52 protein-coding genes and 5 pseudogenes are annotated in these 56,419 nt (G+C 69.7%); 29 read left to right on the top strand and 28 right to left on the bottom strand.

All coding sequences use genetic code 11. The annotated features are described in order from the left end of the window. Nucleotides 1–340: 340 nt before the first annotated feature. From JK361_RS37265 to JK361_RS37230, 7 genes and pseudogenes are all read left to right on the top strand, one after another. Nucleotides 341–724: a hypothetical protein gene (locus tag JK361_RS37265; protein WP_201826932.1), complete on the top strand. Its 384-nt coding sequence runs from the start codon at nt 341–343 to the stop codon at nt 722–724. Between the two features lie 17 nt (nt 725–741). Next, a complete protein-coding gene (locus JK361_RS42970) occupies nt 742–1,134 on the top strand; it encodes a glycosyltransferase (RefSeq protein ID WP_504739916.1) in 393 nt (130 codons plus the stop codon). Then, nucleotides 1,035–1,640 carry a hypothetical protein gene (locus JK361_RS42965; RefSeq protein WP_504739917.1) on the top strand — a complete coding sequence of 202 codons (606 nt, stop codon included), beginning with the start codon at nt 1,035–1,037 and terminating at the stop codon, nt 1,638–1,640. Before JK361_RS42970 ends, JK361_RS42965 begins: the two co-directional genes overlap by 100 nt. Before the next feature lie 68 nt (nt 1,641–1,708). Beyond that, nucleotides 1,709–2,011 (top strand): annotated as a pseudogene (locus JK361_RS37250) (SOS response-associated peptidase family protein); the annotation flags it as partial. A 391-nt stretch (nt 2,012–2,402) separates the two neighbouring features. Beyond that, nucleotides 2,403–2,732: an ANTAR domain-containing protein gene (locus tag JK361_RS37245; RefSeq protein WP_201826926.1), complete on the top strand. Its 330-nt coding sequence runs from the start codon at nt 2,403–2,405 to the stop codon at nt 2,730–2,732. 159 nt (nt 2,733–2,891) lie between these two features. Further along, a complete protein-coding gene (locus tag JK361_RS37240) occupies nt 2,892–3,281 on the top strand; it encodes a hypothetical protein (RefSeq protein ID WP_201826924.1) in 390 nt (129 codons plus the stop codon). A 423-nt stretch (nt 3,282–3,704) separates the two neighbouring features. After that, on the top strand, nt 3,705–4,805 hold the full coding sequence (locus JK361_RS37230) for a hypothetical protein (RefSeq protein ID WP_201826920.1): 1,101 nt from the start codon (nt 3,705–3,707) through the stop codon (nt 4,803–4,805). 466 nt (nt 4,806–5,271) lie between these two features. Here the strand turns inward: JK361_RS37230 and JK361_RS37225 are convergent, their stop codons facing one another. Together JK361_RS37225 and JK361_RS37220 are read right to left on the bottom strand one after the other, a co-directional pair. Beyond that, a complete protein-coding gene (locus JK361_RS37225) occupies nt 5,272–5,658 on the bottom strand; it encodes a hypothetical protein (protein ID WP_236054398.1) in 387 nt (128 codons plus the stop codon). Nucleotides 5,659–6,546: 888 nt separating this feature from the next. Further along, nucleotides 6,547–6,912, bottom strand: coding sequence for a hypothetical protein (locus JK361_RS37220; RefSeq protein WP_307787422.1), 366 nt, complete (start codon nt 6,910–6,912; stop codon nt 6,547–6,549). 389 nt (nt 6,913–7,301) lie between these two features. On the opposite strand from JK361_RS37220, the pseudogene JK361_RS41750 reads away from it, so the two are divergent. Beyond that, nucleotides 7,302–7,436: pseudogene (locus JK361_RS41750) on the top strand (MerR family transcriptional regulator); the annotation flags it as partial. Between the two features lie 35 nt (nt 7,437–7,471). On the opposite strand, the gene JK361_RS37215 reads toward JK361_RS41750, so the two are convergent. Beyond that, complete coding sequence (locus tag JK361_RS37215; RefSeq protein WP_201826918.1) at nt 7,472–9,889, bottom strand: ABC transporter permease; 2,418 nt, start codon at nt 9,887–9,889, stop codon at nt 7,472–7,474. Beyond that, nucleotides 9,886–10,578 (bottom strand): ABC transporter ATP-binding protein, encoded by a 693-nt coding sequence (locus JK361_RS37210; protein ID WP_201826916.1) that lies wholly within the window; start codon nt 10,576–10,578, stop codon nt 9,886–9,888. The genes JK361_RS37215 and JK361_RS37210 overlap by 4 nt, the downstream gene beginning before the upstream one ends. 220 nt (nt 10,579–10,798) lie before the next feature. On the opposite strand from JK361_RS37210, the gene JK361_RS37205 reads away from it, so the two are divergent. From JK361_RS37205 to JK361_RS37195, 3 genes are read left to right on the top strand one after another with little or no spacing between them, the layout of a single operon-like run. Further along, complete coding sequence (locus tag JK361_RS37205) at nt 10,799–12,094, top strand: sensor histidine kinase (RefSeq protein WP_201826914.1); 1,296 nt, start codon at nt 10,799–10,801, stop codon at nt 12,092–12,094. Further along, nucleotides 12,091–12,777, top strand: a complete 687-nt coding sequence (locus JK361_RS37200) for a response regulator (protein WP_201826912.1) — start codon at nt 12,091–12,093, stop codon at nt 12,775–12,777. Before JK361_RS37205 ends, JK361_RS37200 begins: the two co-directional genes overlap by 4 nt. 53 nt (nt 12,778–12,830) lie before the next feature. Then, the gene (locus JK361_RS37195; protein ID WP_201826910.1) at nt 12,831–13,028 is read left to right on the top strand and encodes a hypothetical protein; all 198 of its coding nucleotides are present in this window, start codon (nt 12,831–12,833) and stop codon (nt 13,026–13,028) included. A gap of 672 nt (nt 13,029–13,700) precedes the next feature. Here JK361_RS37195 and JK361_RS37190 read toward each other — a convergent pair. Next, the gene (locus tag JK361_RS37190) at nt 13,701–14,159 is read right to left on the bottom strand and encodes a hypothetical protein (protein WP_201826909.1); all 459 of its coding nucleotides are present in this window, start codon (nt 14,157–14,159) and stop codon (nt 13,701–13,703) included. A 295-nt stretch (nt 14,160–14,454) separates the two neighbouring features. On the opposite strand from JK361_RS37190, the gene JK361_RS37185 reads away from it, so the two are divergent. Continuing rightward, nucleotides 14,455–15,294: a COG4705 family protein gene (locus JK361_RS37185; RefSeq protein ID WP_201826907.1), complete on the top strand. Its 840-nt coding sequence runs from the start codon at nt 14,455–14,457 to the stop codon at nt 15,292–15,294. A 146-nt stretch (nt 15,295–15,440) separates the two neighbouring features. Further along, nucleotides 15,441–16,331, top strand: a complete 891-nt coding sequence (locus tag JK361_RS37180) for a COG4705 family protein (protein WP_201826905.1) — start codon at nt 15,441–15,443, stop codon at nt 16,329–16,331. Here JK361_RS37180 and JK361_RS37175 read toward each other — a convergent pair. From JK361_RS37175 to JK361_RS37155, 5 genes are read right to left on the bottom strand one after another with little or no spacing between them, the layout of a single operon-like run. Further along, nucleotides 16,312–17,697, bottom strand: a complete 1,386-nt coding sequence (locus JK361_RS37175; RefSeq protein ID WP_201826903.1) for a sensor histidine kinase — start codon at nt 17,695–17,697, stop codon at nt 16,312–16,314. The genes JK361_RS37180 and JK361_RS37175 overlap by 20 nt on opposite strands. Continuing rightward, nucleotides 17,694–18,356, bottom strand: a complete 663-nt coding sequence (locus tag JK361_RS37170) for a response regulator transcription factor (RefSeq protein ID WP_201826900.1) — start codon at nt 18,354–18,356, stop codon at nt 17,694–17,696. Before JK361_RS37170 ends, JK361_RS37175 begins: the two co-directional genes overlap by 4 nt. Then, entirely contained in the window at nt 18,346–19,041 is a 696-nt protein-coding gene (locus JK361_RS37165) for a phosphatase PAP2 family protein (protein ID WP_201826898.1), read from the bottom strand. The genes JK361_RS37170 and JK361_RS37165 overlap by 11 nt, the downstream gene beginning before the upstream one ends. Next, nucleotides 19,038–19,646 carry a phosphatase PAP2 family protein gene (locus JK361_RS37160; protein ID WP_201826895.1) on the bottom strand — a complete coding sequence of 203 codons (609 nt, stop codon included), beginning with the start codon at nt 19,644–19,646 and terminating at the stop codon, nt 19,038–19,040. The genes JK361_RS37165 and JK361_RS37160 overlap by 4 nt, the downstream gene beginning before the upstream one ends. Next, a complete protein-coding gene (locus JK361_RS37155) occupies nt 19,643–20,311 on the bottom strand; it encodes a DedA family protein (RefSeq protein ID WP_201826893.1) in 669 nt (222 codons plus the stop codon). Before JK361_RS37155 ends, JK361_RS37160 begins: the two co-directional genes overlap by 4 nt. Before the next feature lie 600 nt (nt 20,312–20,911). Between JK361_RS37155 and JK361_RS37150 the strand changes: the two genes are divergently transcribed. After that, a complete protein-coding gene (locus JK361_RS37150) occupies nt 20,912–21,451 on the top strand; it encodes a manganese efflux pump MntP (RefSeq protein WP_201826891.1) in 540 nt (179 codons plus the stop codon). A gap of 114 nt (nt 21,452–21,565) precedes the next feature. On the opposite strand, the gene pqqE is transcribed toward JK361_RS37150, so the two are convergent. From pqqE to JK361_RS37095, 11 genes are all read right to left on the bottom strand, one after another. After that, nucleotides 21,566–22,708 (bottom strand): pyrroloquinoline quinone biosynthesis protein PqqE, encoded by a 1,143-nt coding sequence (gene pqqE / locus JK361_RS37145; protein WP_201826889.1) that lies wholly within the window; start codon nt 22,706–22,708, stop codon nt 21,566–21,568. Then, nucleotides 22,701–23,030: a pyrroloquinoline quinone biosynthesis peptide chaperone PqqD gene (gene pqqD, locus JK361_RS37140; protein ID WP_201826887.1), complete on the bottom strand. Its 330-nt coding sequence runs from the start codon at nt 23,028–23,030 to the stop codon at nt 22,701–22,703. Before pqqD ends, pqqE begins: the two co-directional genes overlap by 8 nt. A gap of 5 nt (nt 23,031–23,035) precedes the next feature. After that, entirely contained in the window at nt 23,036–23,734 is a 699-nt protein-coding gene (pqqC, locus tag JK361_RS37135; RefSeq protein ID WP_201826885.1) for a pyrroloquinoline-quinone synthase PqqC, read from the bottom strand. A 4-nt stretch (nt 23,735–23,738) separates the two neighbouring features. After that, complete coding sequence (gene pqqB / locus JK361_RS37130; protein WP_201826883.1) at nt 23,739–24,626, bottom strand: pyrroloquinoline quinone biosynthesis protein PqqB; 888 nt, start codon at nt 24,624–24,626, stop codon at nt 23,739–23,741. 258 nt (nt 24,627–24,884) lie between these two features. Beyond that, nucleotides 24,885–24,980 carry a pyrroloquinoline quinone precursor peptide PqqA gene (gene pqqA, locus JK361_RS37125; RefSeq protein ID WP_099502832.1) on the bottom strand — a complete coding sequence of 32 codons (96 nt, stop codon included), beginning with the start codon at nt 24,978–24,980 and terminating at the stop codon, nt 24,885–24,887. Between the two features lie 48 nt (nt 24,981–25,028). Further along, on the bottom strand, nt 25,029–26,738 hold the full coding sequence (locus JK361_RS37120) for a PQQ-dependent dehydrogenase, methanol/ethanol family (RefSeq protein ID WP_201826880.1): 1,710 nt from the start codon (nt 26,736–26,738) through the stop codon (nt 25,029–25,031). Nucleotides 26,739–26,760: 22 nt separating this feature from the next. Continuing rightward, the gene (locus JK361_RS37115) at nt 26,761–27,222 is read right to left on the bottom strand and encodes an MSMEG_3727 family PQQ-associated protein (protein ID WP_201826878.1); all 462 of its coding nucleotides are present in this window, start codon (nt 27,220–27,222) and stop codon (nt 26,761–26,763) included. 324 nt (nt 27,223–27,546) lie between these two features. Continuing rightward, entirely contained in the window at nt 27,547–29,787 is a 2,241-nt protein-coding gene (gene katG / locus JK361_RS37110; RefSeq protein ID WP_201826876.1) for a catalase/peroxidase HPI, read from the bottom strand. Between the two features lie 40 nt (nt 29,788–29,827). Next, nucleotides 29,828–31,222, bottom strand: a complete 1,395-nt coding sequence (locus JK361_RS37105) for a DNA-binding protein (RefSeq protein ID WP_201826874.1) — start codon at nt 31,220–31,222, stop codon at nt 29,828–29,830. A gap of 534 nt (nt 31,223–31,756) precedes the next feature. Further along, on the bottom strand, nt 31,757–32,167 hold the full coding sequence (locus JK361_RS37100) for a (R)-mandelonitrile lyase (RefSeq protein ID WP_201826872.1): 411 nt from the start codon (nt 32,165–32,167) through the stop codon (nt 31,757–31,759). A gap of 150 nt (nt 32,168–32,317) precedes the next feature. Further along, the gene (locus tag JK361_RS37095; RefSeq protein ID WP_201826871.1) at nt 32,318–33,334 is read right to left on the bottom strand and encodes a zinc-dependent alcohol dehydrogenase family protein; all 1,017 of its coding nucleotides are present in this window, start codon (nt 33,332–33,334) and stop codon (nt 32,318–32,320) included. 265 nt (nt 33,335–33,599) lie between these two features. Here JK361_RS37095 and JK361_RS37090 point away from each other — a divergent pair, with 265 nt between their 5' ends. From JK361_RS37090 to JK361_RS42500, 5 genes and pseudogenes are all read left to right on the top strand, one after another. After that, the gene (locus JK361_RS37090; protein WP_201826869.1) at nt 33,600–34,490 is read left to right on the top strand and encodes a helix-turn-helix transcriptional regulator; all 891 of its coding nucleotides are present in this window, start codon (nt 33,600–33,602) and stop codon (nt 34,488–34,490) included. A 539-nt stretch (nt 34,491–35,029) separates the two neighbouring features. Next, a complete protein-coding gene (locus tag JK361_RS37085) occupies nt 35,030–35,497 on the top strand; it encodes a hypothetical protein (RefSeq protein WP_236054396.1) in 468 nt (155 codons plus the stop codon). Between the two features lie 502 nt (nt 35,498–35,999). Beyond that, on the top strand, nt 36,000–36,548 hold the full coding sequence (locus JK361_RS37080; protein ID WP_201826865.1) for a GNAT family N-acetyltransferase: 549 nt from the start codon (nt 36,000–36,002) through the stop codon (nt 36,546–36,548). Between the two features lie 77 nt (nt 36,549–36,625). Next, nucleotides 36,626–36,949, top strand: a pseudogene (locus tag JK361_RS42505) (transposase family protein); the annotation flags it as partial. 133 nt (nt 36,950–37,082) lie between these two features. Continuing rightward, nucleotides 37,083–37,265: a hypothetical protein gene (locus JK361_RS42500; protein ID WP_307787424.1), complete on the top strand. Its 183-nt coding sequence runs from the start codon at nt 37,083–37,085 to the stop codon at nt 37,263–37,265. A 40-nt stretch (nt 37,266–37,305) separates the two neighbouring features. Here JK361_RS42500 and JK361_RS37070 read toward each other — a convergent pair whose 3' ends face one another. Both JK361_RS37070 and JK361_RS37065 read right to left on the bottom strand, forming a co-directional pair. Next, on the bottom strand, nt 37,306–37,920 hold the full coding sequence (locus JK361_RS37070; RefSeq protein WP_201826944.1) for a hypothetical protein: 615 nt from the start codon (nt 37,918–37,920) through the stop codon (nt 37,306–37,308). Nucleotides 37,921–37,967: 47 nt separating this feature from the next. Beyond that, nucleotides 37,968–38,171: pseudogene (locus JK361_RS37065) on the bottom strand (restriction endonuclease); the annotation flags it as partial. Between the two features lie 178 nt (nt 38,172–38,349). Here JK361_RS37065 and JK361_RS37060 point away from each other — a divergent pair. Next, nucleotides 38,350–39,141, top strand: coding sequence for an alpha/beta fold hydrolase (locus tag JK361_RS37060; RefSeq protein WP_201826863.1), 792 nt, complete (start codon nt 38,350–38,352; stop codon nt 39,139–39,141). A 126-nt stretch (nt 39,142–39,267) separates the two neighbouring features. Here the strand turns inward: JK361_RS37060 and JK361_RS37055 are convergent, their stop codons facing one another. Beyond that, the gene (locus tag JK361_RS37055; RefSeq protein WP_201826861.1) at nt 39,268–41,724 is read right to left on the bottom strand and encodes a SpoIIE family protein phosphatase; all 2,457 of its coding nucleotides are present in this window, start codon (nt 41,722–41,724) and stop codon (nt 39,268–39,270) included. A 262-nt stretch (nt 41,725–41,986) separates the two neighbouring features. Between JK361_RS37055 and JK361_RS37050 the strand changes: the two genes are divergently transcribed. Further along, a complete protein-coding gene (locus tag JK361_RS37050; protein ID WP_307787421.1) occupies nt 41,987–43,195 on the top strand; it encodes a PP2C family protein-serine/threonine phosphatase in 1,209 nt (402 codons plus the stop codon). 199 nt (nt 43,196–43,394) lie between these two features. Here the strand turns inward: JK361_RS37050 and JK361_RS37045 are convergent, their stop codons facing one another. Next, nucleotides 43,395–43,994, bottom strand: coding sequence for a TetR/AcrR family transcriptional regulator (locus tag JK361_RS37045; protein ID WP_201826857.1), 600 nt, complete (start codon nt 43,992–43,994; stop codon nt 43,395–43,397). A gap of 95 nt (nt 43,995–44,089) precedes the next feature. Between JK361_RS37045 and JK361_RS37040 the strand changes: the two genes are divergently transcribed. From JK361_RS37040 to JK361_RS37025, 4 genes and pseudogenes are all read left to right on the top strand, one after another. Beyond that, a complete protein-coding gene (locus JK361_RS37040) occupies nt 44,090–45,334 on the top strand; it encodes an NADH:flavin oxidoreductase/NADH oxidase family protein (protein WP_201826855.1) in 1,245 nt (414 codons plus the stop codon). 236 nt (nt 45,335–45,570) lie between these two features. Beyond that, nucleotides 45,571–45,806, top strand: a pseudogene (locus JK361_RS37035) (type 1 glutamine amidotransferase domain-containing protein); the annotation flags it as partial. A 429-nt stretch (nt 45,807–46,235) separates the two neighbouring features. Then, a complete protein-coding gene (locus JK361_RS37030; protein ID WP_201826854.1) occupies nt 46,236–48,185 on the top strand; it encodes a M28 family metallopeptidase in 1,950 nt (649 codons plus the stop codon). Nucleotides 48,186–48,220: 35 nt separating this feature from the next. After that, nucleotides 48,221–50,245 (top strand): M36 family metallopeptidase, encoded by a 2,025-nt coding sequence (locus JK361_RS37025; RefSeq protein WP_201826852.1) that lies wholly within the window; start codon nt 48,221–48,223, stop codon nt 50,243–50,245. A gap of 97 nt (nt 50,246–50,342) precedes the next feature. Here the strand turns inward: JK361_RS37025 and JK361_RS37020 are convergent, their stop codons facing one another. Then, nucleotides 50,343–50,615 (bottom strand): ArsR/SmtB family transcription factor, encoded by a 273-nt coding sequence (locus JK361_RS37020; protein ID WP_307787420.1) that lies wholly within the window; start codon nt 50,613–50,615, stop codon nt 50,343–50,345. A gap of 103 nt (nt 50,616–50,718) precedes the next feature. On the opposite strand from JK361_RS37020, the gene JK361_RS37015 reads away from it, so the two are divergent. Next, nucleotides 50,719–51,096 (top strand): VOC family protein, encoded by a 378-nt coding sequence (locus tag JK361_RS37015; RefSeq protein ID WP_236054394.1) that lies wholly within the window; start codon nt 50,719–50,721, stop codon nt 51,094–51,096. 89 nt (nt 51,097–51,185) lie between these two features. Here the strand turns inward: JK361_RS37015 and JK361_RS37010 are convergent, their stop codons facing one another. Next, the gene (locus JK361_RS37010; protein ID WP_201826847.1) at nt 51,186–52,031 is read right to left on the bottom strand and encodes a LysR family transcriptional regulator; all 846 of its coding nucleotides are present in this window, start codon (nt 52,029–52,031) and stop codon (nt 51,186–51,188) included. Nucleotides 52,032–52,184: 153 nt separating this feature from the next. On the opposite strand from JK361_RS37010, the gene JK361_RS37005 reads away from it, so the two are divergent. Together JK361_RS37005 and JK361_RS37000 are read left to right on the top strand one after the other, a co-directional pair. After that, nucleotides 52,185–53,075 carry an NAD(P)H-binding protein gene (locus JK361_RS37005; RefSeq protein ID WP_201826845.1) on the top strand — a complete coding sequence of 297 codons (891 nt, stop codon included), beginning with the start codon at nt 52,185–52,187 and terminating at the stop codon, nt 53,073–53,075. A gap of 341 nt (nt 53,076–53,416) precedes the next feature. Further along, nucleotides 53,417–53,770, top strand: a complete 354-nt coding sequence (locus JK361_RS37000) for a hypothetical protein (protein WP_236054392.1) — start codon at nt 53,417–53,419, stop codon at nt 53,768–53,770. 162 nt (nt 53,771–53,932) lie between these two features. On the opposite strand, the gene JK361_RS36995 is transcribed toward JK361_RS37000, so the two are convergent. Continuing rightward, nucleotides 53,933–55,192, bottom strand: coding sequence for a SpoIIE family protein phosphatase (locus tag JK361_RS36995; protein WP_201826841.1), 1,260 nt, complete (start codon nt 55,190–55,192; stop codon nt 53,933–53,935). Between the two features lie 324 nt (nt 55,193–55,516). On the opposite strand from JK361_RS36995, the gene JK361_RS36990 reads away from it, so the two are divergent. Continuing rightward, entirely contained in the window at nt 55,517–56,158 is a 642-nt protein-coding gene (locus tag JK361_RS36990) for a carbonic anhydrase (protein ID WP_201826839.1), read from the top strand. Nucleotides 56,159–56,419: the final 261 nt, after the last annotated feature.

Here is a 56,419-nt window from a genome sequence, read left to right as displayed (position 1 = left end):
CGCGCACGGCGCGATCGATACCAGACAGTCCTTCGACGGTCCATTACTGAGGTTGTGGGCGTGACGTCGTCGGGGGGCTGACGGATGGTGACGGTCGCAGCAGCGTCCAGACCTCGATCAGGTCCTCCAACTCCCACTCCTGCCGCACACCAGGCTCCTTCCGGTCGCCACGCCCGGACCAACCTCGCCGAGCACGGCCCGCGATCCGCTACACAGAGCTACGTGTCACTTCGCCGCAGCTTCGGGAGAACATGGCGAGGATCTCCGCGAGTTCGCGGAAACTGACGCTTCTTCAGCGGGAACCCGAGGGTCCAGGGGTGCCATTCTCGGGGGTCGACCCGTGGGTTCGTGGCGAACACACGGGATCGGCTTCGAGGTCGGCCTGGAGAAGCTGCCGGGCCGAGTCCGCGTAGCGGATGGCGGTCTTCTCGTCGATGCCGAAAACGAGGGCGAGGTGGAGGGGGTCGGCGCCGTGGGTGAGGGCCTCTTCGCGCTGGCGGTCGACGCGGAGCCGTTCGAGGGTGGCGGTGAGGTTGCGGGTGGCTCGGGTGCTCCGGGTCGTCCGACCGAGTGGATGGAACTGCCCACCGACGCTGACGGATCGAGGAACATCATCCCGTCGGGCACAGTGAAGCTGAGCTGCAGTTGCGGTTGGCAGGCACGCGTTCAGCACTTGCAGGTACCGCGAACCAGAAGGGAACACCTCGAAAAGCAGGAAGGCTGACCGTCGCCCAGCGCGTCATGGTGGGCATGGAGCCGCAGATCATCAGATCCGGCCACCTCACCGCGCGCGTGCTCGGTGTCGACCTCGCCACCGGCGGCGGGACCGGTGGACACACCTGTCCCGCGCTGACCGCGATTCGCACGCTGTGGGCCCGGCTCGCCGGGGAAGGCCGGGCGCTCGAGATCCTGTGGATCGGAACGGCTGACGGCCTGGAGGCGCGTGTGGCACCGGCCGAGGGCATCGCCTCCACCGCGGTGGCGACGGGCAAGATCCGCCGGTCGAAGAAGACCCCGGCCAGCCAGGGGTCCGGCTGCGCTGCTGTCTCGACATGCGCCAGAGCCCCTCAGCCGTCTCGGATGCAGCGGGACGGCTGCCTCACCTCTTCGCCGTGCAGCCGGTTGGGGAGCTGACCGTGTCGGCGATCGATCGGGCCGCCACCGATGCCAGGGCGGGCGGTGCAGGCGTGGTTCAGGCGGTCCGCTTGCGGTCCGTGGCCTGGATCGGCAGTGGTCGGCGAAGGTGTTCGGTGCGGGCGGTCTGCAGCAGCAGGCGCCAGGAGGTGACCGTCGGGCGGCGCCGCAGTAGAGCGCGGCGGTCACGTTCGGTCATGCCTCCCCAGATGCCGTGCTCGATGCGGTTGTCGAGAGCGTGGGCGAGGCATTCGGTCCGGACCGGGCAGCCGTTGCACAGGGCTTTGGCCCGGTTCTGGGCCGCGCCCTCGACGAAAAGCTCCTCGGGATCCGCGGTGCGGCACTTCGCCCGTGTCTCCCACTCCGGATCGTCCCTTATCATGGCCGGCTGCCCTCCCCGTGCTTTTCCCCCGCCTGCGGGGGGCTTGATGCAGACCGTATGCCCAGGACCCGCAGGTGATGATCCTCTGCGCAGTTACAACCCTTACGAGCGACGCCACCGTTGACAGCGACGGCCCTCTCGGCCAGCGCACCGGCGCCTGATCGAGCACCCGGGCAGTGAGGCAGTGGCCGCATGTGCGGTCGATACGTCTCCACTCGGCGCCCGCAGGACTCGGCGCAGCTGTTCCACGTCGCCCAGTGGCCCGCCGCCGAGGCGCTCGCACCCAACTGGAACGTCGCCCCGGCCGACGACGTCAGGGCCGTCTTGGAGCGCACCCCGCACAGCGACGACGGCGGGACGGCACCCGTGGGGGAGCTGCGGCCGCTGCGCTGGGGCCTGGTGCCGTCCTGGGCGAAGGAGCCGAAGGTCGGCGCACGGATGATCAAGGCCCGGATGGAGACCGTGCACGAGAAGCCGGCCTTCCGCCGCGCGTTCGTCATCACCTGGTACCCCGCGTCAATGCCGATGCTGTGCACTGTCCACAAGGCTGCCGGGTCGTCGGCCAAGCACTGCCTCATCGTCGGCTGACCATTGCGGGCGACCAAACACAGCTTGTCACCAACGTTCTGCCGAAGTTCGGTCAGCGTTTCAAGTCCAGTGGTCATCAGCCAGGTCTGACAGGCGCCATCGTTGCAGCCTGTCGTGTAGGGCCCGTAGTCGGCCCGGTACGGCGGGCCGGGCGGCGCGGGCACGGCGCGCGGTCGCCGTCGCCGCGGGGTCGCTCTTACGGAGTGTTTCGGTGCGCTGGGCGGAGTGCTGTACGTACGGGCCGGCTGGGCAGGAGTCCACGGTGGAAGCATGCCGTTGGGACAGAAGCGGAGCCAGCATGCATGAACCCGACGACGACGGCCGTGAGGCCGCCCTGCGGGAGGAGATCGAGCAGCTGAAGACAGCGCTCGAATCGCGTGCCGTCACCGACCAGGCGATCGGCGTCGTCGTGGCCTACGGCCGCCTGCCCTCCCGGCAGGGCCGGGAGGTCCTCGTCGAGGTCTCGCAGCACACCAACACCAAACTCCGAGAGGTCGCGGCCCACCTGGTCCAGTGGCCGATGTGCGCCTGGCTACCACCCGAGATCCGCACTGCCCTAGACGCAGCACTGCAACGCCGCGCCCCCTCCACCCGCCCCGAAGAGCCACCCCCGGACAGCTGTCCCTGACACGGCCGGCCGCCACCTGAGCCGAGGCTCGGTGGTTGTCATCGACAGCACCGCTTAAGCTGCGCAGAAACCGGGTCGACGCAGTCGGACTGTCACCAGAGAGGCGCTGGAGTTGTCACGTATAGCCGGTCATTGGTCTTCCTGTCACCGTGGCGCAGTGTGACTCGCGACGACCTCATCACCATGCTCCGTGACCAGACCTCGGCATGCGGGCCTGCACGTAACGCCCTGATCGCCGGGGCCGACTTCGTCGTCTGGGACGGCCTGGTCCCGGCCAACCGGCACGCGGGCGTCTTCCGGCGTCGAATGCACCACTCCTTGAAGCGTGGCCATACGATCGGCGGCCTGGCCGAGAGCGTCGGCCTCCTTGTACGAGCCGGGGAGGAGCCGCTTCGTACCGGATCCATCGACACGGTGGACAGGTCGTCCTGGTTCATCATCTTCCTGAACTCCACGGCGACAGCGGTGGTGGCGTGCTGCGGCGCACGCCGACCGACCACCGTGGAGGCGGCCAACACCCCTCAGTCCGGCGCCCAGCCTCGCGGGTGACGAAAGCCTGCCGATGTGACAACTACCGAGTCTCGGCACACCACCCCACCGTGGCCTGGATGAGCCGAAGCTCGGGAGTTGTCACCCGGTGAGCCGTTTGAGCCTGGTGAGCCGGGTGAGCCGGGTGAGCCTGGTGAGCCGGGTGAGCCGGGTGAGCCGGGTGAGCCGGGTCAGCCGGGTGAGCCGGCGAAGGAGACAGGTCGAAGCAGCCCTGTTGTCACCAACGAGGCATGTGGCTCGTCACAGATGCTCATTCAGCAGCCATGCTGTCACCAGCTAGGACGGGGGAAGAGCTGCCCGCAGCCAGCCCCAGGTTTCGGGCGAACTTCCAGCCGTCATCGTGAAGTTGGATGGATCTCGACGTCCTGATGACATGATGCGGTAACAGGCGTAGTTGTCTGGTGTCCGTGATTCGGGGGTGTCATGGGAGCAGGTGAACTCGCCGCGGCCGCTGTCGGGGTCGTGGCGGCTGCGATCACAGGGGCAGCAACCAGGGTGGGAGAGCAGGCCGGGGCTGCTATCACGCAGGTCGTACGAGACCGGCTGGGGGCGTCGGATCGTGGTCGGGCTGCACTGACGGGTCTAGATGAGAGCGGGGCGTCGCCTGAGGCGCAGGCCGGGGCAACGGCGATTCTCGCCGAGGAGATCGAGGCCGATCCCCGGCTGCGACACGCGCTGGCGCTTCACCTTGCACCGCATGTGGCCGGCGGTGTGACCATCGACCGCAACCGGATGCGCGGCGACAACCCGATCCTTGTCGGCAGCGGGACGATCAACTTCAGGAAGCCGACGTCAGCGGCCGGCATGGTGGCGCTCGTCCTGGCCGTGCTGGTGGTCCTTGCCGTGATCGTCCTCGCTGTGTACGGCGGGAGCCGGGTCCTTGGTTCTGATGACTCCTCGGACAGCGGTCATGGCTCCGCATCCGCGACAGCCGGCGAGAACGATGGTCCGACGTCGAGCAGCGGCAGCGAGAAAAAGACCATTACACCTCGTGCACTGACTGTGGCCGAGGCAAAGGAAGTGGTGCCTGGACTGGAGGACATGCCGTCAGGCTGGACAGTCTTCAGCGAGCGCAACGGGTTCCGGCTGAAAGAGGCAGAGGCCACGGGATGCAACCGGGGGACTGCGATCTACGAGAACCCGAAAATGAACTCGGGTAACCTCCAGGTGTCCTACGCCGTGACCGCGTGCCGAGACATCCAAAAGGTGATCGGCTGGTTCGCAGGGGAGCTGAAGTCGGCCAACGGTCCTAGAGATGCCCAAAGCGAAAAATCGGAAGAGACGCGTATCACGATGCCGCGGTGTGGTGATGAGAGCTTCGCGACCACATTCGATTACCCCAACGCCCCGAGCTTCGAACGGGGCGAGAACATCGAGATCCGAGCCCGGGTGGGTGCGGTCTTCGTCGATATGACATACGGTCCAATCGGCGACGACCTTCACAGTCTCGACGCCATGGAGCGGGCCCAGGCGCTCATGCAACTCGTCTGCGATCGGGCTGTCGCTTTCCAGAGCACGCTCTGACCGCCTCGAGTCCCACGGATCCGATGCCCCGCTGCCGCTCCGTCACGAGGCGGCAGCCGACGGTCTGGGGAGGGGGCAGCAGATCAGGGCGTTGTAGATGGTTGCCGCGTAGGCAATCCCCGAGTGGTGGTCGGCGCTGGGTGCCGGCCCCCGATGGCACGCTCCCCACGAACAAGCACGCTGAACAGCGCGGGGCCCTGGAAGTTGCGGGTCGAGGCCGAACTGGTTCATCACGTCGGTGAACAGCCTCTGCGCGGCAACGGTGCATCCGCCCCCGTGTTCGCCGAACGCGGCCGAGAGCACGGCACGGGCCTGGGCACCTTCCCTTGGGTCGGGGAGCGGATGATCTCCTGCTTCACGGCTTTCGCCGTCTACCGGTCCGCTGGGAGAACGTGACGACATCCACGAAAGCCTCCCTTGGCCTCGCCACCTGCTTCAACACCCGCCGACACGTCCAACGCCGCTGTCAGAACTTCTCAGCCAGCGACAGCGCGGTTCGGCGGCGGTAGTAGGCGATCGCCAGAGCGATGGTGAGGGGGCCCCATACGGCGATGGGGGTGACGCACACCGTCGCAAGCGTCTCCCAGGCACCGCTGGTGTATTCGACAGTGTCGATGACGCAGTAGGAGGTGAGTTCACGACGGTTGCCGATCGGGATACTGGTGAACAGAAAGGTGAGAATCAGGCCGCCGAGGACAGCGGGGGCGGCGGCCGCCATCGGTCGGATGCGTCTGCCGCCGATGACCGGGATCCAGTCGGGTGCCACCTCTCCCCCGCCCCGGACCAGCCCCGTCGTCAAGATCGCGATCGCTTCTGACAACACGCCGAGCCCGAGCACATACGGGATGCTCACCCAATAGATCGCATGAAGATCTTCAAGGCAGCGTCACGGTGAGCCAATGACGGCACCCTTAGCGAGGGGCGCTTGCTCCAGGCCTCGGCTCTACCCGATCAGACGGTAGTCCGCGAATCACGGGGCGCGGATCCCGCCGCTTGGGAACCCTGCTCGTGGCAGACACTCCCCGATGAGTTGATCAAGCTGGAACGATCCGCCGAGGAAGAACGGTCCAAGGTCGCCGGCCTCACCGACGATGAGTACGACGCCCAGGGGCGCTGGTAACAGGCGCCGTCCTCACCACGCGAGCAAAGGTGAGCCGAGAGGGCGCATCGTGGGGCTATTGGCGGGTGCTGGGACGGGTTGCCGGACACGAGCGCCTGTGCGCCGGTCACGCCCTCTGCCCGCACTCGGCCCAGGCGCCGCACGGTCGAACGCATGGGGTCTGCCGGGGAAGTGTGCGTAGGGCGCGGGGACGGGACGGACTGCCCGAACGGGGAGGACGAGGTTCTGATCGACGGGATCCGGTGCGAGGAGTGCCTGCACTACTGGGAGCTGGATGCGGCGGAGCCAGAGCGCCGGCTGGTGACGGATGACGGGCTGACCCGGCCGCACGGGGAACCACGGGAGGCCGGACCGGGGACCGCTGCATAGCCGGCGCGGGTGGTGCGACTCAGCACGCTGACACACTCGTTGGCGCTGCTCACCAGCACCCGCGCTGTGGGCCTCGAATAGGTCCGATCGTAGGCGGCTGGGAGACGGACGGTCAGGCGGCGCAGCCGGCCGTCGTCGGTGGATCCGGGCGCGCACCGGGGGCCTCGTGGGCGTCGGCCGGCGAGAACGGCGAAGCCGCAGCCGACCCGCGGGAGGGTCGGCTTCGGCTCTGGCTCTGACTTCGACGTGAGGTCAGGAAGTGCGCTTCAGTGTCCAGGTGTTGGGGTTGAGGCTGGGGACGGCGGAGTAGCGACAGCCGCTGGAGTAGTAGGTGCTGGTGATGGTCCAGCCGGCCGGCGGCCAGGTAGACGCGCAGGCGTTGACCTGCGTACCCACGGGATAGCCTCTCAGATCCTTGATCTGCTTCATGTTGGGCGTGAAGCCGGATCCGCACCCGGCGCTGTTCCACCACTGGACGTCGACCCAGCCGTCCGGGGTGAGGGCGCTGGCGCACATGTTGGCCGTGTCACCGGGGGCCGCGGAGGCGGGACTCGCGGTGACGGCCAGGGCGGTGACGGCCATGGTCGCCAGTGTGACGGCGAAACGGGTGCGGATCACGAGACGTTCCTTCCTCGGCACACTGGGGATCGCCGCCGACCGTCGGCGGGTCGTGCCAGGCGCCGCACCATTGCTATCCGACTGGCCCAACTCCAGAAAGTCACCTTCTGGGCATATCTCGGCGACCGTTCAGAGCCGTCGTTGTGGCGGTCAGCCGATCGACTGCCGGGCCGCGGCGCGCACTCCGGGTCAGGCGGCGCGGCAGGGTTTGCGGGGCCCGCCTCTCGATTCGTCAAAGGTGGCATCGGCTACATTCTTGCCGCATCGGAAACCCGGGAGACCGACACCGGCCATCACCGGATTCGTCCGCTACCGACTCCGGCGGTGTAGGGGCGGCAGACGGCGTCGGTGATCTGAGTCCGGGTCATGCGGGTGGTGGTGGGGATGCCGACACCGACGAGCCTGGATGGCAGGACCGGTTCTGGCGCACCCGCGACTACCTGCCCGAGTTCGCCGCCCTCCTCGCGGAATTTCCCTCGCTCGCGGGAATGGCCGACGCAATCGGCGCCCGCGCGGAGCCGGTGGCCCGTTGCTCGGTCTCCTGCCCGACCGCCGTACGCTACTCGGTGCGCAGCGCCGTGGCCGTACGGGCCTTGGCCGCCCAGCCGGCCGGAACCAGCGCGCCCGACATCGCGAGCACGAACCCGCCCAGCCCCAGCAGGAGCAACTCGCCAGGTCCGTACACATCGAGGACCGACGATGGCATACGGGTGCCTACGGCACGCCCCATCACCGGCATGACCACGTGGTGCAGCGCGTACCCCGCCGGTACGCCGATCAGCCCTCCGACCACCCCGATCGCGGTCACCGAGGCGAGCACGAGGCTCATGGTCTGCCGCGGCGACATGCCGATCGCCTTGCAGACGCCCAGGTCGTGGACACGTTCCCGGGTGTCCAGGATGACAGAGTTGAGTACGCCGAGGCCCGCCACGGAGACCAGCATGAGGGTGAGCAGCACCGCCATCGCATCCATGATGAGGATGACGCCCTTCTGCTCCGAGGGGGCGTTGGTCGCAGCGTCGCCGCCCAGCGGCTGCAAGACCGCGGCGAGCTTCTGGGCGTACTCGTCGGCGGAGACACCGGGCATCACCCCGACGAGGAAGGTACTGGGCTCGGCCGACCGGAAGTTGGCCATGTCCGCGTGGATCTCCAGCTCGTTGCCCGAGGTGTCGAAGGACTCGCCCACGATCCGTAGGTTCGCGGTCTCCTTCTCGTAGGTCACCCGCACCGTGTCACCGATCTCGGTGCTCGTTCTTTCCAGGAAGCGCGTGGGCACCACGACCTGCCCCTTACCGGTGATCCAGTGCCCGGAGAGCATCTCGTAGCTGCCGGAGCGCGAATCACCCTCGTAGAGGCCGGCCTGAACCGATCCGGAGATCCCGGCCACGGCGACCTCGCTCTGGGCCTTGCCGTAGTACGATCCCGTGCCCGCCTGGGACGTGATGGCAGACCGCACCTTCGCCGGTGCGGCGACCTTGGGTTTGGACGTGCTTGCCACGCCGTCACCCGCGGGAGTCGGGCTTGCCGCGCTGCCCCCTACAGGAGGAGGCGGAGGGGGAGCGACGTTGTTCAGCTTGGTTGTCGTGACCGTGACCGCGGCACGGCCGTCGGTGTCCTGAGAGGCGCCGACCTCGCTCAGGGACGAGGTGAGCCCCACCGCGAAGGTCGTCGCGACCGTTCCGAACGCCACCGCGAGCAGCATCGCGAGGGTGCGGACCGGATGCGTGAAGGGGGTGGCGAGCCCGTAGGTCACCGGTCGTGGCAGCGGCAGCCGCCCGATCGCCCGGTGCGCCCACTGGCCGCGGCCCGTGCGCGGCGACCTCCCCACCGCGATGGCCTCGACCGTACGCAGCCTTCCGGCCCGTAGTGCGGGAATCAGCGCGGCGAGCCCCACGACGACCAGGGTGGTGGCCGGCACCGCGACGTCCACCCACCAGGCCGTCGAAAGCGAGGCGGTGCCGTACATCTCCTGGGTGTCCCCCAGCAGCGGCGCTGCCAGGAGGTTTCCCAGGACGACCCCTGCGGCGATGCCGGCGCCGGCCGGAATCAGTGCCTGGGCCACGTAGGCACGTACGACCTCACGCGGAGTGAAGCCGATGGCCTTGAGGATGCCGATTCTGCGCAGGCTGGTGCCGACCGCACCGCTGATGACACTGCTCACGATGATCACCGACATCACGATGCCGAGCGCACCGAAAGCCGTCACGAACGGGACGGTCGCCGCCGCACCCTGATCAGCGGCGCGCTTGGTGTCCAGCCAGGACCGGGTACCCAGCAGCGCCCCGGACCCTACGGAGGCGGCGAGCTTCTTCCGGTCGGCGAGAATCTGCTCCTTCGTGCTTGCGGACTCGAAGCGGTAGAGCATCTGACTGGTGACCGGGCGGCCCTCCGACCCCAGCACCTCGACCTGCGCGGGTGTCGCCCAGGCGTCGGCGGTCTTGCCGGCCGACACGACGAAGCCGACGATCGAAAGCGTCTGGGCGTTCGCGGCGCCCGAAGCCTTCAGGGTGGAGCCGATCTCGATGGCAGGCCCCTCGAACGATGCGGCGAGCACGATCTCGCCCGGCTTCTGCGGCCACCGGCCGGACTTCAGATCCACACGGTCCACGTCGCCGTCCGGACCGGACCGCCCGACCAGGGTCAGCGTCGGCATGCGGAAGCCCGCCTGATCCACCGGGCGGAACGCCGTGGACGGGTACGGCCCCGCGATCGCGGTGACGCCGGCCAGCTTCCCGGTCTCCGCCAGTTGCGCCGCGCTCACCTTGACGGGATCGAATTGTGCCGTGATGTGCGCACCCCGCTGCTTCCCGAACGCGCGGTCGAAGGGTGCGGCCGCGGCGACCATCAGCGACCCGGCGACCACGGCCGAGGCCACGGCCACCAACGTGGCCACGGCGATCACCACCGTCTGCACCCGCCGCCGGCCCACCCCGGAGCGGACGACCCGGCCCAGCGCGCCGGTACCGAACAGGCTCATCGGACGGCCTGCGCATACGAGTCGAGGGCGACCTGACCGTCGACCAGGTGAATCGTGCGGCTCGCGCACGCCTCCGCCAGCGCCAGGTCATGCGTCACCAGCACGATGGTCTGCCCGGCGCGGTGCAGATCCATCAGCAGATTGCGGACGTCGTGGCCCGAGGCGGTGTCGAGCGCACCGGTGGGCTCGTCAGCGAGCAGCAGCGCGGGCCTGTTGATCAACGCCCTGGCGACCGCCACCCGTTGGCGTTCACCTCCGGACAGCCGTCCTGGATAGGCGCGGGCGTGCTTTTGGATGCCCAGCATCTCCATGAGCTCACCCGCGCGGGCCGCGGCCTTGCGCCGGCTGGTCCCGGTCAGCTGGGCCGGGAGCTGGATGTTGTCGGTGACAGTGAGGTCGTCGAGAAGATTGAAGAACTGGAAGGCCATGCCGATGTGCTCGCGACGGAACCTGGCGAGGGCGTGCTCGCTCAGCTGGTCGATCCGCCGCCCGGCCACGACCACCGCGCCATCGGTCGGCTTGTCCAGGCCGGCGACAAGGTTCAGCAGCGTGGACTTGCCGCTGCCGGAAGGGCCCGTCACGGCAAGCGCCTCACCCTTGGCGACACTGAGCGTGAGGGGTCCGAGCGCCGGCGCGCTTGCGCTGTCGTAGCGCTTCGCCGCACCCTCCAGCTCGATCAATTGATGCATACGAGTTGTCCGTCCTTCAGGGTCGCGAGGTACATGCCGTTGCCGGCCCCGCGAAGCTAGAGGCTGCCGCGGACGGGGCGCGTCGGCCGCGGAACCGACATCAGCCCCTTCCTCCGGAGGATTCGGCCGCGGAGTCATACCTGAGAAGGAGTCCTCTCGGACAACTCCCTGAACGGACAGGCGGACGCGGGCCGGGCGGAGAGCGCAACACAATGTGGGGATGGAGAAGGAAGACCGGCGCAGCCGGCATCAGCAGCTCATCGACGCGTTACGCCCGGAGGCGAAGGCCGCCCCGCTGTCCCGGCGAGTGGTGCGCACCGATGTGGCGCTGGCGGTCGTCCTGACTGTCATCGCCCTGTTCGTGGCAGTGCGCTATCCCGGCGACGGGCCGGTGAACATCGACCCGAAGGCCAACGTCGGGGCCGGGGCCCCGGCCCCGCCCCCGCCGCCCGTGCCTGGTCAGGCACCCGTGGAGGACGAGCCCTCCCCCGTGCCCTGGGCCTTGGTCGTCCTGTCGACGCTGTCGCTGGCACTCCGGCGCCGGTATCCGCTGACCCAGTTCGTGGCGGTACTGGGCGCGGCACTGGCCATCGGCGGCTCCGCCTCCTGGATGACCGTCCTGGCCTGTGTCATCGGCGCTTACAGTGCCGTCGTATACAGCCGATACCGGATAGCGGCGATTGCCGTCCTGGTGATCGCCGCCGCGCTGTCCGGTGTCGCTTTCCGCAACGCGGACCCTGTGCTCCCGGGATGGTCCAGCCCGGGATTCGTGCTGCTGGTGGCCGGGATGCTGGCCAGCCTCGTCCGCTTCCTGCAACTGCGGCTGGCCTCCAGCCGGGACCGGGTCACACAACTGCAGGAGGCTCAGGAAGACGCCACGCGCCGGGCCGTCGAGGAAGAGCGCGCCCGCATTGCCGCCGAACTGCACGACGTCGTGACCCACAATGTGAGCGTGATGGTGATCCAGGCAGGCGCGGCCCGCAAAGTGATGGACATGATGCCCGAGCAGTCGAAGGAGGCACTGCTGGCCGTCGAGGCGGGCGGCCGGGCCGCCATGGCCGAACTGCGCCATGTGATGGGTCTGTTGGCCGCCACGGACCACGAGAGGCCCGACGGCCTGGAGCCCCAGCCCGGGCTCGCGCAGCTCGACGCGCTGGTCGCACGAGTACGCGCCGCCGGGACGCCCGTGAGCGTCGAGGTGTCGCTGCCGCCGGATCCGCTGCCACCCGGGGTGGACCTCGCGGCGTATCGCGTCGTACAGGAGGCGCTGACCAACACGATCAAACATGCGCGCGGCGCGCAGGCGTCCGTCGCCATCGGTTACACCGACGACCGGCTGGAGATCGAGGTCACGGACACCGACGGCGCCAAGGAATCCCCGCCGGTGGAGAGCAACGGCCGAGGCCACATGGGGCTGCGCGAGCGGTTGGCCGTCTACCAGGGCGAGCTGACGGCCGGGCCGGCAAAGGCCGGCGGATACCGGGTCACCGCCCGTATCCCGCGGAGCACCATATGAACAAGGACCAGCCACCGCTGCGCGCCGTCATCGCCGACGACCAAGCCCTCGTACGCACCGGTTTCAAGATGATCCTGGCCGCGGACGGCATCGAAGTGACGGCCGAGGCAGCCGAAGGGGCCGAGGCCGTCGCAGCGGTCCGCCGTACGCGGCCCGACGTGGTCCTCATGGACATCCGGATGCCGGAGATGGACGGCATCGAGGCCACCAGGCGCATCCTCGGCGACGCCGGCCCGGATGGAACGCGGGTCATCATCCTCACCACATACGACCTCGACCACTATGTCTACGCCGCGCTCACGGCCGGCGCCAGCGGCTTCCTACTCAAGGACGTCGCCCCCGAACACCTGGTCTCCGCCCTACGCCTGGTGCAGTCCGGCGACGCTCTCCTCGCGCCCGCCATCACTCGTCGGCTGATCGAGCGGTTCGCCCATCGCTACGAACCGCAGACCATCGCCGCGCACCGCGATCTGTCCGACCTGACCCCGCGCGAGCTCGAGGTGCTCCGTCTGCTGGCGACGGGCCTCAGCAATGCCGAACTCGCCTCCCGGCTGTTCCTCAGCCCGACCACGGTCAAGAGCCACGTCGGCCGCATCCTGTCGAAGCTGGACCTGCGCGACCGGGTCCAGGCCGTCGTCTTCGCCTACGAGACGGGTCTGATCGCCCCGCGCCGGGGCGCCTAGACCTTCACCCAGCTGGCCCTTACGACTGCTGCCCCGGCAGCGTCTCCTGCAATTTGCTGGGCCGGTGCGGGCTGCTGGTGCACGACCGGCTGCTGGACCGGCGCCGGGGCCTGAGCCGGTGCGTGGGGTGTCACGACGGGCTGCTGCGCGTCGGGGTGGGCGGCTCCAACCGGCTGCGGCTCGGGGGTGGCGTGCTGCCGCTGCTACGACGCCGGGGCGGTCGGCGGCGGGAACTGCGGCCGCAACGGTGATCACGATCGACACGAGTCGCGGCAGTCCGCGCTTCCATGATGTCCGCATGCAGGAGAACCACTCGGTGACCGACGAAGCAGACGCGCCTTACCCTCTTCGGGGTCGGGTTCATCCTGCTGATCACGTACGGAAGCTGAGCGGAGAGGGACGCGGCATGACGACTTCCATGGCGACATCGACTTCGTTTCCTGAGGCGCTGCGTGACTGACAGAGAGCTGATCGAGAGCATCCGCGACCGACCGGGGATGTACGCCCTGGACAGCACCTACTACGCGGCGGCCATGCGCAGACCCTCATCCGCAGGCCGTGGCCACCGACGAGGACGAGCCCGAGGCCAGTGAGGGTGGTGACCAGCCGCCGGCACTTCCAGCCCTTCTCCGCGACAAGATCAAGGCCCGCCTGCCAGCCCTCCATCGAGGCATCCGGGACACGCACGTCCGGCGCTCCGACGCACCCTCGTTTCCCTTGACCAAAGACAAGACATAGGGGCGCACCCCCCGCTGGTCGATCGCCCGGGTCAGCTCACGATTCGCCTCCCGGGCCGCCGCCAGATCGCCTGGCTCGCTTGCAGGGCTTCGGTCAGCTGCGCGTTGCCCTGCTCGAGCCGGGTGGCCGTGCGCTGACCTCGCCCCGCACGCGGATGTACTGATGATCCCTCCCCTACGGGGCGATCAGTCGTCGGCGATCTGCAGGGCCACCGCGAAGTGCTCACCGTCCGTCCCTGCGAGCAGGCTGTCGAACACCGGGGTGAGCCCGTTCACCGCGCCGCATCCGGCGTCGTGGTTGGTCCACCAGCTGGCCTCCGCTCCGAGCAGGGACACCACCCGGTCCGCCGCGCGTTCGGCGGTCTCGACGGGCAGGTGCCGGTGGCTCGGCCAGACCAGGTCGGCGGCCGCGAGACGGGTCAGGAACGAGGCGGCCGCGTCCATCTCCACCGGTTCCAGAGCGGCGCAGATTTCGGGGACGCACGGCGGCGCGTACCCGAGCAGGAAGCGCCGCCAGGCCTCGTCCACCGCGACCGCGGCCAGCAGCGTACGGATCCGGCCCGCCAGCTCTGGCAGGTCGGGTTGTGGCTCGGTGAAGCGCCCGGCTGCCACGTACACCCGCGTCGGCGTAGACAGCTCTGCCATGCCGGCTTCCAACTCGGCGAGAACTCCCATGGACGGGAATTCTGCCGTACGCTCCCCCGCGCCCCGGACCTACCGACACGCTCAGGGACCGACTGCCGGTGGTGCGAGCGTGGAGGCGAAGCGGGCAGCGCCGGCGCAGCACCAGAGCCGAACGTACCGCCAGGTCGTAAGCGAAGTCCGCCGCACTTTCGGGCGCAAGCCGACCTGCGGGCTGGTCGGCCACCGACACGAAACCGAGAGATCGCATGCGCGCACTCAGGATGCGTTCAGGTGGCCGGTGGCACGGTCGTTGGCCATGACATACGAAACGTCCGAGACATCCGCAGTGCCCGAGGCCGGTGGGCCTGCCGTTCCGGCGCGGCACCGGCCCCGCTGGAACAAGGTGCCCGAGGTCACCCTCTACTTCTGGATCATCAAGGTGCTGTGCACGACGGTCGGGGAGACCGCGGCCGATCTGTTGAACGAGAAGGCCGGCCTGGGTCTGACCGGTGTGTCGGTGCTGATGAGCGCTCTGCTCGCGGTCGTGTTGGTGGTGCAGTTCCGTACGACGGCGTACCGAGCCGACGTGTACTGGCTCGCCGTGGCTCTGATCAGCGTCGTCGGCACGCTGATCAGTGACAACCTCACCGACGACATGGGCGTACCGCTGGAAACGAGTACGACGGTGTTCGCGGTCCTGCTCGCGATCGTGTTCGTCGTCTGGTACCGGCGTGAGCGGACGCTGTCCATCCACAGCATCGACACCACCGGCCGCGAGTCTTTCTACTGGCTCGCGGTGCTGTTCACCTTCGCCCTGGGCACCGCGGCCGGCGACCTGGTCTCCGAGCGCATGGACCTCGGTTACTGGCTGTCCGCCGTCCTGTTCGCCGCGGCCATCGCCGCGGTGGCCATCGCCCGCTTCGCGCTGGGTCTGGACGCGGTGGGGAGCTTTTGGATCGCCTACATCCTCACCCGCCCCCTTGGCGCCTCCATCGGCGACTACCTCTCCCAGCCGACCGATGACGGCGGGCTGGGCCTGGGCACCGTGGTCACCAGCGCGCTGTTCTTGGCCGTCATCCTCGGCCTGGTCATCTACCTGAGCGTGACGCGCAAGGACGTCACCGAGCCGGAGCCTTCCGCCCGGCATACGGCCTGACCTGCCCCAGGCGTTCAGGATGCGTTCAGGCACTCTGTGCCACGGTTCGGAGATCAAGGCTGCCGACGGCGGCCGGCACATTCAACAGGGCGCTCGACCCGTCACGCGGGGCGAGCGCCCTGTCGTTACCGGACAGGAGGCATCGAATGGAGAATTCGGAGGTCCTCACCGACCTCGACGTGGCGGCCACGTCGTCCAGGACCAAGTCGGTGATGAAGAAACTGCCCGAGGTCACGCTGGCGTTCTGGATCATGAAGATCGCCGCGACGACCCTGGGCGAGACGGCGGGCGACCTCTTCGCGCAGACCCTGAAGCTGGGCTACTTCCTGACCACGGTCGTGCTGTTCCTGGTCTTCGTGGTGACGCTGGTGGTCCAGCTGCGCTCCAGCCACTACAACCCGTTCTTCTACTGGACCGTGATCCTGTCGACCTCCATGGCCGGCACGACCATGTCCGACTTCATGAACCGCGACGCCAGCGCCAAGTACCTCTCGGACGGCGCGACGAAGCTGGGCCGGGGACCGCAAGGCCTGGGCCTCGGCTATCCCGAGGGAGCGGCGATCCTGATCTCGGTCCTCCTGGTGATCTTCCTCGCCTGGAAGCTGAGCGGGATGACGTTCCAGATCCGCGACATCGTCACCTTCAAGGGCGAGGCGCTCTTCTGGGCGGCGATCCTCGTGTCCAACACCCTCGGAACCTCGATGGGCGACTTCCTCTCCGACAGCTCCGGTCTCGGCTACCTGGGCGGCGCGTTGCTCGTGACCGGTGTGCTGGCCGTGCTGGTGGCGCTGATGAAGGTCCCGGTGGTGCCGAACGTGCTGCTGTTCTGGATCGCCTTCGTCCTCACCCGCCCGCTGGGCGCCACCGCTGGCGACTTCCTCACCAAGCCTGTCGCCAAGGGCGGCCTGGATCTGGGTACCGCGGGCTCGTCCGCCGTGCTCCTCGCCGCCCTGTTCGGGCTGATGGCGTACGCCCACGTGCAGGAACGCCGGGCGGTGAAGGGCGTGCAGGAACCGGTCATCCGGCGGGCAGACTGACCGTGAACCTGGCCCCAGGCGTGTGCCGGGGGTCGTAGGACACCTCACCGCCGACGGCGCGGGCCAGGCGTCGCGCGAGCGGCAGGCCCAGGCCCGCGCCGTCGTGGCCGTCGCCGGGATCGGCGCGTCGGCCGGGCTGGAACAGCTCATCCCTGAACGTCTCCGGCACACCGGGGCCGTCGTCGACGACATCGATCCGCACGGCGCCGGGGATGCGCCGTGCCGACACGGTCACGCGGGAGTGGGCGTAGCGGGCGGCGTTGTCGAGCAGAGGGCTGAGGATGCGTTCGAGGGGAGCGGGGACGACACCCGCCTCCAGCACCGGCGCTTGCGTATCCACCGCTGTCTTCACCTGGTCCGGGGTGTCGAGGCGCTGGAGCAGACGGTTCAGGACCGGGAGGATGTCGGTCGTTCCGGGGACCGTTGCCGGGTTCAGCGCGTTCTCGCGGGCGTCGTTCAGGAGTGTGTCGCAGATGACGCGCATGGACTGGGCGGCCTCGGCGATCACCTCCTGGGTGGCGCGGGTCTCGGCGTCCGTGCGGGGGCGGGCCCGCCACCAGTCGAGTTCCATGACGATCCGCGTGAGCGGCGTGCGCAGTTCGTGGGACAGCTCTCCGGTCAACTGCTGCTCGTGGCGCAGGACGGTGCGTATGCGGTCCAGGAGCGCGTCCAGGGAGACACCGAGGCGGGCGAGTTCGACCGGGTGGCCCTCCGCGCCGAAGCGCTCGTCGGAACCTACCGCGCTCCACTGGGTGGCCTGGTCGGTCATCGTCCGCACCGGGCGCAGTGCCCTGCCGACGGCCAGGCGGGTGAGTACGTAGGTGCAGCCGAGCATCACGGCGTCCAGGACGAGTGAACCCACCAGCAGGGTGTCGGCCGAACTGCGGTACGGCGTCAGGTCCAGGGCGGTGACGACGGTAGCGGTGGCGCGACCGCCGGGGACGCGCTGAGCGCACAGCCGGACGCTCCGGTGACCGTGTGCCTGTACGGTCGCGCAGGCGTCCCTCGGCTGGGCGGCCAGCCGGTCGGCGGCTCGGGTCGGCGGGTCGCCGGCGGTGGCGGACGGCGGCTTCTCCAGCAAACGGGTTCCGGCGTAGATCCACACATTGGCGTCAAGGAGGCGGTCGTTGACGGTTTCCAGGACGCGCACCCGGGGTCCGGTGGTGTCGACGGTCGTGGCCACCGCTGCCGCCCGGCTGCGCAGTTCGTCGTCCGTCTGGTGCCGCAGGTGCCGGTCCATCACGGCGTTGAACACGACGGTCAGGATCGTCATCAGCAGGGCCGCGGTGGTCAGCGCCACCAGGGAGAGCCGACCGCGCAGGGTGCGCGGGGCGAGGCGCCGCAGGACACGCCGGGCACGGTTCATGACAGGCGGTGTCCGATCCCGCGCGCCGTACCGATCGTCAGGCCGCTGCCCGCCTCACGCAGCTTGCGGCGCAGCCGGCTCAGGTACTGGTCCAGGGTGTTGTCACTGACCTGCGCGCCCTCGGGCCAGCCGGCCCGCACCAGGTCACGGCGGCGTACGAGGGTCCCGTTCGCGGCGACCAGCGTGGCCAGCAGCCGGAACTCGGTGGGCGACAGGGTGCTGCGGGCGCCGCGCACGGTCACTCCGTGGTCCACCGGGTCCAGGACCAGGTCTCCGGCCGAGGCCACCGCAGTGGGGGCCGTCCGTCGGAGGACGGCCCTCAGCCTGGCGGCGAGTTCGGCGAGGTGGAAGGGCTTGGGCAGGTAGTCGTCGCCCCCGGCGGAGAAGCCGGACAGGCGGTCGGTGAGCTGGTGCCGGGCGGTCAGGAAGATCACCGGGCCGAGGAAGCCGTTGGCGCGCATCGCCTGGCACACGTCCCGGCCGTCCGCGTCGGGCAGGCCCACGTCCAATACGGCCGCCGCGACGTCGTTCGTGGCGAGCCGCAGGGCGGTGGCCCCGTCGGCGGCCGGGACCGGGTCGAAGTCCTCCTCGTACAGGCCGCGGCGCAGGACGTCACGTAGGCCGTGATCGTCCTCCACCACCAGGATCTTAGGGCGCATGGTCCTCCCTCGGCTCCGCGGACGGAATCGTCGTGTCATCGAGGAATGCGGAGGGCGGAAGACAGGCGACCGCGCACAAACACGTCCCCAGCCAGCCGATGGCGAACAGCCAGCCGCCCATGACGTCGGTGAACCAGTGCACGCCCAGGTAGATCCGGGTCAGGCCCACCAGCAGTCCCCAGCAGGCGACGGCGATCCGCAGGGCCGCGCCACCGCGTGGGGCGCGCAGGGCCAGCGCGATGATCAGCATTCCGGCGGTCAGGGCGGCCGTGGTTGCGTGCCCGGACGGGAACGCCCAGCCGCCGGCGTGCGTCGCCCAGTCCCTGTGCGGTGGGCGCGGCCGGTGGACCAGTTCCATCACGCCGTATCGCAGCAGCTGCCCGAGGCCCAGGCAGGCGAGGCAGAGCACGGCGGCCTGCCGGCGCTGCCGTGCGGTACGACCCATCAGGGCGCCGGCGAGCGTGGCGAGCAGGTAGGGAACGACACCGGTACCGGTGCTGGTCACGCCCCGCATCACCGCCACAGCCGTCTCCGGGCGGTGACCGACCGCCCAGGTGAGAAGGCCGTGGTCCAGCCACAGCGGGCCACCGGCCCGGCCGCCGACAACCATGGCCAGCACGGCGAACGCCGCCCATGCCCCGAGGCCGGCGCTGCCGGCCAGCTCGGCGACCTCCTTGCGGTTCACGGGGCCGACAGCAGCGGACGGAGCGGAGCCGACGCAGCCACCCGACGGGCCAGCGCCGAAGATCCGCGCCGGACGGCGAGCATCGAAGTGAGCGCGATCAGCCCGCCCACCACCAACCCGGTCACCACGTCGTGCGGGTAGTGCACGCCGACCCAGACCCGCGAGGCCGCCATGGCGACCGCCGCCGCGCAGGCAACCGTGCCCAGCCGCCGCGAGACGAACAGCAGCGCCACGGCGGCAGCCGCGGCGATCGCCGCGTGGTTGCTGGGGAACGACCAGTCGTCGGGCGCCGGACACGCCTCCAGGGTTCTCACCCGCAGTCTCTGGCACGGCCGGTCCTCACGCACTGTCAGCTTCAGCACGGCGTCGACCCCGTACGCCAGGACCACGACCACCGGAACGGCCAGTGCGGTCACCGCCGCTGCCGCCCCCGTCCGCCGGGACCGCCACCAGCCGGCCACCATGAGCAGGGCGAACAACGCCAGCCCGTACGCCGACCACCACGTCACCGCGGTGTCCAGCCGGCCCGGCGAGCGCTGCGCGAGATCCGTCGCGTCCCGATAGGCAAGGCCGTCGATCGACGCTCCGTCGAACGCAAGCATCATCCACGGACCTCCTGCTCCCCGGCGCGCCCGCGGCCGCGGTACAGCTCCACAGCGAGCGGAATCAGCGACGCCACCACGATCAGCCCGACCAGCGGCAGCAGATAGCCGTCCATGTTCGGGATCGAGGAGCCCAGCACGTATCCCGCCAGGGTCAGGCCGACGCTCCACACCAGGCCACCGACGATCTGCCACACGGTGAACACCCGGATGGGCACCTCCAGCGCACCCGCCAATGGGTTGAGCACGGTCCGCACCACCGGCACGAACCTCGCCAGGACGATCGCCTTGGCGTGCCCGTAGCGGCCGAGCAGTTCCTCGGCTCTCTTCGCGCCCTCACGCAGCCGCGCAGAGCGACTGCGCGCCAGCAGGGCACCACCCGCCCGGCGCCCGATCAGATAGCCGCACTGGGCGCCGGCCAGCGCACCCACCGCCGCGGCGGCCAGCAGCGGCCCGAGCGACAGCCGTACGCCGTGCTGCCCGGTGCCGGTGCACAGCAGCCCCGCGGTGAACAGCAGGGAGTCACCCGGCAGGAAGAATCCGATCAGCAGGCCCGTCTCGGCGAACATGACCACACCCACTCCCAGCACGCCGAAGGCGGCCAGGAGCGACTGCGCGTCAAGCGGGTTCACCGCGAGCTGCGTCGACAGAACCACAGGTGTGGTCATCGGCAAGAGTCCTTTCCGGACGGACGACCGGACGCACGGCATCCGACAGGCGCGGGCACCAGACCGTCTACAGTCCCGTAGACGGTCTACTGAACTGTAGACGATCGACGGGGGTGAGGGTCGCTCCCATGAGCCTGGGAAGGGCGAACATCGACCGGCGGGTGAACCGGATGCCGCGCCGATGGCCGCGCTGCGGGCCGCGGCCCCCGCTCGGCGCAGGTGCAGGCCGAAGTGGCCTGCGGACTGGCCCGGACCTCGCACGTACCAGGCAAGCGAAGGAGTCGCTGAAGGGCCGCTTGCTCAGCAGCGGCCGTGCATTCGAGCGGCCACCGACTCCGTGCCGAAGGCCTCGCGGACCCGTTGCAGCAGCTCCTCCAAAGCACCCCTATGAGATGCCGAAATGAGGCGCGCCGGTTCAATCAGCGAGCCGTTCCGGAGGCCCGTACACCGTCGGGTGAGCATTGTCGAAAATCTTATGGAAATCGAGTCGCCGGGTTCCTTTTGCGAACTATCTGGGATATTATGCGGCATTATGGCGGACGATATCCGAGACAGAGTCGTTTCCGCCGACGCCAGTCTTCTTCGAGCAGCGGCGCCGTCATGATCTGGGAAATACTGATCCTGGGTTTTGTACTCAGTCTCGACAATCTCCGGGTATCCATCGCGCTCGGCACGGTCCCATTCGGTTTGAAGCGCGCGGTGCAGGTCGCGCTGACCTTTGGACTGTGGGACGCGATCATGCCCCTCGTCGGACTGTTGATCGGTCACCGGATCGGGGAGTCCGTCGGGGACGTCGCCGATGTGATGGGCGCGGCCGCGCTCGGCGGGTACGGTCTCTACCTCGTCATCTCGGCTCTGCGGAACCCCGAGCCGGAGGAGTTGGACCATCCCTGGGCCTTGTTCGGCATCCCGTTGACACTGAGCCTGGACAACTTGCTCGCCGGGGCGAGCCTGGGGGTCCTTGGGCTCTCGCCGTGGTTCTCGGCCGCCGTCTTCGGCGCCATGACGGCGGTGTTGTCACTGGTCGGGCTGCAACTCGGGCGGGCCGCCGCGCGCCTCATCCGGATCCGCTCGGACCTGCTGAGCGGCGTCACCTTGATCATCGCGGCTGCGGCGCTTCCGTTGTGGTTGGGCGGCTGACCCACTCCACCGGGAGGCGGGCAGGCAGGGGATCAGCGGCAGATTGCCGATCCGCGAGTCGGCACGCGACTCAGCATGGGCTGCCTCGGACTCAGCATGGGCTGCCTCGGACTCTCAGCATGGGCTGCCTCGACCGCCCGGGCGAGCAGGTCGTGGGCAGGCGACGAGGGGCAGACCGGGTCGGTGCGGGCGGGGAACCAGCGGAAGATCGTCGTTCCTCGAGTCTGCGTTGGCGGCCTCCACCGCCCGGGCGACCAGGTCGTGGTCGGGTGACAGGTAGCAGACCGGGTCGGTGCGGGCGGCGTCGCCGGTGAGCAGAAACGCCTGGCAGCGGCACCCACCGAAGTCCACCTCCCGCCGGAAGCAGCTCCGGCAGGGCTCCGGCATCCAGTCGGTCCCCCGGAACGCGGTCATCACCGGGGCCTCGGCCCAGATCAGCTCCAGCGGGTCATCACGCACGCTGGCTCGCGGCAACGGCAGGGAGTGCGCGGCCGGGCAGGGCAGAACGTCGCCGTTCGGTGTCACGGTCAGTTGCCGGGAAGCCCAACCGCCCATGCAGGGCTTCGGGTAGCGGCTGTAGTAGTCCGGGATGACGTAGATGATGTCCATGCGGTCCTGCAGCCGCTCGCGGGCGGCCCGCACGACGACCTCGGCCGCCTCGAGCTGGGCCCGGCTCGGCAGCAGCGCGTCACGGTTTCGCCAGGCCCAGCCGTAGTACTGGGTGTTGGCCAGCTCCACCCGGTCGGCGCCCACATCCTCGGCCAGGGCGAGCACGTCGGCGACGCGGTCGATGTTGTGCCGGTGCAGCACCACGTTCATGGTGAGCGGCCAGCCCAGCTCCTTGACCAGGCCCATCGCCTCGATCTTGCGTCGGAAGGACGGGATCCCGGCAATCCGGTCGGACACTGTCGGTTCGTCGGACTGGATGCTGATCTGCACGTGGTCCAGACCGGCGGCCCGCAGCTGCTCGGCCCTCGGACGCGACAGCCCGAGGGCGCTGGTTATGAGGTTGGTGTAGAGGCCCAGGTCGTGGGCGTCCCTCACGATCTCCACCAGGTCGCGCCGCAGCAGCGGTTCCCCGCCGGACAGATGGCACTGCAGAACCCCCAGGTCACTGGCCTCGACCAGCACCCGCCGCCACTCGTCGGTGGCCAACTCGTCCTGGTAGCCAGCCATGTTGAGCGGGTTGGAGCAGTACGGGCAGGCCAGCGGGCAGCGGTAGGTGAGCTCGGCGAGCAACCCGAACGGGCTATCCATCGGTGACCTCCAGCCAGCGCCGGGCGACGAGCCGGGTCAGGAACTGCCGCACCTCGTCCTCGGGAACGGTCTGGTAGCGGGCGCCCAGCTCGCTCACGATCTCGGTCACGGTGTGCTGCCCGTCGCACAGCTCGAGGATGTCCGCGCCGCTGGCGTTCAGAACCACCACCGTCTCGGGGTGCAGCAGGATCTTGCGCTGCCTGGTCCGGCAGAAGGCCAGCCGGACATGGCGCGCCAACCGGGGCCGGTCCGAGCCGGACACCCCTGCGCCGGGTGGGGTCCCGGTTGCGGTGCGGGTCGTTCCGGTATGTGTCGGGTCCATGGTGGTCACTCCGGGTAGGCCTGGTCGATGGCGTCCATCAGGCCCCACAGGACGTCGCACTTGAACGACAGTGCGTCGACGGCGCGTGCTTGGGACTCGGCGGAGAGGCAGTGGGCGGTGACCACCTCGAGGGCGTGTTCGCAGTCGCGGGGCGCCTGTTCCAGGCGGGCGCGGAAGTAGGCGAGGGCCTCGGGGTCGATCCACGGGTACCACCGCTCGAACGCGGCCAGCCGCGCCGCCATCAGGTCGGGCGCGAAAAGCTCGGTGAGCGAGGACGCCACCGCCTCCACCCACGGGCGGGTCCGGGCGAAGTTCACGTAGGCGTCGACGGCGAACCGCACGCCGGGCACCAGGTGCCGGTGGTCCCGGACCTCCTCACGGGTCAGCCCGGCGGCCTCGCCGAGGCGCAGCCACGCCTCGATGCCGCCCTCCCCGGTGGAGGTGCCGTCGTGGTCGAGGATCCGTCGGATCCAGCGGCGGCGGACCTCGGGGTCGGGGCAGTTGGACAGGATCGCGGCGTCCTTGCGGGGGATGTTCTCCTGGTAGTAGAAGCGGTTGGCCACCCAGCCCCGGATCTGCCGGCGGCTCAGCCGGCCGGCGTTCATCCGCACGTGGAACGGGTGCTGGTCGTGGTATCGCCGCGACTGGGCCCGCAACGTCTCGACGAAGCCGTCGGCGCCGGTTCTGGTGGTGGTTGTCGTCACGGCTCTACACCTGGATCTCTAGGCCGTCCATGGCCACTTCCATGCCGCTCTCCTCCAAGGTATGCCGCTCGGGCGCGTCCTCCAGGAGGATCGGGTTGGTGTTGTTCATGTGCACGAAGATCGTCCGCCCCACGCCCATCGACGGGAGCTGCGCGAGACTGCCGTCCGGGCCGTCGATGGGCAGGTGCCCCATCTCCCGGGACGTCTTGCCGGCCAGGCCGAGCCGTATGAGCTCGTCGTCGCGCCAGCAGGTCCCGTCGATCAGCAGGCATGCGCAGCCCTCGATCTCCCCGCGCAGTGCCGGTGTCAGCGATTGTGCTCCTGGCAGGTACACGAGCGTTCCCGCGCTGCGCTCATCGGTCAGCCGGTAGCCCACGACGCGGCCGTGGTCCACCCCGGTACCGAACCGATCGCGCTTGGTGGTGGGCACGTCGAACGCCCGGCAGGACAGCCCGTCCGCCAGGGCGAGGTCGGCGCCGGGACTCACTGCCCGCCACTCGACCGGGCAGTAGCGCTCGAGCATGCGCAGAATCCCCGAGCCGTCGGACAGGGTCTTGCGCACCGTCGGCGTGGCGTACAGCCGCAGGGCGCGGGCCTCGCGCAACAGCAGCAGGCCCAGCGTGTGGTCCAGCTCGGCGTCGGTGACCAGCACCGCCTCCAGCGGCGTCGTCCGGTCGTCGTGCGGGTGCAGACCGGGGAAGGCCTCGATCTGGGTGCGGAGATCGGGCGAGGCGTTGATGAGGAACCACCGGCGGCTGTCGGCGCTGATCGCGACCGACGACTGGGTGCGCGCGAGGCCGGCGCGGGAGCGGACCGCGGCGCACACCGGGCAGCCGCAGTTCCACTGCGGGGAGCCGCCCCCCGCAGCCGAGCCCAGCACTCGCAGCAACACGCCGGCACTCCGTTCATCGAAGATCCGGGCCCCTCACCGGCCCGGCCGGAGCCGCCGGAGGGCGCCGGACAAGGTCCGGCGCCACCCCACGTCCCCTAGGGGGCCTGTCGTTTGGATCATGCCGGGCTCGCGGGCCCTGGCACCGTGCCTCGCCGCGTTGTCGTCGGTTGCCATGGCTCCGCCATGGCGCCCTCCTCCGCCTTGCGATACACGGCACCAGACCCGCTCCCTGATCCGGCCTGACCCAAACGAAAGACCCTAGTCCTCCAGCCGATCGAGGTACATGGTCACCTCGGCCGCGACTGTGATCTCCTCAAACTCGGGCGTCTCCCATACAGCGAGCTGAGACTCCATGGATTCACCTCCTCTCTGACCGAATTCCGGCAGGCTCCGGGTTCCGCGCTACGACGGTTCCGGGAGGGCGAAGGTGATCAGGGCGCTTCCGTGCCCCGCGCCGAGCATGCCGGGGAGGAATCCCTCGGCCCATCCGCCCCAGCCGACCGGAACGGCCACGTACTGCCTGCCGTCGACCATGTAGGTGGTCGGGCTGCTGTGGTGGCCGCTTCCGCACTGGAACTGCCACAGCAGTTCCCCGGTGCGCGCGTCGAGCGCGTTGAACTCGCCGGAGGCCTCGCCGGCGAACACCAGGTCACCGCCGGTGACCAGCGTCGAGGCGCACATCGGGAGTTCGTTGCGCCAGCGCCACTTCTCCTCGCCGCCCGCGTCGAACGCGCTGACGGAACCCGCCATGTCCTCGATGTCCACCTGAACGCCCGCACCCCAGTAGGGGATGCTCTCCTTGAACTCCCGGCGCCGTCGGGTGGCCGTGGCACCGGTGTCCTGGACCGGGACGTAGAAGAGTTCGGTCTTCGGGCTGTAGGCCGCGTGGGTCCATTCCTTGGCACCGGCCGGACCCGGGTAGAAGTGGACCGGTTCTCCTTCCTTGTCCGGGTAGATCTTCGCCGTCACCTGGCCGTCCCTCGTGATCGCCCCCCAGGTGATGCGGTCGACGAAGGGAGTGATCGAGACCCTCTCGCCGTTCGTGCGGTCGAGTACGAAGAAGTAGCCGTTCTTGTCGAAGTGCCCGAGCAGTTTGCGCCCGTCCTGCTCGAACAGGATGCACTCGCCGATGCTGTCGTAGTCCCACAGGTCGTGCGGCGTGCACTGGTAGTGCCAGCGGATCTGACCGCTGTCCACGTCCACGGCGACGATGCTGTCGGTGAAGAGGTTGTCGCCTTCGCGCACCCCTCCGTCGAAGTCGGGCGCCGGGTTGCCGGTGCCCACGTACAGCAGGTTCGTCTCGGGGTCGAAGGTGCCGGTGATCCAGCAGTTCGCCCCGCCCCGTGCCCAGGCCTCGCCGTCGGCGGGCCAGGTCTCCGAGCCGGGCTCCCCGGGCTTGGGCACCATGTAGCAGCGCCACTGGTGCTCGCCGGTTTCGAGATCGAACGCGTCGAGGTGGCCGCGTACGCCGAACTCGCCGCCTGAACTCCCGACGACGACCATGTTCTTCACGACCAGCGGGGCGACCGTGGCGCTCTCGCCGGCCCGGACGTCTCCGTAGGTTTTGGCCCAGACCTGCTTGCCGGTGGTGGCGTCGAGCGCGAGCACACGGGCGTTCGCCGTGACGAAGAAGACCTTTCCCTGAGCCACGGCGACCCCGCGGTTCACGTTCCCGCAGCACAAGGACACGTCGAACGGGACCGCATGCTTGTACCGCCAGATCTCCACACCGGTCTTCGCGTCGAGCGCCCAGACCCAGCCGTCCCAGCCTGAGAGGAACATGATCCCGTCGACGACGATCGGGGCGGCCTCGAACGAGTAGGTCGACGCACCCGCGATCAGGCCCGTCGTGCCGGCCTGGAAGACCCATGCGGGGACGAGGCGCTTGACGTTGTCCGTGTTGATCTGGTCCAGCGGGCTGAAGCGCTGCCCGTTGTAGGCGCCGTAGTAGGTGAGCCAGTTCTGGGGTTCCTCACGGGCATTTAGCAGGCGCTCGTAGTCGACGCCGGCCACTACCGGCGGCGCGACGTCCCCGCCCGCGACCTTGCCGCTCAGCGCTCCCTGATCGACAGCCTCACCCGCGTCGACGTAGTCGGCGTAGTCGACGGTCATGTCCTCCACCTCCTACTTCTGCCTACGGCCGCGGCTGTTCGGGACGGTCGAGGCGGGCCTCCGGCGGGGCGTCCCCCAGGACCACGATGGACCCGGTGAGCCCCCGGCCCTCGTCATTGCCCGTGGGCGAGCCGAACCAGTAGTAGCCCGGACCGTCGAGGTTGAGGTGCGCCTGTCCGTGCGAATGGTTCACCAGCCAGATGAACTTCCTGTCCCCATTGCTCGGCAGCAGTGCGCAATGCGTGTTCATGTCGTCATTGACGAGATCGAGCTCGATATCGCCTCCGTGGGGCATGACCAGAATAGAAGGATCCCAGGTCAGCTCATCCGGGTTGATACGAATGGTGGCTTTCATGCGGCCGTCCGATTCCTCGGTGGCCTGCCCGATATTTCCGGTTCCCAGCACCTGCCCCAGGGCTGCTTTGTTCTGTGTGGCCAGCCCGAGCCTGTCCAGCAGGTCGGCCCGCTCCTGCGCGGTCGTCATCGGGGCTTCTCTCCCCTCATCCGAATACGTGTGTCCACTTCGCATCGGCCGCACTGGAAGCCGCACGCCGCAGCCGGTCGTACACGCCGCGAAGTTTCCCTTTGCGCAGCGCCCGGCCGCAATCGGCACTCAAGGCGCGCGGCACACCGAATGAATGACACGGAAGGGACGCGAAATCATTGCTCAAGGAACACGCTACGTCGGGCAGATCGCACCGCCAAGGTGATTCCTTGTGCGCGCCGGTTCATGCCGTTCGTCCGCGACCGTCCGCCGTTCGTACCCGATGTGCCACCGTTGAGAGCGGCCGGGCACGCGCCGGGCCGATCAGACGAGGTCGTACCGATCGAGGTTCATGACCTTGGCCCAGGCGGCGACGAAGTCCTGCACGAACTTCTCCCGTGCGTCGTCGCTCGCGTAGACCTCCGCGACGGCACGCAGTTCGGAGTTCGAGCCGAAGACGAGGTCGACGCGGCTGCCGGTCCACTTGACCTCGCCGGTGACGCGGTCGCGCCCCTCGAAGGCTTCCGCGGTCGCGGATGTCGGCTGCCATTCCGTGCCCGTGTCGAGCAGATTCACGAAGAAGTCGTTGGTCAGCGACCCGGGTGCCGAGGTGAAGACGCCCAGCGGTGACTGCCTGTAGGTGGCGCCCAGGACCCGCAGGCCACCCACGAGGACGGTCATCTCGGGGGCGCTCAGGTTCAGCAGGTTCGCGCGATCGACCAGCAGGTGCTCCGACGGCAGTCGGCTGCCCTTGCCGCGGTAGTTGCGGAACCCGTCCGCGGCCGGCTCCAGCGGGGCGAAGGACTCCACATCGGTCCACTCCTGCGTGGCGTCCGTGCGTCCCGGGCTGAAGGGGACCTGGACGTCGTGGCCGGCGATCCCGGCGGCTTGCTCGACGGCGGCCGCTCCGCCGAGCACGATGAGGTCGGCCAGCGAGATCCTCACGTCCTGGGGCTCGGAGCCGTTGAAGGACTTCTGGATGCCTTCCAGGGTGTGCAGCACCTGCGCCAGTGTGTCGGGTTCGTTGACCTCCCAGCTCCGCTGCGGTTCGAGGCGGATGCGCGCGCCGTTCGCCCCGCCGCGCTTGTCGCTGACGCGGAACGTCGAGGCCGACGCCCAAGCGGTCGAGACGAGCCGGGAGACGGACAGCCCGGAGGCGAGGATCCGGCTCTTGAGGCGGGCGATGTCCGCCGCCCCGACGAGCACGTGGTCCACGGCTGGGACCGGGTCCTGCCAGAGCAGCGTCTCCCGGGGGACCAGCGGTCCGAGGTAGCGCTGGACCGGGCCCATGTCGAGGTGCGTCAGCTTGAACCAGACCCGGGCGAACGCATCCGCGAGCTGGTCCGGGTTCTCCAGGAAGCGTCGCGAGATCGGCTCGTAGACGGGATCCGACCGCAGCGCGAGGTCCGTCGTCAGAATCGTCGGTGCGTGCGTCGCCGACGGGTCGTGGGCGTCCGGCACGGTGCCGGCCCCGCCGCCGTCTCTCGGGATCCACTGCCACAGACCGGCGGGGCTCAGCTCCAGGTCCCACTCGTAGCCGAACAGGGTCTCGAAGAAACTGTTGTCCCACCTCGTCGGGGTGGACGTCCACGTGCCCTCCAGCCCGCTGGAGATGGCGTCCTTGCCCTTTCCGGTGCCGTAGCTGCTCTTCCAGCCCAAGCCCTGATCCTCAAGAGGGGCACCCTCGGGTTCGGGACCGAGGTGGGCGACCGGGTCGGCCGCGCCGTGGGTCTTGCCGAAGGTATGGCCGCCCGCGATCAGCGCGACGGTCTCCTCGTCGTTCATCCCCATGCGCCGGAACGTCTCCCGGATGTCCCGGGCCGCGGTGAGTGGGTCGGGGACGGTGTTCGGTCCCTCCGGGTTGACGTAGATGAGGCCCATCTGGTCGGCGGCCAGTGGCTTCGCCAGCTGCCGGACGCCGCCGTGCCGTTCGTCGCCCAGCCAGGCGTGCTCGGGACCCCAGTAGACGTCCTCGTCGGGCTCCCAGACGTCCGCCCGGCCGCCGGCGAAGCCGAAGGTCGTGAGGCCCATCGTCTCCAGGGCGCGGTTGCCCGCGAAGACCATCAGGTCGGCCCAGGAGATCTTGCGGCCGTACTTCTTCTTCACCGGCCAGAGCAGTCGGCGCGCCTTGTCGAGGTTGCGGTTGTCCGGCCAGCTGTTCAGCGGCGCGAAGCGCTGCATGCCGGCACCCGCGCCACCACGCCCGTCGTCGACGCGGTACGTACCCGCGCCGTGCCACACCATCCGGATCATGAGCGGCCCGTAGTGACCGAAGTCGGCCGGCCACCACTCCTGCGACGTCGTGAGCACCTCGTCGACGTCCCGTGCCAGTGCGCCGAGGTCGAGCGTCCGGAACTCCGCGGCGTAATCGAAGTCCTCGCCCATGGGGTCGGCCACGGCGGAGTGTTTCCGGAGGATCGCCAGATCGAGCCGGTCCGGCCACCAGTCTCGGTTGCTCGCGCCCCCCGTCGCGTGACCGCGGTGCCCGGCCGGGCCGGAGAGGCCGAGACCGCCCGCGCCTCCGGCGTTCTTCTCGCCTGCGACAGCGTCAGGACTGTCGGACACGGGACTCCTCCTTCCGAGGCCAGGGGTCGTGCCGGGCCACTCAGATGTCCAGCGCGCGACGCACGGCCGCCGCGTGCCGCCGGGAGACCGGCACCATCTCGTTCGCCCGGTCGTCCATGACCAGAGACAGCTCGCCCTTGGGGCCGCGCTCTATCTCCCTGATGCGGCTGAGGTTGACCACATACCGGCGGTGCACCCGCAGGAAGCCGACGTCCGCCAGCTCACCTTCGAGTTTGTCCAGACTCATGGAGGCGGCCCGCAACCGCCCCTGATCGGTGGAGAGCCACACGTCGTTTCCCTGCGATTCGGCGAAGGAGACTTCCGGCAGCCGCAGCAGCACCATCCGGTTGGCCCGCATCGCGACGAGTCGGCGCGGCTGCGCCCAAAGGTGCGCGGCCCCCTCCGCCTGGGGTAGCTGCACCCCGCCGGAGGCACCGAACGAGACCAGGTTCCCGATCAGGCGTCCGAAGGAGAAGACGGGCCGGATGCTGATCGAGGTCGGCTCGTCGGCGAGGTGGGCGAAGATCTGCGTCGAGCCGATCCAGTCGGGATTGTGGGCCGCCTGCCTGGCGGCATACCGGGCAGCAGTGATCAGTTCGGGCAGCCCGGGGTTCCACCGCAGCGTGGGATCGACCGCCGGGGTGCATGCCGGGACGCCCAGGAGCACACTCGCCATTTCGTCGGCGATCACCACCTTGCCCGCGGTGTCCACCGCGGCGAGTGCCGCACCGGAGTGCGCCCTGGCCTGGGTGTAGGCCGCGACCAATTCGGCACCGCTGTCCCGGGCGCGTTTCTTCAGGGGGCACTGGGTCATGGTGGCCGCGTTCGCCAGCCAGCTTTCCGTGGACGGGGGCAGCGGGCTGCGCCAGCGGCACAGACCGAGGACCGCGATCGGTTCTCTGGTCACCACGTCGCGCACCGCGATGCCCGCGCCGACCCAGTCGTGGAGCGCCTGGCACCAGTGTTCCGCACCCCTGATCGGCACCGGGCCGTGCGCCTCCAGCGCCGTGCCCATGCCGTTCGTGCCCACCGCGCACTCGGACCAGCAGAACCAGGGCGCCAGATGGGGGTCGGCGGCCTTGGCGAGCGTGGCCTGGTCGCCCCACTCGGCCAGGATCCGGCCGGTGGCATCGGTGACGGCGACGACGCCACCGAGGCTGCCCACCTCATATGCCACGGAGGCGGCACGAAAACCCAGCTCAGCGATTACGGCATCGTGCTCGGGTGTGTGGTCGAGCTCCGCGACGGCGACCGGAGCCTCGGTGAGGTGAGGATCGACCCGGTACTGCTCTCGGCAGCGATGCCACGAGATCGCGACCAGGGGGCGGACGTCCGGGACCTGGTCCTCGCCCTGTACGAACCGTTCCCACGCCGCGAGCACGGTGCCGCTGTCCAGGTGCGCCGAACCGGGTTCGAGCCGATGTACATGCGTCATGGTTGAGAACCGTCCCTGGTCCGTCCCCGACGCCCGACGGTGTGCGCGCTGTCCGCGCCGGTCACCGCTCGTCGCGGCCGGGCCGGCAGCGGGCCGGGGCCCGCGTCGCGCGTCTTCCTGCTTCGTCACTCGTTCCAGGCCGTGTCACAGACCTGCACTCCCCACCCTAGGTACCGTTGTCGCCCTGCGCACGTACCTCCCCTGGCCGCGCACCACCGATCTCCACCGCCTCGCCGGCGATCCGCAGGTCCGTCGACACCGGACCCGGGGCGTGTCTGAGGGCGTTGGTGCCAGTTCGCCGACGGCCAGCTGTGTCAGGTCCAGGGCACGCTGCGAAATGGGCAGGCCGTGTTCACCCATCTGTCGAGGGGGACCGGCAGTGCATCTGTCCAGGGGGGGCACCGGCAGTGCATCTGTCGAGGGGGCACCGGCAGTGCGTCTCTGATCGCCGCTGTGCGCCCGGGGCCGCGCCTCGCGCGTCGGCCGTCCGGGCGCGCCCGCCGGTGCGGCGGGTCAGGCGAGGCCCGGGCGAGGTCAGTCGGTGACCGGCGCGGCCGCGTACTCCTCGTCCGTGACGGGGGTCAGCCAGTGCACGACGTCGTGCTCGGCGTCCGCTTCGTTGATGGCCAGGTGGACCATGAGCCGGTTCGGTGCGGCGCCGTGCCAGTGCTCTTCGTCGGCTTCGAACAGGACGCGGTCACCGGGCCGGATGACCTCGACGGGTCCGCCTCGCCGCTGGCACAGCCCGATGCCCTCGGTGACGAAGACGGTCTGGCTCAACGGGTGGCGGTGCCAGTGCGTCCGGGCGCCGGGCATGAAGTGCACGAGGTTGGCGCTGACCCGGGAAGGCTCCGGCGCTGCGGCGACGGCGTCGATGTAGACGTCACCGGTGAACCAGTCTGCCGGGCCCTTGACGGTATGGATCGAGCTTCGGGTGATCTGCACGGTCGGCTTCTCTTCCGTGAATGCGGGGTTGCGTAGGCGGGCGAAGGCCGCCGGACCGGGCGGTGGCCCGCCCCTGAAAGGTGGCTGCGGGTGCCGGGGGCCGCCGGACCGGGCGGTGGCCTGCCCCTGGAATGCGGGTGCGGGTGTGGTTCAGGGCTTGAGGAGGGTCTTGATGGCGCGGCGCTCGTCCATCGCCCGGTAGCCCTCGGCGACCTGGTCCAGCGGGAGGGTGAGGTCGAAGACCTTGCCGGGGTCGATCGCGCCGCTCAGGACCCGGTCGACCAGGTCGGGCAGGTAACGGCGCACGGGCGCGGGTCCGCCGCGCAGGGCGACGTGGGAGAAGAACAGTTCCTGACCGTCGACGGCGACCTCGTGCGGAACGCCGACGAAGCCGACGTTGCCGCCAGGCCGTGCCGAGTGCAGCGCCTGCTGCATGGCCTGCGCCGTGCCGACGCACTCCAGCACGCTGTCCGCGCCGATCCCGCCGGTCAGCTCCTTGACCCGGGCCACACCCTCCGCGCCGCGCTCGGTGACGATGTCGGTGGCCCCGTACTCGAGGGCCAGCTTCTGCCGGGACCCGTGACGGGACATGACGATGATGCGCTCGGCGCCCATCTCCTTGGCAGCGATGACGGCACACAGGCCGACGGCGCCGTCGCCGACGACGACGGCCGTCGAGCCGGGCTTCACCTCGGCGGCGTCGGCGGCCCACCAGCCGGTGCCCATGACGTCGGACACGGCCAGCAGCCCGGGCCAGTACTTCTCCTCCGGTGTGCCGTCGGTGGCGACGAGGGTGCCCTGGGCGTTGGGGATACGTACGTACTCGGCCTGGCAGGTCGACATGAACTCACGGTTCAGGCAGTTCGACTGGAAGCCGTTGCGGCAGTTCGCGCAGGTGTTGTCCGAGGTGGCGAACGAGCCGACGACGAACTGTCCGGGCTTCACGGACGTCACCCCGGATCCGACCTCCTCGACGAACCCGACGTACTCGTGCCCCATCGGGTGCGCGTGCTCGGTCGGCTCCGCGCCCCGGTAGGGCCACAGGTCCGAACCGCACACGCAGGTGACGGCGGTGCGGATGATCGCGTCGGTGGGCTTGAGGATCTTCGGGTCGTCCAGGGTTTCGAAGCGGATGTCGCCGGGGGCGTGGATCACTGCTCCGCGCATCAGAGTGGTTCCTTACATGCCGTGCTCACAGGGGTGTGGTCCGGGCGGCCGTCCGGTCGCCGCGGGCCAGGGCAGGCAGCCGCCGGGGCAGAGGCGCAGTCACGCTTCTGCGGTTGCGGGCGGTGCGGGTCCCCGGGGGCGTGTCCGCCGTTCCGGGGTGCCTGATCTCCAGGAAACCGCTCTTCCGCGCGGGCAGCGAGTTACCAGTGAGGGGTGTACTGGCAGTGCATCCCTTTCACACCGCACGGGTCGTACCGTCGAAGGCATGGACAACCGTGAGGAGGTCCGCGAGTTCCTCACCTCGCGGCGAGCGAAGATCAGCCCCGAGCAGGCCGGCCTGCCCGCGGGCTCCCGACGACGCGTGCCCGGCCTGCGCCGCAGCGAGGTCGCAGCGCTCGCCGACATGAGCGTCGAGTACTACGCCAAGCTCGAGCGCGGCAACCTCGCCGGCGTCTCCCCCACCGTTCTCGAAGCCGTCGCCCGCGTCCTGCAGCTCGACGACGCCGAGCGGGCCCACCTGCTGAACCTGGCCCACGCCGCCGACGGCACCGACATCCTCACCCGCCCCCGGCGCCGCCACACACAGGGCCGACACCAGCTCCACCGCAGCCTGCAGTGGACGCTGGACGCGATCACCGCCGGGCCCGCAGTCGTGTGCAACGGCCGGCTGGACATCCTCGCGTCCAACCCGCTCGCCCGGGCCTTCTACACGGACCTGTTCGCGAATGCGGCCAACCAGCGAAACCTTGCCCGATTCCAGTTCCTCGACCCGGCCTCACGCCGCTTCTACCCCGACTGGGACCTGTTCGCCGACATGGCCGTCGCCATGCTTCACGCACAGGCCGGCCGCAACCCGTATGACAGGGACCTGCACGACCTGGTCGGCGAGCTGTCCACCCGGGTGGAGGAGTTCCGCACCCGCTGGGGCGCGCGCAACGTCCGCCGGCACGGCACCGGCACGAAGCGGTTCCGGCATCCATCCGTCGGCGAACTCACCCTCGCGTACGAGTCGCTCGACCTGGCGTCCCAACCGGGCCTTCACATGACCGTCTACACCGCCGAACCCGGTTCCCCCTCCGAAGAAGGTCTCCGCCTGCTCGCCTCCCTCGCCGCCACCGAAGAGAGCACCCCTGCCACGCAGCCGTCCACCAGCTGAGACACCGTTCCGTGAACGTCGGCGACGGGGTTCACGGCGCTGAAGCTGGAGCCGAGATCCCGGACCTGGTGCGCCAAGTGGTGCCCGGCGGGTTCGACGGCCTGATCGACGGGGACGCACCGGCGGGCATCGCCGGGCAGGCGCTCCGCACGGTGCGCGACGGCGGCCGGCCCGCGTCCTCGTCCCTCGCCCGGGCCGAACCGGTGAACGTGGCATCGCCACGCAGAACGCCCACGTCCCGCACCACGCGCGCAGCGCGCGGGAAAGGTGCAGAGCGGCTCCCCTGCAGAGTGACCGGGGCGTAAGCCCACAGGCTGATGCTCCTCGCGCGTGACCGCCGGATGGCGGGGATCCGCAGGTCCGGTGGAGGGATGTGCCCCCTGAAGGCGCGTGACAACGTCGAGGTGTCACTGCCGGCCTCACACAGGAGTCGTCTGATGCGCACCCGTACGCCGCCGTCGGCCCTCTCGTACCTCGCGACCGCTTCACCCGTCCCTCTCTGGGCTCGACGCGTGGCGGCAGCCACCTTATGGACATCGTTGCCGTCCGCCCTCTGGCGCCTCGCCGTCGTACTCGACATCCCGCTCGGCCTGGCCGAGTCCGAGTACGACGCGATGCGGATACCGGGCTGGGGATACCTCCTCCTGCCGTTGCTGTGCGCGGTGCAGGAGACACTCGCATTCCTGACGCTGGGGCTGGTGCGGCCGTGGGGCGAGGTATGGCCGCAGTGGGTGCCGGGACTGCGGGGTCGCCGCATCCCCGTGCCGGCTGCCGTCATCCCCGCGGCGCTGGGCGCACTCGCCTGCACGGTCTACGGTGCGCTCTTCGTCTGGACGACGCTGCATGCCGACATGGAGATCACACCGTGGGGAGAGTGGGTGATGAACATCTGCTACATACCGATGGTGGCGTGGGGACCGCTGCTGGCCATCGCCACCGTGCACTACTACCAGCGCCGCACCCGCAGCACCACGCACGAGGATCCGGTTGCCACCTTCGCGCGCTGAGAGGTCCCTGCCTCCCGTCTCCATCGCGGAATCGGGAGTTGCCGCGATCGCCTACGACGGGCAGCACCACAGCCCACCCGATCGACCAGGAGACAGCGGTTGACCACGGTGAAAGCGGCCCGGCCCGGCAAACGGTCACCTCACCACGGTTACGACCTCGTCGGCTTCGGCTCGGGGATCTTCTCGCAGAAGTTCCACCCGCGTCTGTCGAGTCCGGTAGCTGGTCGAGTCCGGTAAGAGGAGCCGCGGCTAACGGGCCTGGGGGAAATTGAGCTTCGGGCGTGCTGGGCTGGTGGGTGATCAGCGGGTGGTGTCGCGGACGAGGCGAGTTCGGTGCTCGTCCGGCGATGGGTGGCCCGCTGCAGGGATCGGTCGGAGACGAGTGAGGCGATCGCGAGATGGGTCTCGGCGTGGGTGTCGCGGCGTCCGTGTGGCCGTCTCCATGTCCGCCAAGGCCGTAAACCGGTGGACAGCTCTCCGGCTCTGGGTGAGCATCACCGCGATGAACAACGAACCTCTCTCCGCCCCCAAACGCGTCCGTTTCGTCGAGCTCAGCGCAAAGGCACTGCGGGCGCTTGCCGACGGTGACCTCGCTGGCGGCAGCGCCGAGGCCGGGGTCGCCCTTGACGAACACTTCGTCGGTGAGCGATCCCGCTGGATCTTTGGCTACCGCGCCGACCAGCTCGCCAAGGACCCCTCTGCCGCGCCCTGGATCACGCGTGCCGCGGTGTCCGAGCCGGACGGGGTCGTCGTTGGCGACGCCGGTTTCCACGGGCCGCCGGATGAGGCCGGCATGGTCGAGGTTGGCTATACCGTCGTGCCCGGGTACCGCCGCCAGGGCTATGCCCGCGCCATGCTGAGGGCGTTGCTCGTCCGGGCCGCGGCCGACCCCGACGTCAGGACCGTGCGCGCCAGGATCGGATCCGACAACGCTGCCTCCCTGGCGTGCATCGAGGGCTTCGGCTTCACGCGCATCGGCGAGCAGGGGGACGAGCGCGTCGGACTCACGATCATCTTCGAGGTCCCGGCAGACGCCATTCAGGCCGGGTAGCTTTACGGTCTCGGCGGACATGGTGATCGTCCCGGTCGGGCCGTGACATGAGAAGGGCCGCACGGGTTGGGTGAGTTGTGAAGCTGACCTGGGCCCGTACGGCCTGTTCCCATCCTGCCCTGTCCGGCGTCTCACGCGCACATTCCGGCGAGTTGTTCGCCGAACTTGAGACCCAGGTCCGCCGACCGCAGGGCGACCGTCCTGGGCGCCGGGCGTTCGTCTCCGGCAAACGCAAGCAGAACACCATCAAGACCACTACGTTCAGCGACGGCCAGGGCCGCCTGCTGCTGTCCGGCTTGGTCCGCCCGGGCCGGATGCACGACCAGACCGCCGTGCGGACCGAGGGCATTGCCGAGCAGTTCCGCACCCGTCCCGGCGTGAAGGCGAAGGTCGATTCCGGCTACCTCGGGCTGGCCAAAGAGTTCCCCGGCCAGGTCAGCGCCCCACCGAAGAAGCCCAAGGACGAGGCGTGCGACGGTGACAAGCATGCCTGGCGCGAGACACGGCGACGGCAGTCCTCGGCCAAGGATCTGTGTGGAGCACACCAACGCCGAACTCCGCCAATGGGCACCCCTGCGCCGTTTCACCGAACGCCGCGATACCTACGCCGAGACCCATCTCGCGATCGCCTCACTCGTCTCCGACCGATCCGCGCAGCGGGCCACCAGCCGCCGGACGGGCACCGAACTCGTCCTCGTCCGCGACACCGTCCGCTGATCACCCACCAGCCGAACCGCCAGGCCGGCACGCCCGAAGCTCAATTTCCCCCCAGACCGTAAGGGAGATCGAAGTTTGCCGTCTCCGACAGTTCGGATACCAGGGCCAGGGTGTCTGCCGGCGGCGAGGTTGCGGAGGTTGGGGTACTGGACGCGGCCTTCGATGGTCTTCCGCCCGGAGGCGACCAGGTCGAAGTAAGGGATCCGAGGCCGGTGGCGGCGGTCAACGAGTGGGCCGCGGTCCTGAGGTCGTTCTCCCATCCCGGGAGTTCGTCGAGGCTGATCCATTCGCTGTATTCCGCTGCGACGGAGAGGAACTGTGTCTCCTCCGGGGTGCTGGCTGCGACTGTCATCGACAGCCGGTCGGCCACGTCCTCGGGACGCAGCTCGCCTTTCTCGAGACCGAACGCGAGGCTCACAAGGAGACAGCGGCCAGCCGTCTCCCCGTCGGGAAGGGGTATGCCGAGCTCGTGCAGGGCTCGGACGTACAACTCACGGATCTCGGAGCTGTCGCTCCTGCGTGGCAGACCGGCCAGTTCGCGCAGGGCGGGGGAATCACGCCCGTCGACGAGAGCATGAGCAGCGAGCATCGGTAGCTCCTCGAGCGGGAACACTTCAGCCGCATACTGCCAAGCGCTTTGCTGCAACCTGTCCATGCGCCCATCGTGGAAGCAATGAGCCTTCCTGGCCAGCCGATTGTTGCTGTCACCTCGGCTGCCTGGATGATGCACTCACGGTTGAAGGCCTGGTACTTGCTGACGGCCACCGCGTCAACGCCTTCGCCCTTCGAGACCTGGGTGTTCCACGCCTCCACCCCGGCCGCTTCGAAGAGTTGGCGGATCAGGTGCTCGAACCCGGTGGGGGGCAGCTTGACCAGTACGGGCCTGCTATCCAGGTCGGCAACCACGTCCAGACGGGCGGCCGGATCGACCTGGCTGAGGCGCAACCTGCCGAACCGTTCCCTCGACTATGCCCTCCCAACTCGAACAACATACGAACCCGCGGGCCGTGCTGCCTACGCTGCGCGGGGTCCGGATCGCGGTTACGTTGATGAAAATCTGTCGTCAACCCGTCAGAGGCGCACGATGAGACCGAGGGTCCTGGTCAACGAGGTGAAGGGTGAGGGATCGCCGGTCGTCCTGGTGCCCGGCGGGCTCACCGGATGGGTGTCGTGGACGCCGCTCGCGGACGCCCTGTCGACGAGACGCAGGACCGTCAGGGTGCAGCCGATCCACAACGAGCTCGGCTCGGCCGGCGAGCGCGGGGACGCCGGGTACACCGCGGCCGTCGAGCGGGAATCGCTGTTCATGACCATGAACGCCCTCGGGGTGGAGACCGCCGACTTCGCGGGGTGGTCCGCTGGTGGGCGAGCCCTCGTCGAGTTCGCCCTGGCCCATCCGGAGCGGGTGAGAACGCTGACGCTCGTGGAGCCCGCGGCGTACTGGATCCTCGATGGCCTCGGCGAGTCCGATCCCGAGGTCGCCCGATTGAACCGGTTCCTGCATGGGCTGGCCGGACAGGACGTGAGCGAGGATGACCTGGCCGAATTCCTTGAACTCGCCGGACTCGCGCCGTCGAAGGAGCAGGCCCGCAACCAGCCCGCCTGGCCGCGCTGGGTCCCGCACCGGATGGCCCTGTCCTGGAGCTCGGAGCAGGCCGACCGGCCCCACCGCGACGTCGCCGAGCTGGGGGACATCCGGAGTCCCGTCCTCCTGGTCCACGGCTCCGCGACCACCGACTGGATGAAGCGGGTCGTCGCCGTCCTCGACGAGCGGCTGCCGGATTCCCGGGTTCTCGAATTGCCCGGTAATCACGCCTGCCACCTCGAGAACCCGGCCGCATTCCTCGCTGCGTGGGAGCGACATCTGGCTCAGTGAGCCGAGGTCGGATACCGACGAGGGGATCCTGAGCTGCGCCGTCATCGCCCCATCGGTCCAGGTCTCCGCAGGCCGTAGGACGCGCCCGCTGACAGATCTCGCTGGCCGTGGAAGAGGCTTCGCTGCTCACGGGTGCGGAATGGGGAGCTCCGCCCAAATGATCTTGCCATCAGGGGTGTAGCGGGTCCCCCAGCGCAGAGCGAAGTGGGCCACCAGGAACAAGCCGCGGCCTCCTTCCTCGCCGGCCTTGGCCCGTCGCAGGTGCGGGGAGGTACTGCTGTGGTCGGACACCGCGCAGGCGAGTCGGTTCTCGGTCCGGATGAGGCGAAGCTCGATGGGGCCACGGGCGTGCCGGATGGCATTCGTGACCAGCTCGCTGACGATCAGTTCCGCCGAGAAGGCCAGTTCGTCCAGTTTCCACTGGTCAAGGCGTTCCCCGGTCAGCATGCGGGCCTTTCGCACGGACTCCGGCTGGAAGGCCAGGTCCCACACGGCGATATTCTCGGCGGGCAGCGGCCGGGGCCGTGCGACGAGGAAGGCGACGTCGTCGCGGGGGCGGTCGGGCAGCAGGGCACGCTCCACGGTGCCGCAGATGTCCTCCAGGGGGCGGTCGGGGTGAGCGAGAGCGAAGCTGAGCCGTTCCAGCCCGGTGTCCGCGTCACCGTCGGAAGCCGTCAGCAGGCCATCGGTGTAGAGGGCCAGAACCGAGTCCTGCGGGATCTCCACTTCGGCCGACTCGAACGGCAGCCAGCCCATGCCCAGGGGTGGTCCGGCTGGTATGCCGAGGAACTCCACGGGCTTACGCAAATGGGCGAGGGCCGGTGGCGGGTGGCCTGCGCGGGCGAAGGTGGCGCAGCGTGTGACGGGGTCGTAGACACCGTACAAGCAGGTGGCGCCGACTACGCCCTCGGCTCCCGACGGGTTTGCTTCCTCCGCCTCTTCCGCCAGGCGGTTGACCAGGTCATCCAGGTGGTAGAGCAGTTCTTCAGGCGCCGGGTCCAGGTCGGCCAGGGTGTGCACCGCGGTGCGCAGCCGTCCCATCGTGGCTGCGGCGCGGATGCCGTGGCCGATGACGTCGCCGACGACCAGTCCCACGCGGCCGCAGGCGAGGGGCAGCACATCGAACCAGTCACCGCCCACACCCGCCTCGGCGTCCGCGGGCAGGTACCGGTAGGCGGCTTCCACCGCCGCATGAGTGGGCAGCTTGGGGGGCAGCAGGCTTCGCTGCAGGGTGAGCGCGGACCTGTGCTCGCGATGGAACCGGCGCGCGTTGTCGATACAGACGGCGGCGCGTGCGGCCAGCTCTTCCACCAGCAGCAGGTCTTCACCGGCGAAAGCGAGAGGATCGCGCCACCGCATGAGGGTGGCCACGCCCATGGTGACTCCTCGGGCCCGGAGCGGAACCACCATGTGGGAATGGATGCTCAGCTTGTGCATGCGCGCACTGCGTTGGGGGTCGTCACGCAGCCAGGGGCTGGCCGGGTCCAGGACGGCGTTCAGTACAGGCGCCCCGGTCGACAGGCACAACCACTGCGGTGAACCTTGGGGGTAGTCGACCTTGTGTCCCGGCACGACGACGGCTTCGGGCGAGTCCTCCCGGACCGAGCGGTGGACGACCCGGCGCAGGTCGCCGGGCCTGCGGGCGCCCACGACTCCGGGTTCACGGCCGGCCAGCACATCGCCCATCAGGTCCACGGCGGTGAAGTCGGCGACCCGTGGCACCAGGATCTCGGCCAGTTCCCGCACCGTGAGTTCGAGGTCCAGGGTGCTGCCGATCACGGCACTGGCCTCGTTCAGCAGCACCAGCCGGCGCTGGGCCTGGTGAAGGTCGGTGACGTCCACCGATTCCTCGCAGACTCCCAGCGGCCGGCCCTCCTCGTCCTGCAGCCGGTAGTAGGAGAGCGACCAGACGTGTTCACGGGTGGGATCCGACGGGGGACAGCCTCGGTAGTGCACGTCCACGACGGTCCGCCCCGTGTCGAGCACCTCGCGCATGATCTCCGTGGCCGAGGGCGGGTGCTGCGCGGAGAGCACCTGGCTTCCCGGGTACAGCTCGTCCTCGCTGCACCCCAGGTACCGCGCGAAGGGCCCAGGCAGCTCTTGCCGGGCCGCCTGATTCGCCCAAGCGACCCGCAGATCGGTGTCGTAGATCGTCAGACCGACCGGAGACTGCGTCGCCACTCCATGCAGCATCGCCTGCTGCAGCTGCCACGCCGCGAGTAGCTCGGCATCCGTCAGCAGCAGCAGAGTGGCGGGGCCGGCGACCGCGTCGGGAAGGCTGCGGCACTCGACGGCCACCCGCACGGGACGCCCAGAACGGTGACGCAAAGTGACCTCACGGACGCGGTGGGGGGTGCAGTCGGTGCTGTGCCGCGCTTCGCCCTCATCCGCGGCGGCCTGCGCCGACACCGCGTCGAACGGACGGCCGAGGATCTCCTGCGCCCGGTAGCCAAGCAGTCGATCGGCCTCCGGACTCCAGCCGGTCACCACTCCGTTGTGATCCAGTATGACGGTGGCGGCCCGGGTGACCCTCAACGGGTCGCCGAGGCCGGCGGCCACGGGCCCGTTTGATGGTGTCTTCATCACACGTCCGTTCTCGCGAGGCCCGGTCGCCTGGCACATGGCCGCCCTTACTCAAGGATCGACCCGCAGCGGGTGCGGCACAAATGCCGACCGTGGTGCGGTCCGCGGCCGTGAGGGTACGGCCCCGGCACGCCTAGCAGACCGACGCCCGCCGCCGGCTCCACCGCGCTGAGGCACGTACGCCCCGGCTGGTGCTGCCCCCGTCTCACATGTGAGGGGGGACGGGATCAATGTGAGACTGGGCAGGGAAGAGGTGATCCCCGTGTCGGACCCACCACACGCGCCCGGCGATACCGCCCCCGCCGTCGACGAGATTCGGCTCGAACAACTGATCACCGAGGCGCAGACGGCCCTGCCTTTCGAACTACCCGCCCTGGCCGACCGATGTGCCTCGGCCCTCGGACTGGGCACCGCGCACATCTACCTCGCCGACCTGCAACAACGGCTGCTCATTCCACTCGACGAAGCCTTGGAACCACTGCCGGCGGACCACTCGTCCGGCGGCTGGGCGTACCGGACGGTTTCCCCTCGGGTGGTCGATGCCGGTGACAGTTTGATCATCTGGATGCCTCTGATCGACGGGGCGGAGCGCCTCGGCGTGCTGGCGGTGAACGCCGCCTCGCTCGACGGGCCGTTGATGCGCCGCAGCCGGATGCTGGCTCATCTGTTCGCGATGTTGATCACCTCGAAGCGCGCCTACAGCGACTGGCTCGCCGCCCGTACCCGCACGGCGGCCATGGGGCTGCCCGCCGAGATGCTGCGTGCCTTCCTTCCGCCGCGCACCATCGGCAGCAGAAGCTGCGTCTCGACGGCGGTCCTGGAACCGGCGTACGACGTCGCCGGCGACGCCTTCGACCACTCGGTGGTCAAGAACGTGCTGCACACCATGATCCTCGACGGCATGGGTCACGATCTGATCGCCGGCCTGACCACGTCGGTCGCCATGGCCGCGGCGCGCAACGCCCGTCGCGGCGGCGGCGATCTGACCGACGTCGTCGGCTCCGTCGACCGGGCGCTCGCCCAGTGGCTGCCCGACCACTTCTGCACCGGTGTCCTGTGCCGGCTCGATGCGGAGACCGGGGTGCTGCGCTGGGTCAACTGCGGTCATCCCCCACCGCTGCTGATCCGTGACGAGCGGGTGCTCGCCGGGGCGCTGGACAGCCACCCGCAACCGCCGATCGGTCTGGCCGGCAACCTCGCCCCGACCACCCGGCAGGTTCACGAGACGAAACTGGAGCCGGGTGACTGCGTCCTGCTGTATACCGATGGTGTCGTGGAGGCTCGGGATGCGGACGGTACGGAGTTCGGGCTCGACCGGTTCACCGACTTCATCATCCGCTCCAACGCCGCCGGCCAGCGCCCGGCCGAGGTACTGCGGCTGCTCATCCACGCGATCCTCGACCACCAGCGCACCCAGCTGCGGGACGACGCGACCATTCTGCTCTTCGAATGGCGCCCGCAGTACCAGTGACGCGGAACCGCGCCGCGCCCCACGATCACCGTCGGACGCAGCGCCTCTTTGGAAGAACAGCACGCCGGCCGAAGTTCCCGCCATCGAACTCCGAAGGCCCCCTGTTCGCTTCCGGAGTTGCGCCCGTGCCTCCGGAGCCCGCCGGACGGCCGTCACCGTCCCCGCTGCTCGCCGGCCCCTGCCGAGGGCGCGCGGCCGGCTATGCCCTCGTCTGTGACAGCGCCGCGGGGGCGGTGAACAGCGCTTGAACGGCGGTGCGGACCTGGTCGGCGACCACGTCGGGGGTGGAGGTGTCGAGCTTGCCGTCGAGGTGCAGGAAGGCCAGGCCGTGGACGAGGGCCCACACCGTGGTCGACAGCGCCTCCACGTCGGCGCCGGGGAAGGCGCCACGGACCATGCCGCGGACGTATTCCGAGATCGCAGTGGTCGCGGCAACCCGTTCCTCGCTGTTCGGGTCGCAGGGCTCCGCGAACATCACCCGGAACAGCGCCGGACGCTCGAGCGCGAAGCGGACGTAGGCGACGGCAACCGCCGCGAGCTCGTCGGGAGTCGTGGGCGAGGGATGCGCCGCGGCCAGATGTTCGGCGAGTTCGCGATAGCCCTGCGCGGCGACCGCGGAGACGAGGGCGTCACGGTCCGCGTAGTGGCGGTAGGGAGCCGTCGCCGACACGCCGGCCCGCCTTGCCACCGCCCGCAGGGACAGCCCGGCGCTGCCGTCCTCCTCGAGCAGTTCCCGCGCGGCACGCAGACAGGCGGCGCGCAGATCGCCGTGGTGATAGGTGCCGCCCGCTTGCGGCATAGGTCACGCTCCCTCAAGTTTACGGCGCTTACATTGCTGGCCTAATGTGAACACCGCATACATCGTAAGCGATCGAGATCGAGAGGGGAACTCGGATGACCAGCGAGCTGTTCGCACCCTTGTCCTTGCGCTCCGGGCACGTACTGGACAACCGGATCGCCAAGGCGGCCATGGAGGAGAACATGGCCGGCGACGGCCAGCTCCCGGACAAGGAGCTGTTCGGGCTCTACCGGCGCTGGGCCGCCGGCGGCACCGGACTGCTGATCACCGGCAACGTCATGGTCCATGCCGAGGCGCTGACCGGTCCAGCCGGCGTGGTGCTCGACGCGGCCGCGCCGCTGGAGCCTTTCATCGAGTGGGCCAAGGCCGGCAAGTCCGGCGGCGGGGCGATCTGGATGCAGATCAACCACCCCGGCCGCCAGATCGGATCCGACATGCCCGGAGTCGTGTGGGGCCCGTCCGCGGTCGCCCTCGACCTGGGCAAGCACAGCAGCCGTTTCGGCCGCCCGGTCGCCATGACGCCCGAGCAGATCCAGGCCACCGTCACCCGGTACGCCGTCACCGCCCAGCGCGCGGAACAGGCGGGCTTCGACGGCGTGGAGGTACACGCCGCACACGGCTACCTGCTGTCGCAGTTCCTGTCCCCCCTGGTCAACAAGCGCACCGACCAGTGGGGCGGGTCGCTGGAGAACCGGGCCCGGATGCTGCTGGACGTCGTCCGCGCCGTGCGCGCGGCCGTCTCCCCGTCCTTCGCGGTCGCGGTGAAGCTCAACTCCGCCGACTTCCAGCGCGGCGGGTTCGACGCCGACGACGCACGACAGGTCATCGAGATGCTCGAACCGCTCGGCGTCGACCTGGTCGAGCTGTCCGGCGGCAGCTACGAAAGCCCGGCGATGTCGGGCCGTCCCGCCGACGCGCGCACCCAGGCCCGCGAGGCGTACTTCCTCGACCTGGCGAAGGACCTGGTCAAGACCAGCCCTCTACCGCTGATGCTCACCGGTGGCATCACCCGGCGCGAGACCGCGGAGAGGGTCCTCGACAGCGGTGTGGCGATCATCGGGATGGGCACGGCCCTCGCCGTCACCCCGGACCTGCCCGACCGCTGGCGCCAGGGCCGCGAGGCCGACGGGCAGCTGCGGCCGGTCACCTGGTCCGACAAGGCCCTCGCCTCGACTGCCGGCATGGCACAGGTCCGCCACCAGATGCGCCGCATCGCCCGCGGAAGCCGCCCCACGCCGGGCACCCACCCGGCGTTCGCCCTGATCTCCGAGCGGCGCAAGCAGCGACGGGCCCTGCGCCGCTACCGCGCCTGGCTGTCGGCATCCCAGGGCGCCGCGTAAGCGTGCCACCGGAAGGGCCCCAGGTGCTCGCCGCGACCACCTGAGGCGCTTCCGGTCGTTCGCCACGCCGCGCAACCCCGCCGACCGCCGGCATCACTCCCCCATCCGCACCGGGCATCCCGCTACGCGACGATCGTGGCCGGCAGGGACGGGGCTTGGCCGGCACCCCCTGGGCACCTGGCGGGCCGGCATCCGGACGGCTCAGGGCACGTCGACGGCGCGGCTCCATCGGAACCAACGGCACATGGCCGTTCGCCGGGTGCCGGATGACCGGCCTCGCCAACACCGAGGAAAGTTCAACGGTTTCGGCCGCAAGGCTCCCTGGTTCCTCGAGGACCGCCTGCGCGAGGGCGGTGCGGATCACGTCAAGGCACGCCTGCCCCTGCTCCCGTTCGTGGTGGTCGACCGCAATCTGTACACCGGCCGGAACCCCACGTCCTCCGGGCGACTGGCCAAGCGGCTGGTGGCCGATCCGACTGATCCGGCGCGCCAAGGCGCGCATCGAGTAGAGCGCCGACAAGGCGTACGCCTCCCGCATGAACCAACTCGCGGTCCGACATGAGGCGAGCGTCTTCGTTGCGGCCTTCAACGAGCGGTTGCGATCAGCACGTTCGGTACGCGCCCGCGAACGGCTCCTGCGGCACGAGGGTGTTCACCGGCCTGGGGCACTCGAGGGACCCGGGCCTCGCCGATCATCCACCTCAAGGGCCCTGGTGAGCACCCGCGTCCGGCATGCGGGATCGGGGCGGAGGGCGGAGGATGGAGGAGGGAGTTCCCGCAGTCCCATGAGAGGCTGCGGACCATCGCGCACGGCTGACGGCCCCGGGGGCTTCGGGGGCCGGGCGCCGTCCCGTCCGCGCCACTCCACCTTCAGCGAAAGACGCCGACGAAAGACGCCGCCATGGCCGTGCTCTTCTTCGACATCGGAGCGACGCTCGCGGACGTCAGCTTCGAAGCCGACGGTTCCCTCCGCTTCCGCCCCAGGCCCCGCGTACCGGACGTACTGGATCACTTCGCGGACGTACGCAAGGGCATCATCTCCAACCCCGGTCCCGCTCAGGATGATGCCGAGCGCGCCGCGGCGGCCCTCGGCGCGGCGTTCGCCGGGCATTTCACGGACGACCGCCTCATCCACTGGGGCCCGAAGACCAGCCGGGCCATATTCGACGAGGCCGTCACGAGCGCGGGAGGTCCGGCCGACGACTGCGTGTTCGTCGGGGAGGACCACGCCGAGCGCGCGTTCGCCCGCGCAGCGGGCATGCGGACCGCGGCCCACCCCGTGTTCGCCCAGGCCGCCGTCGAGAACCGCCCCGTCCTCTGGACGAGGATCGGCCTGCCCCAGGGGCGGACCCTCGCCCAGTTGGAGGGGCTGGCGAACGGCACCGAGGTGGTTCCCGTGCACGTCCCCTCCGACCGGCTGGTGCTCGCCATGGCCACCGTGCTCGGGGCCGAAGTGCTGCAACGAGGCGGCTTCACCACCGACTTGCGGGGCAGCGTGGAGGACACCGCCGCCTTCCTGGTCCGGGACGACCGGCCGGTCACGATGCCGGAAGGCTTCGCGGACGCCTCCGACGAGTCCGCAGCGGACGCCGAAACGGCCCTGCGCGCCGCGGCGGCGTACGGCTTCGTCTGCGATGAGGTGGCGGGGAAGGCCCCGACGGTCGGCTCGCTCGGGCCGGCCCCGGGCGGCGTCTATGTCGCCGCCCCGGCCGGTGCGGCGATCGAGCACGTACACCCGCCGGGTGCGCGTCCGGGCCACACCGAACGCCTCCTCCCCGACCCGGCGCTCCTGTCACGTCCCGGCGAGGCGCAGACCGAGGGGTTCGCGGCCGAGGGACTGGCCGAGGCGTCCGGGAACGGTGTCCCGTCCCCGGAGACCGTCGCCGCGGTGCGAGCGGCCGTGACGCCCGAGGCTCTGCGCGGCCATGTGGCGCGTCTCTCCGGCGTCGACCCGCTGGTCGCCGGGCAGCCGGGGAAGGTCCGCAGCCGTGACGCGTCGACCGAGGACAACGCGCGTGTCGTGGAGGCGCTGAGCCGCCGCTTCCAGGAACTGGGGCTGACGGTCCGACGGCAGGCGTTCGGGTGGCGGGGACACCGCCTGTTCAATCTCGAGGCGGAGCACCGGGTCGAGGGCGCGGACTCCGCCGTGCTCGTCACGGCACATCTCGATTCCACCGCGGCGAGCGGCCACTTCGTAGACGCGGACGGGCGGCCCCGTCTCTACGATCCGGCGGTGGACCCGGCGCCCGGCGCGGACGACGACGGCAGCGGCACCGCGGCGGTGCTGACCGCGGCCGAATGCCTGCGTGCGCTCGTCGCGGACGGCAGGCAACCGACCCGCAACGTGCGTTTCGTCCTCTTCAACGCCGAGGAACAGGGGCTCGTCGGCAGCAAGTTCTACGCACGCGCCGCCGCGACGACGGGCGACCGTATCGTCGGTGTCTTCCAGATGGACATGATCGCCGGCCGGCAGAACGGCAGCGCGCCGACGGTGGAGATCCATGCCGGCTCGTCCGTGCCGGGCCCGGTCGTGGGCGCGTCCGACGCGCTCGGCGACATGGTCGCACGAACCGTCCAGGCCATCGCATCCGACGTGACGGTCCAGCAGCTCACAGGCGTCGACGACCCCGCCGTGGGGCGGAGCGACCACGCAAGCTTCCACGAGCGTGGGTGGGCGGCCGTCGCCGTCTCCGAAGACCTCTTCCCATCCTCCGACGGCACACCGGGAACCGGCACCCGGCAGTACCACACGCCGGGCGACACCGTTCTCGACGAGGACCACGACACGGAGTTCGCGGCCTCGATCGCCCGCTGCGTCACGACGACCGCCCTGACGCTCGCCGGGCTGTAGAACCCTCAAGGACCGCTTCACACAAGGATCACGCCATGACCGTTCTGATCGACAAACGGGACCTGGACTACGACCGGCTCACCGCGGTGGCCGGAGCCGACATGTTCCTGGAGGAAACCGACCGGGTGGCGGACGAGGTAGGGCACATCCTCATCGCCGAGCCCGACAAGGTCAACCGCTTCACCGGCCATCTGACCGACCTGAAGGTGGACGGTGCTCCCGGCCTCACCATGGCGGCCGCGGGGGACGCGGACGACGTGGACTACATCGCCCGGGCCAAGGCGTACGTCTCCTCGGTCACCGGGGCGATGGGGTTCGGCGCCGACGAGCCGGCGGAGTTCGAGCCCGACCCGAGGGTGACCACGACGAGCGAAGGCATGCACGTGGTCAGCCTTCAGCAGATGCTCAACGGCATCGAGGTGTGGGGGATGGCGCCGAAGGTGTGGATGGAGGGGGACGGCACGGTGGACCGGGTCATCGGTGACACGGTGAGCGTGCCGGCGAACTGCCCCGCGATGCCCGTGGTCACCGCCGAGACAGCGCTGGCCGTGGCCGCGGCGCAGGCCGCCGAACCAAGGACGGTCGCGAGCCCCTTCGGCGACGACGACTTGTCGGCCCTGGAGGTCCCGGACAGCTTCGAGCGTCTGACGTACCAGCCGCGCAACGACCAGCCGATGACGTTCGCCAAGGGACCGTTCGACGAGGCCATTCCCTGTCGGCTGGTGTACCTCTACATGGGTGGTGACGTCCGCCTGGCGTGGTCGTTCACCTTCTCCAGGGACAATCTGACCGTCCAGTACCACGCGCTGGTCGAGGCCGACGACCGGGCGGAGGACCGGAACGCGCCCCAGCTGCTGCTGTTCGAGGACATCTCCCGCCGCATCGTCGAGGGACGGGTCTTCCGGCGGAACCCCGCCGAGAGCGGTTTCGACAAGGTGCCCTGGCCGCTGCCCCTCAACGAGTACCCGACCGAACCGCCGATCCCGCCGCTTCCGGGGTTCCCCGGACTGTGGGCGAACGTCGAGGACGGGCACGTGGCGACCGTCGGCAACAATGTGCTGGCCGTCGACGCCAGTAACCGCCGGCCCGTGGCGGTCAGCACGGATCCGCAGGGCAACGCGGTGTTCGACGCCCCGCAGGACTCGCCGGAGCAGTTCGTCATCAACATCTTCTTCTTCTGCAACCAGATGCACGACCTGACGATGATGCTCGGCTTCACGGAGGAGCACGGCAACTTCCAGACGGTCAACCCGTCGGGCCAGGGCAAGGGTGCCGATCCCGTCCATGCCTTCGCCCACCCGCAATCGGTCCCCGGCACGGCCAACATGGCCACGCGGGCGGACGGCACGGCGGCCGTCATGAACATGGGTCTGGTCCGCGGCACCGGGCGGCACACCGCCGATGACGGGGACGTCGTCATCCACGAGTTCTTCCACGGCGTGTCCAACCGTCTCGTGGGCGGACTGCACGACGCGCAAGGCCTCGACGAACTCCAGTCGGAGTCCATGGGCGAGGGCTGGTCCGACTTCTTCGCCCTCACCACGCGCAACTTCTCCCAGGCCCAGGAGCGTGTCGTCATCGGCAACTGGCTGATCGACAACCCGGCAGGCATCCGTCAGAGGCCCTACGACGCGCACTATCCCGGCAGCTTCGGGGACATCGGCAAGGGCCCGGGGCAGCTGGGGAGCGACCTCGACTACACGGAGATCCACAACGTGGGCGAGATCTGGTGCGCGGCCCTCATGGAGTTGACCCGCAGGGTCGCCACGGCGCTGAACAGCAAGGAGCGAGGCTACCGGGTGACCTGGCAGGCGGTCATCGACGGTATGAAGCTCACCCCGAAGAACCCCTCTTTCCTCATCGCCCGCGACGCGATCCTGCGCGCCCTGAAGGCGATGAAGGGAGGCCGGCTGACCGAGACCGAGTACAAGGCGGTCCGTGAGGCGGCCTGGGGTGCCTTCGCCAAGTTCGGGATGGGCGTGGACGCGTTCTGCCCGAATGCCTCCTTCTCCGGCTGCCGGGGCGGCACGCAGGTGCCGGCTGCGGAGGACGATTCCTGAATCCCATCGCCTCCGACGATCCCCGCGGCGGCTGGACGAACCGTCCACCGGCCGGAACGACTGCCGGTCCCCCTGACGGGGCCGGCAGCCGTGACACTCATCTCCCGTCTTCGGTCAATACGGCGGCAAGGAGTCCTGGGAAGCGGGCATCGAGATCGACGCGGCGCAGCGCCATCAGACGAGCCTTTCCCACCCGACGGGTCTCGGTGACTCCGGCTTCGCGCAGGATCCGCCAATGGTTGGACAGCGTCGATCTGGGCACGTCGACACCATCCGGGCTGCACGCGCTCTCGCCGTCCTCGGCCATGCGGCGGACCAGCGCCAACCGGACCGGGTCGCCCAGGGCATGCAGCACTGCGGCCAGGTCCACGTCCTCTGGATGCCCCACCGGCCCTCCTCGTCATCTCCCGCGTGATACCCGCTAGTATGCAGATCGCTTCGACGTTTCGGAAAAATCGAAATGATCTTGGGAGATGTCCGTGCCGATACTCGCCACCCTTGCCCGCGTCTACGTCGACGACCTGGACGCGGCACTGCCCACCTTCGTCGAACTCACCGGTGAGCGGCCACGGCTCCGGTTCACGTACCGCGACCTGGACCTGGCGAGCGTCGGCGGCTATCTGCTGCTCGCCGGTTCGGAAGAAGCCCTCGCCCCGTACCGCGGCACCCACGCCACCACGATCGTCGAGTCCCTCGACGAAGTCCTGCACATCACCGAACAACACGGCGGAGAGATCCTGGACGGCCCCAACGAGGTGCCCACCGGACGCAACCTGACAGTACGACACCCCGGAGGCGCGACCATCGAGTACGTACAGTTCCACGCAAGCACACGATCAGCGCTCGCATGAGCCGGCCGATCACCCCGAAGCAGACACCGAGCGGTGAGGGAACACCGGTGCCGGCGCCATGCGGTTCGGCGACAGGACCCGGGCCGGCCCTAGGCCGCGTGCCGGCCGCGTACGGTGTCGGCCACGGACGCCGCGGTGCGGATGAGTGCCGCCGTGGCCGTCGAACGGGACTGCTGCGGCCAGGCGATGGCGAGGACCGACGGCGGTGCGTCCGGAGCCGGCCGGTAGACGACGCCCGGGCGCGGATAGCGGGCGGCCACGGAGGCAGGCAGTACGGGAGTGGGGCCGCCCAGTGCGACGAGCGTGAGGAGTTGGGCGAGGTCGCGGCCGAGGCTGCGGTTCTCCTCGGCCGACCGGGTCACGTCCTCCAGGCGCAGGCCGAGATCGGCGAGGGACAGGCGGTCGCGGGCGGCGAGCGGGTGGGCGGCGGCGAGAGCGACGACGCGCGGTTCGCTGATCAGGGTCTCGGAGTCGAGGCCGGTTCGGTCGAACGGCTCGTGGACCAGGGCCACGTCGGCTTCGCCCTGGCGCAGTAGCCGCGGCTGTTCAAGCCAGCCGCACAGCCGGACGGCGACCGGCACCGACATCGGTTGCGACGCGAAGCACGTCAGGATCGGCTCCAGCAGGCCGGCGTCACCGTCCGCCTTGACGGCCAGGATCAGCTTCGGCTCGGGAGCCGCCGCGCGCTGGGCCCTTCGTTCGGCGGCCTGTAGGGCGTCCAGGGCGATCCTCGCCTCCGCGAGGAGTACCGCTCCGGCCGGGGTCAGCGCCACGTTGTGGGTGGTCCGCTCGAGGAGGGCGACGCCCATCTCCGCCTCCAGCTGGCGGATCGCGCGGGACAAGGGCGGCGGTGAGATGCCCAGCCGCTCGGCCGCGCGGGTGAAGTTGAGCTCCTCGGCTACGGCGACGAAGTAGCGCAGCGGGCGGGATTCCATGCTCTGCCCCTCTGGTCCCGCAGGACCCTCTGAGGTCGGTGTCGCTCGGTATTGCCTTGAGGGTAACAAGCGCGAGCGAATCGGTCCTTCAGTTCGGGCACGGCAGGCAGCAGGCTCGACGACGTCCGACAAGCACCTCTTCTGGAGTAGTTGATGATCGTCGTCACCACCCCCACCGGCCGGATCGGCCGACAGGTCCTCGAGCAGCTCGTGGATGCCCCGGACGGTGCGCAGGGCATCCGGGTCATCGCCCGTGACCCGGCCCGCCTCTCCGCGCGGGTGCGCGAGCGCGTCGAGGTCGTCCACGGTTCACACTCCGACGCCGCCGTCCTGAACGAGGCGTGCACGGGCGCCGACCGCCTGTTCTGGCTGGTGCCTCCGACACCCCAGGCGGACAGCGTCGAGGGCCACTTCCGCGACTTCACCGAACCGTTGTGCGAGGTGATCGGGCGTCAGGGCGTCGAGCGTGTCGTCAGCGTCTCTTCCCTGGGACGCGGAGTGGCGAAGAACGCCGGTCAGATATCGGCCTCGCTCGCCATGGACGAGGCCATCATGGGCACGGGCGTGCACTACCGGGCGTTGTGCCCGCCGTTCCTGATGGAGAACCTGCTGGGCCAGGCCGCCTCGATCCGCGACGCGGGTGTGTTCTTCCTGGCGGTGGAGGAGAACCGCGTCCTGCGCACCTGCGCCACCCGTGACATCGCCGCCACGGCGGCCCGGCTGCTGCTGGACGGCTCCTGGACCGGACAGCACGACGTTCCGCTCGTCGCACCCGACGACCTCACCGCCGAGGCCATGGCACAGGTGGTCTCCGAGGTCCTGAACCGTCCGGTGCGCCTCCAACGGACCAGCAGCGCCGACTACAAGGCGACGGCGCTGCGCTTCGGGGCGAGCGACGCATGGGCACAGGGACTGGCCGACATGGCGGATGCCCTGATGGAACAGGGTTTCTACGGCGCCGCCCAGCCGAGCACCCCGGAGTCCGCGCCCACCGGCTTCCGCACGTGGTGCGAGGAGGTGCTGAGGCCCACCGTCCTGGGCTAGGGGCTTACTTCGGATCAGCCCGGCCCGATCCAGACGAGAGGCCCGCCGGTCCTGTTGCCTGGGCTCGTAGGGCGGTATGACCCTCATCCGGGCGGCAGGGCAAGCTCACTCACCTTCGTGCTGAACACCCTGCACGGGACTGGAACGTCGCCCACGTCGATGCCGTCTCACCATGCGCAAAAGGTAACTGTCGTGGTCACCCGCACCGCTGGAGACTCCTCCGGCCTCAGACCATGGGTGACCGCATGGGGGAAGGAAGAGAATCGATGAAAACAACGGGTACTCGGCGACGCCTTGCCGCAACCGCGGCCGCGGCCCTGATCGCCGGTGCGGGTGTCCTCATGGCAGCCCCCTCGGCAATGGCGAAGGCCAACGTGCTGACCATCGACAAGGTCTCGCTCCACAAGCCGAACGTACAGGTGAAGGTCACCTACTCCTGCGATCCCGGCCTGGATCACGAACTCGTGGCCAACGCGCGGAGGCTGGACACCGGTACTCGCGACGAGGTGACAGCCGCCGGCACCGTCAAGAGGGACAAGCTCATCTGTGACAGCGACAGCCACGTCACCCAGGTGAACATGCGCCCGGCCCAGGGTTCCCACTTCGTCAAGGGGAACAAGCTCAAGGTCACCGTCTTCTACTTCGACAACGACGGCTTCAGCTACGCCCACGAGGACGCAGTCGCCGTCCTGTAGACGGTTCGCACCCTGGCGCGGCGTCTTCGGACCCCGCCGGCAGACGGTCCGCCGACGCTTCGCCCAGTGGAGCCGTGCCCGTGTCCGGGCACGGCTCCACCGCGTGATCCCGGACGAGCTCGGCAGCCGCCAAGACGGCATCGGCCCGGCCGGCCGGCCGGATCAGGACGGCCGGGCCGATCCGTTCAGACGGACGACGACCATGGCGATGTCGTCGTCGGCCCCGCTGGTCACGCCGAGGCGGGCGAGGAGGGCGTCGGCGAGGTGTTCCGCGCCGAACCCGGTGCAGGTGGCGAGCGCCGAGGTCAGCCGGGCCAGACCGTCGTCGATGTCCTCACCGCGTCGTTCGATCAGGCCGTCGGTGTACAGGACGAGGGTGTCGCCGGGGGTGTAGGTCGCGTTGGCCTGGGGGCGGGGGACGTGTTCGGGGCGGGCGCCCAGCGGTGGATCGGTGGCCTGGTCGAGCAGGTCACAGGAACCGTCCGGGTGGAGCAGGACGGGTGGGGGGTGGCCGGCGCTGCTGTAGATGAGCAGTTGGCTGTGGCAGTCGACGAGGACCTGGACGGCGGTGGCGGCCAGTGCCCCCTCGACCGAGCGGGCGTAGAGCCCCAGGACCTCCAGTGCCTGGGCGGGGCCGTGGACGGTGCGGGTGGCGGCGCTCAGCGCACTGCGGAGCCTGCCCATGACGGTGGCGGCCATCAGCCCGTGGCCGACCACGTCGCCGACCGCGACGGTGAAGCGGTCCGCGGGCAGGTCGACCGCGTCGTACCAGTCTCCGCACACGTTCAGGGATCCGGTCGCGGGCAGATAGCGCACGGCGATGTTCGGGTGCCGGGCCAGGTCCGGGGAGTGGAGCATGGCTTCCTGGAGGGCCACGGCGATGCGCCGTTCACGGGCGTGGGCCTGTCGCAGTTCCTCGTTCAGCTGCTGCAGTTGCCGCGCCCGGGCGTACAGTTCGGCTTCCATGGCCGCTTCCCGGCCGGGGCTGATCGACGGCGGGTGCCCCGTGTCGCGGGCGCGGACGACGTCGGTCATGTCCTCGGACCGGTGGATGATCCAGGTGACCTTTCCGTCCGGGCCGAGGACGGGCACATTGATCGCGGTCCACCACCGTTCCTTGAACACCTCGGGATTGCCGGCGACCGGGATGTCGTACTTCTGCAACGCCATGTGATCCGTCTGGCGGGAGGACAGGACACGGTGCAGTGAGGCTTTCAGCGTCACCACCCCGTCCGCTCCCGAGTCGACGGGATTGTCCGGGAAGGCGTCGAAGAGGTACTGCCCGACCAGCTCGGCCCGGCTCCGCCCGGTCGCCTCGCAGAAGGCCGCGTTGGCGTCGGCGATCACCAGGTCCGTGCTGAGCACCACGCACGGGCTCGGAAGGGATGCGAACACCCCTGCGTAATCGATCTTCGGTGTCACACGCTTTCCTGCCAGTCGCTCGGTCTTCAATCTACGAAAGGTCCAGCTCCCGCGCCCGCCGAGTTCGTCCGTGGGCAGCGGGGGGCCGCTGCGTACGCTCATCGGGCGTGCGCCGTGATCGGAGCCGGCCGGGTCGTGCTCCCGGCGCGGCCCCGGCTGTTTGGGCGCCGCGTGGCCCCACCGCCCGGCCCGACTGTTCCGGCGCCGCACGGACGCACCGGCCGCCCGGCGGATCACTCCTGTGGGGTACGTCCAGAGGACACAGAGGCCGTCGACCGGGGACCCGGTCGTGCGCTCCGGCCGGGCCCGCCGTACCCTGCGGCCATGACAGAGATCCAGGCCGCAACCCCCCGTGAAGCCTTCGAGCTGCTACTGGCAGGTAACCAGCGATTCGTCGCGGATGCCCCGGAGCACCCGAACCAGGACACCACCCGGCGCACCGAGGTCGCTCCGTCTCAAAGCCCGTTCGCGGTGCTGTTCGGGTGTTCCGACTCCCGCCTGGCCGCCGAGATCATCTTCGATCGCGGTCTGGGCGATCTCTTCGTCGTGCGCACTGCCGGCCATGTCATGGGCCCTGAGGTGATCGGCAGTATCGAGTACGGCGTCGACGTGCTGAATTCCCCCTTGATCGTGGTCCTCGGCCACGACTCGTGCGGGGCGGTCGGCGCGGCGTGTGCCGCGCTCGAGGGCGGCATGGCGCCGGCCGGCTACGTCCGGGACGTCGTCGAACGCGTCACTCCCAGTGTGCTCGCGGCGAAGGCCGCCGGGCGCGTGAGTGCCGACGAGATCCTCGCGGAGCACATAAGGCACACCGTCGACCTGCTGCTGGACCGCTCCCGCCTCCTGGCCGAGCGGGTCGCCGCCGGACAGGCCGCTGTGGTGGGCCTGTGCTACAGCCTGGCGGACGGGAACGCACGCCTCGTCGCGGCCCGCGGCCTGGACCTGCCCGTCGCCTCGGCTCTCTGAAGGATCAGCGGCAGGGGCCTTGCGGATCGGGCACGAGGCCGCCCGGCCCCTCGCCGCGGCACCTGCCCTGGGCTCTGGCGGCTGCCCTCGCCCACCCGCATGGAGACCGAGCTTGTTCCGCGCCGGTTCGCTCCGCCGTGGCAGCGAACCGGCAAGACCCTGACCGGCTGCAGACGGGACCGGCACCCCGCACAGGTCGCCCTGTGCGGGGTGCCGGTTCCTGATCACTGTCAGCCCTGGGTACCACCCTGAGTGTTCCCG

Origin of the sequence: Streptomyces musisoli, from assembly GCF_016741855.1 — a bacterium.
In the GTDB taxonomy this organism is placed as follows: domain Bacteria; phylum Actinomycetota; class Actinomycetes; order Streptomycetales; family Streptomycetaceae; genus Streptomyces; species Streptomyces musisoli.
Note: the sequence above shows the minus strand (reverse complement) of the source record. Positions and strands in the feature narration are given on the sequence as shown.

What these genes read in the sequence shown, in the direction of transcription:
- JK361_RS37150 (WP_201826891.1), top strand. Translation starts at nt 20,912, where the DNA reads ATGATCTGGGAAATACTGATCCTGGGTTTTGTACTCAGTCTCGACAAT.
- JK361_RS37095 (WP_201826871.1), bottom strand. Translation starts at nt 33,334, where the DNA reads ATGCGCGGAGCAGTGATCCACGCCCCCGGCGACATCCGCTTCGAAACC.
- JK361_RS37005 (WP_201826845.1), top strand. Translation starts at nt 52,185, where the DNA reads ATGATCGTCGTCACCACCCCCACCGGCCGGATCGGCCGACAGGTCCTC.
- JK361_RS37090 (WP_201826869.1), top strand. Translation starts at nt 33,600, where the DNA reads ATGGACAACCGTGAGGAGGTCCGCGAGTTCCTCACCTCGCGGCGAGCG.
- JK361_RS37105 (WP_201826874.1), bottom strand. Translation starts at nt 31,222, where the DNA reads ATGACGCATGTACATCGGCTCGAACCCGGTTCGGCGCACCTGGACAGC.
- JK361_RS37160 (WP_201826895.1), bottom strand. Translation starts at nt 19,646, where the DNA reads ATGATGCTTGCGTTCGACGGAGCGTCGATCGACGGCCTTGCCTATCGG.
- JK361_RS37025 (WP_201826852.1), top strand. Translation starts at nt 48,221, where the DNA reads ATGACCGTTCTGATCGACAAACGGGACCTGGACTACGACCGGCTCACC.
- JK361_RS37115 (WP_201826878.1), bottom strand. Translation starts at nt 27,222, where the DNA reads ATGACGACCGCGCAGGAGCGGGCCGACCTGCTGGACAGGCTCGGGCTG.
- JK361_RS37055 (WP_201826861.1), bottom strand. Translation starts at nt 41,724, where the DNA reads ATGAAGACACCATCAAACGGGCCCGTGGCCGCCGGCCTCGGCGACCCG.
- pqqA (WP_099502832.1), bottom strand. Translation starts at nt 24,980, where the DNA reads ATGGAGTCTCAGCTCGCTGTATGGGAGACGCCCGAGTTTGAGGAGATC.
- JK361_RS37015 (WP_236054394.1), top strand. Translation starts at nt 50,719, where the DNA reads ATGTCCGTGCCGATACTCGCCACCCTTGCCCGCGTCTACGTCGACGAC.
- JK361_RS37010 (WP_201826847.1), bottom strand. Translation starts at nt 52,031, where the DNA reads ATGGAATCCCGCCCGCTGCGCTACTTCGTCGCCGTAGCCGAGGAGCTC.
- JK361_RS37060 (WP_201826863.1), top strand. Translation starts at nt 38,350, where the DNA reads ATGAGACCGAGGGTCCTGGTCAACGAGGTGAAGGGTGAGGGATCGCCG.
- JK361_RS37230 (WP_201826920.1), top strand. Translation starts at nt 3,705, where the DNA reads ATGGGAGCAGGTGAACTCGCCGCGGCCGCTGTCGGGGTCGTGGCGGCT.
- JK361_RS37200 (WP_201826912.1), top strand. Translation starts at nt 12,091, where the DNA reads ATGAACAAGGACCAGCCACCGCTGCGCGCCGTCATCGCCGACGACCAA.
- JK361_RS37215 (WP_201826918.1), bottom strand. Translation starts at nt 9,889, where the DNA reads ATGAGCCTGTTCGGTACCGGCGCGCTGGGCCGGGTCGTCCGCTCCGGG.
- JK361_RS37245 (WP_201826926.1), top strand. Translation starts at nt 2,403, where the DNA reads ATGCATGAACCCGACGACGACGGCCGTGAGGCCGCCCTGCGGGAGGAG.
- JK361_RS37040 (WP_201826855.1), top strand. Translation starts at nt 44,090, where the DNA reads ATGACCAGCGAGCTGTTCGCACCCTTGTCCTTGCGCTCCGGGCACGTA.
- JK361_RS37155 (WP_201826893.1), bottom strand. Translation starts at nt 20,311, where the DNA reads ATGACCACACCTGTGGTTCTGTCGACGCAGCTCGCGGTGAACCCGCTT.
- JK361_RS36990 (WP_201826839.1), top strand. Translation starts at nt 55,517, where the DNA reads ATGACAGAGATCCAGGCCGCAACCCCCCGTGAAGCCTTCGAGCTGCTA.
- JK361_RS37000 (WP_236054392.1), top strand. Translation starts at nt 53,417, where the DNA reads ATGGCAGCCCCCTCGGCAATGGCGAAGGCCAACGTGCTGACCATCGAC.
- JK361_RS37170 (WP_201826900.1), bottom strand. Translation starts at nt 18,356, where the DNA reads ATGCGCCCTAAGATCCTGGTGGTGGAGGACGATCACGGCCTACGTGAC.
- JK361_RS37180 (WP_201826905.1), top strand. Translation starts at nt 15,441, where the DNA reads ATGGAGAATTCGGAGGTCCTCACCGACCTCGACGTGGCGGCCACGTCG.
- JK361_RS37185 (WP_201826907.1), top strand. Translation starts at nt 14,455, where the DNA reads ATGACATACGAAACGTCCGAGACATCCGCAGTGCCCGAGGCCGGTGGG.
- JK361_RS37190 (WP_201826909.1), bottom strand. Translation starts at nt 14,159, where the DNA reads ATGGCAGAGCTGTCTACGCCGACGCGGGTGTACGTGGCAGCCGGGCGC.
- JK361_RS37175 (WP_201826903.1), bottom strand. Translation starts at nt 17,697, where the DNA reads ATGAACCGTGCCCGGCGTGTCCTGCGGCGCCTCGCCCCGCGCACCCTG.
- JK361_RS37120 (WP_201826880.1), bottom strand. Translation starts at nt 26,738, where the DNA reads ATGACCGTCGACTACGCCGACTACGTCGACGCGGGTGAGGCTGTCGAT.
- JK361_RS37030 (WP_201826854.1), top strand. Translation starts at nt 46,236, where the DNA reads ATGGCCGTGCTCTTCTTCGACATCGGAGCGACGCTCGCGGACGTCAGC.
- pqqD (WP_201826887.1), bottom strand. Translation starts at nt 23,030, where the DNA reads ATGGACCCGACACATACCGGAACGACCCGCACCGCAACCGGGACCCCA.
- JK361_RS37070 (WP_201826944.1), bottom strand. Translation starts at nt 37,920, where the DNA reads ATGGACAGGTTGCAGCAAAGCGCTTGGCAGTATGCGGCTGAAGTGTTC.
- JK361_RS37210 (WP_201826916.1), bottom strand. Translation starts at nt 10,578, where the DNA reads ATGCATCAATTGATCGAGCTGGAGGGTGCGGCGAAGCGCTACGACAGC.
- JK361_RS42970 (WP_504739916.1), top strand. Translation starts at nt 742, where the DNA reads ATGGTGGGCATGGAGCCGCAGATCATCAGATCCGGCCACCTCACCGCG.
- pqqE (WP_201826889.1), bottom strand. Translation starts at nt 22,708, where the DNA reads ATGGATAGCCCGTTCGGGTTGCTCGCCGAGCTCACCTACCGCTGCCCG.
- JK361_RS37045 (WP_201826857.1), bottom strand. Translation starts at nt 43,994, where the DNA reads ATGCCGCAAGCGGGCGGCACCTATCACCACGGCGATCTGCGCGCCGCC.
- JK361_RS37080 (WP_201826865.1), top strand. Translation starts at nt 36,000, where the DNA reads ATGAACAACGAACCTCTCTCCGCCCCCAAACGCGTCCGTTTCGTCGAG.
- JK361_RS37205 (WP_201826914.1), top strand. Translation starts at nt 10,799, where the DNA reads ATGGAGAAGGAAGACCGGCGCAGCCGGCATCAGCAGCTCATCGACGCG.